41 protein-coding genes and 1 pseudogene are annotated in these 41,161 nt (G+C 52.4%); 35 read left to right on the forward strand and 7 right to left on the reverse strand.

The annotated features are described in order from the left end of the window. Positions 1-55 precede the first annotated feature (55 nt). The 4 genes from cyaB (at position 56) to pbpG (ending at position 2,684) form a co-directional block, all read left to right on the forward strand. Positions 56-598, forward strand: a complete 543-nt coding sequence (gene cyaB, locus Q3A88_RS14105) for a class IV adenylate cyclase (RefSeq protein WP_014914940.1) — start codon at positions 56-58, stop codon at positions 596-598. Between the two features lie 60 nt (positions 599-658). After that, positions 659-1,015 (forward strand): FMN-binding protein, encoded by a 357-nt coding sequence (locus Q3A88_RS14110; protein WP_110162568.1) that lies wholly within the window; start codon positions 659-661, stop codon positions 1,013-1,015. Between the two features lie 62 nt (positions 1,016-1,077). Beyond that, positions 1,078-1,587, forward strand: coding sequence for a DUF6622 family protein (locus tag Q3A88_RS14115; protein ID WP_317178131.1), 510 nt, complete (start codon positions 1,078-1,080; stop codon positions 1,585-1,587). 149 nt (positions 1,588-1,736) lie between these two features. Beyond that, positions 1,737-2,684, forward strand: coding sequence for a D-alanyl-D-alanine endopeptidase (pbpG, locus tag Q3A88_RS14120; protein ID WP_014914943.1), 948 nt, complete (start codon positions 1,737-1,739; stop codon positions 2,682-2,684). Positions 2,685-2,761: 77 nt separating this feature from the next. Here pbpG and Q3A88_RS14125 read toward each other — a convergent pair whose 3' ends face one another. Then, positions 2,762-3,448, reverse strand: a complete 687-nt coding sequence (locus Q3A88_RS14125) for a glutathione S-transferase family protein (protein WP_317178132.1) — start codon at positions 3,446-3,448, stop codon at positions 2,762-2,764. A 396-nt stretch (positions 3,449-3,844) separates the two neighbouring features. Between Q3A88_RS14125 and bglX the strand changes: the two genes are divergently transcribed. Both bglX and idi read left to right on the forward strand, forming a co-directional pair. Beyond that, positions 3,845-6,151: a beta-glucosidase BglX gene (gene bglX / locus Q3A88_RS14130; protein WP_233990602.1), complete on the forward strand. Its 2,307-nt coding sequence runs from the start codon at positions 3,845-3,847 to the stop codon at positions 6,149-6,151. A 100-nt stretch (positions 6,152-6,251) separates the two neighbouring features. Next, on the forward strand, positions 6,252-6,791 hold the full coding sequence (idi, locus tag Q3A88_RS14135) for an isopentenyl-diphosphate Delta-isomerase (RefSeq protein ID WP_317178133.1): 540 nt from the start codon (positions 6,252-6,254) through the stop codon (positions 6,789-6,791). A gap of 287 nt (positions 6,792-7,078) precedes the next feature. Here the strand turns inward: idi and Q3A88_RS14145 are convergent, their stop codons facing one another. Together Q3A88_RS14145 and Q3A88_RS14150 are read right to left on the reverse strand one after the other, a co-directional pair. Continuing rightward, on the reverse strand, positions 7,079-7,726 hold the full coding sequence (locus Q3A88_RS14145) for a LysE family translocator (protein WP_317178134.1): 648 nt from the start codon (positions 7,724-7,726) through the stop codon (positions 7,079-7,081). Between the two features lie 52 nt (positions 7,727-7,778). Then, positions 7,779-8,624: an AraC family transcriptional regulator gene (locus tag Q3A88_RS14150; RefSeq protein ID WP_317178135.1), complete on the reverse strand. Its 846-nt coding sequence runs from the start codon at positions 8,622-8,624 to the stop codon at positions 7,779-7,781. Positions 8,625-8,806: 182 nt separating this feature from the next. On the opposite strand from Q3A88_RS14150, the gene dinG reads away from it, so the two are divergent. From dinG to Q3A88_RS14290, 28 genes are all read left to right on the forward strand, one after another. Next, the gene (gene dinG, locus Q3A88_RS14155; protein ID WP_039287217.1) at positions 8,807-10,906 is read left to right on the forward strand and encodes an ATP-dependent DNA helicase DinG; all 2,100 of its coding nucleotides are present in this window, start codon (positions 8,807-8,809) and stop codon (positions 10,904-10,906) included. Positions 10,907-11,549: 643 nt separating this feature from the next. After that, positions 11,550-12,980, forward strand: a complete 1,431-nt coding sequence (locus Q3A88_RS14160) for a serralysin family metalloprotease (protein ID WP_110162557.1) — start codon at positions 11,550-11,552, stop codon at positions 12,978-12,980. 105 nt (positions 12,981-13,085) lie between these two features. Beyond that, positions 13,086-13,397, forward strand: a complete 312-nt coding sequence (locus Q3A88_RS14165; protein ID WP_010281012.1) for a protease inhibitor Inh/omp19 family protein — start codon at positions 13,086-13,088, stop codon at positions 13,395-13,397. Positions 13,398-13,414: 17 nt separating this feature from the next. After that, positions 13,415-15,142: a type I secretion system permease/ATPase gene (locus Q3A88_RS14170; protein ID WP_317178136.1), complete on the forward strand. Its 1,728-nt coding sequence runs from the start codon at positions 13,415-13,417 to the stop codon at positions 15,140-15,142. 27 nt (positions 15,143-15,169) lie between these two features. Continuing rightward, complete coding sequence (locus Q3A88_RS14175; RefSeq protein ID WP_317178137.1) at positions 15,170-16,498, forward strand: HlyD family type I secretion periplasmic adaptor subunit; 1,329 nt, start codon at positions 15,170-15,172, stop codon at positions 16,496-16,498. 2 nt (positions 16,499-16,500) lie between these two features. Then, the gene (locus tag Q3A88_RS14180; RefSeq protein WP_317178138.1) at positions 16,501-17,868 is read left to right on the forward strand and encodes a TolC family outer membrane protein; all 1,368 of its coding nucleotides are present in this window, start codon (positions 16,501-16,503) and stop codon (positions 17,866-17,868) included. 239 nt (positions 17,869-18,107) lie between these two features. Further along, a complete protein-coding gene (locus Q3A88_RS14185; protein WP_039287200.1) occupies positions 18,108-18,437 on the forward strand; it encodes a putative holin in 330 nt (109 codons plus the stop codon). Between the two features lies 1 nt (position 18,438). Continuing rightward, complete coding sequence (locus Q3A88_RS14190) at positions 18,439-19,050, forward strand: transglycosylase SLT domain-containing protein (protein WP_039527418.1); 612 nt, start codon at positions 18,439-18,441, stop codon at positions 19,048-19,050. Further along, a complete protein-coding gene (locus Q3A88_RS14195) occupies positions 19,040-19,714 on the forward strand; it encodes a hypothetical protein (RefSeq protein ID WP_317178139.1) in 675 nt (224 codons plus the stop codon). Before Q3A88_RS14190 ends, Q3A88_RS14195 begins: the two co-directional genes overlap by 11 nt. Then, positions 19,704-20,033 carry a hypothetical protein gene (locus Q3A88_RS14200; RefSeq protein ID WP_180791297.1) on the forward strand — a complete coding sequence of 110 codons (330 nt, stop codon included), beginning with the start codon at positions 19,704-19,706 and terminating at the stop codon, positions 20,031-20,033. The genes Q3A88_RS14195 and Q3A88_RS14200 overlap by 11 nt, the downstream gene beginning before the upstream one ends. Beyond that, on the forward strand, positions 20,026-20,337 hold the full coding sequence (locus tag Q3A88_RS14205; RefSeq protein WP_010281036.1) for a hypothetical protein: 312 nt from the start codon (positions 20,026-20,028) through the stop codon (positions 20,335-20,337). The genes Q3A88_RS14200 and Q3A88_RS14205 overlap by 8 nt, the downstream gene beginning before the upstream one ends. Before the next feature lie 231 nt (positions 20,338-20,568). Continuing rightward, on the forward strand, positions 20,569-21,036 hold the full coding sequence (locus Q3A88_RS14210) for a Gp37 family protein (protein ID WP_039500573.1): 468 nt from the start codon (positions 20,569-20,571) through the stop codon (positions 21,034-21,036). Next, entirely contained in the window at positions 21,033-21,230 is a 198-nt protein-coding gene (locus Q3A88_RS14215; RefSeq protein WP_039468777.1) for a hypothetical protein, read from the forward strand. Before Q3A88_RS14210 ends, Q3A88_RS14215 begins: the two co-directional genes overlap by 4 nt. Continuing rightward, on the forward strand, positions 21,220-22,647 hold the full coding sequence (locus tag Q3A88_RS14220; protein ID WP_010281043.1) for a phage tail sheath subtilisin-like domain-containing protein: 1,428 nt from the start codon (positions 21,220-21,222) through the stop codon (positions 22,645-22,647). The genes Q3A88_RS14215 and Q3A88_RS14220 overlap by 11 nt, the downstream gene beginning before the upstream one ends. Continuing rightward, complete coding sequence (locus Q3A88_RS14225) at positions 22,647-23,171, forward strand: phage major tail tube protein (RefSeq protein ID WP_010281046.1); 525 nt, start codon at positions 22,647-22,649, stop codon at positions 23,169-23,171. Before Q3A88_RS14220 ends, Q3A88_RS14225 begins: the two co-directional genes overlap by 1 nt. Positions 23,172-23,313: 142 nt before the next feature. After that, positions 23,314-23,634, forward strand: a complete 321-nt coding sequence (locus tag Q3A88_RS14230) for a phage tail assembly protein (protein ID WP_039287185.1) — start codon at positions 23,314-23,316, stop codon at positions 23,632-23,634. After that, positions 23,579-23,722, forward strand: coding sequence for a GpE family phage tail protein (locus tag Q3A88_RS14235; RefSeq protein WP_086002476.1), 144 nt, complete (start codon positions 23,579-23,581; stop codon positions 23,720-23,722). The genes Q3A88_RS14230 and Q3A88_RS14235 overlap by 56 nt, the downstream gene beginning before the upstream one ends. Positions 23,723-23,944: 222 nt before the next feature. After that, a complete protein-coding gene (locus tag Q3A88_RS14240) occupies positions 23,945-26,314 on the forward strand; it encodes a phage tail tape measure protein (protein WP_317178146.1) in 2,370 nt (789 codons plus the stop codon). Continuing rightward, positions 26,314-27,243, forward strand: coding sequence for a phage tail protein (locus Q3A88_RS14245; protein ID WP_317178140.1), 930 nt, complete (start codon positions 26,314-26,316; stop codon positions 27,241-27,243). Before Q3A88_RS14240 ends, Q3A88_RS14245 begins: the two co-directional genes overlap by 1 nt. Beyond that, complete coding sequence (locus Q3A88_RS14250; protein ID WP_039551266.1) at positions 27,233-27,445, forward strand: tail protein X; 213 nt, start codon at positions 27,233-27,235, stop codon at positions 27,443-27,445. The genes Q3A88_RS14245 and Q3A88_RS14250 overlap by 11 nt, the downstream gene beginning before the upstream one ends. Further along, a complete protein-coding gene (locus tag Q3A88_RS14255) occupies positions 27,433-28,593 on the forward strand; it encodes a phage late control D family protein (protein WP_110162548.1) in 1,161 nt (386 codons plus the stop codon). Before Q3A88_RS14250 ends, Q3A88_RS14255 begins: the two co-directional genes overlap by 13 nt. Further along, the gene (locus Q3A88_RS14260) at positions 28,590-29,171 is read left to right on the forward strand and encodes a phage baseplate assembly protein V (protein WP_110162547.1); all 582 of its coding nucleotides are present in this window, start codon (positions 28,590-28,592) and stop codon (positions 29,169-29,171) included. Before Q3A88_RS14255 ends, Q3A88_RS14260 begins: the two co-directional genes overlap by 4 nt. Before the next feature lie 58 nt (positions 29,172-29,229). Beyond that, entirely contained in the window at positions 29,230-29,577 is a 348-nt protein-coding gene (locus Q3A88_RS14265; protein WP_110162546.1) for a GPW/gp25 family protein, read from the forward strand. After that, a complete protein-coding gene (locus tag Q3A88_RS14270; protein ID WP_052900268.1) occupies positions 29,568-30,671 on the forward strand; it encodes a baseplate J/gp47 family protein in 1,104 nt (367 codons plus the stop codon). Before Q3A88_RS14265 ends, Q3A88_RS14270 begins: the two co-directional genes overlap by 10 nt. Beyond that, positions 30,664-31,245 carry a phage tail protein I gene (locus Q3A88_RS14275; protein ID WP_110162545.1) on the forward strand — a complete coding sequence of 194 codons (582 nt, stop codon included), beginning with the start codon at positions 30,664-30,666 and terminating at the stop codon, positions 31,243-31,245. Before Q3A88_RS14270 ends, Q3A88_RS14275 begins: the two co-directional genes overlap by 8 nt. A 2-nt stretch (positions 31,246-31,247) precedes the next feature. Continuing rightward, positions 31,248-33,590 carry a hypothetical protein gene (locus tag Q3A88_RS14280; RefSeq protein ID WP_317178141.1) on the forward strand — a complete coding sequence of 781 codons (2,343 nt, stop codon included), beginning with the start codon at positions 31,248-31,250 and terminating at the stop codon, positions 33,588-33,590. A gap of 720 nt (positions 33,591-34,310) precedes the next feature. Continuing rightward, positions 34,311-35,279: a DNA-binding protein YbiB gene (gene ybiB, locus Q3A88_RS14285; RefSeq protein ID WP_317178142.1), complete on the forward strand. Its 969-nt coding sequence runs from the start codon at positions 34,311-34,313 to the stop codon at positions 35,277-35,279. 86 nt (positions 35,280-35,365) lie between these two features. Then, positions 35,366-37,234 (forward strand): M3 family metallopeptidase, encoded by a 1,869-nt coding sequence (locus Q3A88_RS14290; protein WP_317178143.1) that lies wholly within the window; start codon positions 35,366-35,368, stop codon positions 37,232-37,234. Between the two features lie 51 nt (positions 37,235-37,285). On the opposite strand, the gene glnQ is transcribed toward Q3A88_RS14290, so the two are convergent. From glnQ to dps, 4 genes are all read right to left on the reverse strand, one after another. Then, positions 37,286-38,008, reverse strand: a complete 723-nt coding sequence (gene glnQ, locus Q3A88_RS14295) for a glutamine ABC transporter ATP-binding protein GlnQ (RefSeq protein WP_014914973.1) — start codon at positions 38,006-38,008, stop codon at positions 37,286-37,288. Then, positions 38,005-38,664 carry a glutamine ABC transporter permease GlnP gene (glnP, locus tag Q3A88_RS14300; RefSeq protein ID WP_010294864.1) on the reverse strand — a complete coding sequence of 220 codons (660 nt, stop codon included), beginning with the start codon at positions 38,662-38,664 and terminating at the stop codon, positions 38,005-38,007. Before glnP ends, glnQ begins: the two co-directional genes overlap by 4 nt. 26 nt (positions 38,665-38,690) lie before the next feature. Then, on the reverse strand, positions 38,691-39,437 hold the full coding sequence (gene glnH / locus Q3A88_RS14305; RefSeq protein WP_010294862.1) for a glutamine ABC transporter substrate-binding protein GlnH: 747 nt from the start codon (positions 39,435-39,437) through the stop codon (positions 38,691-38,693). A 390-nt stretch (positions 39,438-39,827) separates the two neighbouring features. Next, positions 39,828-40,331: a DNA starvation/stationary phase protection protein Dps gene (gene dps, locus Q3A88_RS14310; protein ID WP_014914974.1), complete on the reverse strand. Its 504-nt coding sequence runs from the start codon at positions 40,329-40,331 to the stop codon at positions 39,828-39,830. Positions 40,332-40,693: 362 nt separating this feature from the next. On the opposite strand from dps, the pseudogene Q3A88_RS14315 reads away from it, so the two are divergent. Beyond that, positions 40,694-41,047 (forward strand): annotated as a pseudogene (locus Q3A88_RS14315) (adenylate kinase); the annotation flags it as partial. Positions 41,048-41,161: the final 114 nt, after the last annotated feature.

Below are 41,161 nucleotides of genomic sequence, written 5' to 3' on the forward strand. Positions count from 1 at the left end.
TTCGATATGGCGGGGAGTCAATGTTATTTCAGGGAATCCAGTGAGGGGAAAGAACATGGTTGAACATTTCACAGGGAAATATGAAGTTGAACTTAAATTTCGAATCGACGATATAGCCGTTTTCAGGAATACGCTTTTTAGCCTTCATCCCGAGGCTTTCGTCTTTGAAAATAAAGAGCATGATGTTTATTACGATGATGCAGAGAACCGCCTGCAACAGCAAAATATCAAAATGCTGGTGCGCCGCATGGAGCCATCGGGCATTAAGCTCTGGATTGTGAAAGGGCCGGGCATCGATCGCTGTGAAGCGGTTAACGTTGAAGGCTTTGAAAAAACTGACAGCATGTTACAGACGTTGGGGTATCGACCTCTTTTTGAAATTCATAAAATCCGCAGTATCTACTTTTTAAACGCCTTCCATATTACGCTCGATTATATTGAATCACTGGGTTATTTCGTGGAAATATCGGTGATGACCGATGATGAGACCCAGTTGAAAGCACTCAGAGAACGGTGTATAGAGTGTGCGTTACGGCTTCAATTGCCATTGGATAATATTGAAACGAAATCTTATTATCAATTATTAGGTTTTAATTAATTGTTCTTTTCTGGTTATTGAATTGTTGTTTTTATTGTTCTATTTGCACACGGGGAAATGATGAAAAAATCTATTTCGGCGGCGCTGGCTACGTTAGTGATGGCGTTCTCTCTGTCCGTTCATGGTAGTGATATGGTGCACTATAAAGACGGTGCCTACATCGGTAAAGCGCAGGGGAAGGCGGCAGAAATTGAGGTCACGGTCAGCATTAAAGACGGGAAGATTGCTAATGCTGAAGTGCTGAAGCATGGCGATACCGAAGCGATGATGCTGAGCGCGACGGATCAGATTGTGCCTGAACTCATTGAAAAGCAGGACATTAACAAAGTGGATGCGGTAACGGGGGCAACGTTATCGAGCCAGGGCGTGATTAATGCGGTGAAACAGGCGCTGGAACAGGCCAAAGTCACACCGTAGTCACACCGGTTTTTGGCTATCACCGTTGATGACGTGTCGAGTGATGAAGGAGTCTTACTGCCGTGGAAAACCTGCTGATTATTCTGCGTCACACGCCTTATTGGGTGTGGATCGTTTTGGGTTATCTGATTTATGCCGGCGTAAAAGCCAGCCAGCCGCGGCAGCAATCGCTGGTACGGATGCTAGTTGTGCCGATGATTTTTATGGCGTGGGGCATCAGCGCGATTTTTCATACGCTTCAGCTCCCGCTTGCGGCCGCGGGAGGATTTCTACTGGCGTTGATTATTGGGCTGGGCATCGGCTGGGCGTGGGGGAAAACGTCAGGCGCTTATCGGCCGGAATTACGTGTTTTTCAGCGCACCGGTTCGTGGTGGCCGTTGGCCTTAATGCTTCTGACGTTTTGTTCTCGTTTCTATTTTTCCGTCCAACTGGCTCGGTTTCCGGCGTTGGTGCATGACCCCGTATTCTGCCTGCTGTCGGGCGCGGCGAGTGGGATTACTGCGGGGATATTCAGCGGCGTCAGCCTGCGTTTGCTCAACCACATGCGCAAAATAAGACCGTCTCTGACGTAACACGATAAAAAACAGTAGGTTGCTCAAACCGTCTGTCAACATTTGTCACAAAGCTTTTCTGCTGTGTGAGTGCGCAGGGAAGGGCGGTAAATTATAATGCCGCTGCCCATCCCTTTCATTTAACAGAATACTGTTTAAGTTATTGAAGAATGACTAAAAATTTTAAGCTTTCTCTTTTTGGCCTGTTGGTGCTATCAACCCATGCTGTGATGTTGCCTCAGGCTGTGGCGAAAGCGCCGACGTACTCCGCTGGTACTGCGCATCAGGAAATTGCTTCCGGTAGCGCCATGGTGGTGGATCTGCGTGATAACCACATCCTTTATTCCAGTAATCCTGATGTGGTGGTGCCGATTGCTTCGGTGACGAAACTGATGACGGCGCTGGTGGTGCTGGATGCCAATCAACCGCTGGATGAAATTATCTCTGTCGATATCAGCCAGACGAAAGAAATGAAAGGGGTCTACTCGCGCGTTCGTCTGAACAGTGAGATCAGCCGCCGCGACATGCTGCTACTGGCGCTGATGTCATCAGAAAACCGCGCAGCGGCTAGTCTGGCGCACCACTATCCGGGCGGCTATCAGGCGTTTATCCGCGCGATGAATGCCAAAGCCCGTGCGTTGGGTATGGCACACACGCGCTATGTGGAGCCAACCGGGCTGTCTATCAATAATGTCTCGACGGCCCGCGATCTCACCAAGCTCTTGATTGCCAGCAAGCAATATCCGCTGCTGGGCCAGCTTAGTACCACACAGGAGAAAACCGCGACGTTCTCCCACCCGGCGTACAGCCAGCCGTTCAGAAACACGAACCATCTGGTCTATAAAGCGGACTGGAGTATTCAGCTCACCAAAACCGGCTTCACGAATCAGGCAGGACACTGTCTGGTGATGCGTACGGTTATTAATCAGCGGCCTGTTGCGCTGGTGGTGTTGGATGCCTTCGGTAAATACACGCACTTTGCGGATGCTAACCGCCTGCGTAAGTGGATGGAAACCGGTAAGGTCAGCGAGGTGCCTGCCGCCGCGTTGAGCTATAAGAAACAAAAATCACTGGCTTCCCGCCAACCGCAGAGCATGGCGAGTATCGAAACCGAATAATCAGTACTCCCCTTCCTGATAGTTTGGAAGGGGATATTTTGACGGTGGCCGAGCGAGCCATAGCCTGCGGCGGGCTGTCATGCTTGAGCGCGAAAATCTTCTATCACTTCACCTGCTTTTTTCACCTCATCATCATGCGCAGCTTCACGCCAGGTTTCCGCTAATGCATCTTGTAGCCAACGTTGCATAGCGGGCTGCGCTAGCAGATGGTCGCAATAGGCAGTGGCTTCCGGAGAAACGGGAAGCTGGTAGGTTTTGATACGGAAGACAACCGGTGCAAAGAAGGCGTCGACGGCCGAAAACTGTTTTCCTGCCAGAAACGGTCCGCCAAAGCGCGTCAATCCTTCCTGCCACAGTTCGCAGATGCGAGTAATGTCATTGCTGAGGTCAGGCGATATTTCGGTCATTTTAACGCGCACGCCGCAGCTCATGGAGCAGGTGTTACGCAGTGCGGTAAAGCCGGAATGCATTTCGGCGGCGGCACAGCGTGCCCAGGCGCGGGTTTTGGCATCAGCAGGCCAGACGCCGGGATGTTGTTCAGCCAGATATTCGGTAATCGCCAATGAATCCCAGACGGTGGTCTCGCCATCGATCAGGCAGGGAACTTTTGCCGTCGGCGAAAAGGCCTTAAATGCCGGCTGTGACATACCCGGCGCAAAGGCAACCAGCTTCTCTTCGAAAGGAATCGACAGTGCTTTCAACAGCACCCACGGACGCAGTGACCAGGACGAATAGTTTTTATTGGCGATATACAGCTGATACATGTCTGATGCTCCTTGTGTTAACGAAGCCTTAGGATTAGCACGAAAGGTAGGAGAAATCATCCTCCTTGCCGCGGCTCGTCTATCGTTTTGCGCGTTGCTGTCAGGATGTTGGTGCAAACGGAAGGCAGGGAATGTGAATTATGCGTACCGTTTAGCATTATTCTTGCAGTTTTTATTAAATGAAACCTCAATAAATGCACTATATTACGCGCTGTGCATTTGAGTGCGTCGGTGCGGCAACCACTATCGGGAAGCCTTATTCGCTTAAGGCAGGAGAAGGTGTTTTTCGCCTTGTCAGAGAAGGGATGTGACCGTCGGAATCTTCAACCTGTCTTGTGCTTCAGCGCCTTATTCTGTTCTGCTCTGACGCCTGGATTGACTGGGTCTTTATAACGAATGAAATGGCTTACTTCACTGACTATAGCAATTGGACTTGCTTGTAATCCGGCGTTTGCGCAGGAACTGACGTCTGCGCCGGCCTCACTATCGCCTTCACATCAGCAACGTGATGCGTTTGTCACGGATCTGCTGAAAAAAATGACGCTGGAAGAGAAGATCGGCCAGCTCCGATTAATCAGCGTCGGGACGGATAACCCGAAAGAAGCCATTCGGGAAATGATCCGAAATGGCCAGGTTGGCGCGATTTTTAATACGGTGACCCGCCCGGACATCCGTGCGATGCAAGATCAGGTCATGCAACTCAGCCGCCTGAAGATTCCCCTGTTTTTTGCCTACGACGTGGTACACGGCCAGCGCACCATTTTCCCTATCGCACTGGGATTGGCCTCCAGTTGGGATATGGACGCGATTGCGAAAAGTGCGCGTGTAGCGGCGTATGAAGCGACGGAAGACGGTCTGAACATGACCTGGGCGCCGATGGTGGATATCACCCGCGATCCGCGCTGGGGTCGTGTGTCAGAAGGCTTCGGTGAAGATACCTGGTTGACCAGCAAAATTGCCGGTGTGGTAGTCAAATCCTTTCAGGGCGATGATGTAACGGGACGCCACTCGCTGATGACCAGCGTAAAACACTATGCACTTTACGGTGCGGTGGAAGGCGGACGTGACTATAACACCGTGGACATGAGCCCTCAGCGCATGTTCCAGGACTATATGCCGCCTTACAAAGCGGCGATTGACGCGGGCAGCAGCGGCGTGATGGTCGCGCTGAACTCAATCAACGGTACGCCAGCTACCTCTAACAGCTGGTTGCTGAAAGACGTTCTGCGCGATCAGTGGAATTTCAAAGGCATCACCATTACCGATCACGGCGCGATTAAAGAGCTGATTAAGCACGGCGTGGCCAGCGATCCGCGTGATGCATCGCGTCTGGCGGTTAAATCCGGTATCGGCATGAGCATGAGCGACGAGTATTTCGTGCGCTATCTGCCTGAGCTGGTGAAAAGCGGCGCGGTGAGCGTGCAGGAGATCGACGATGCCTGCCGTCAGGTGCTGAACGTGAAATATGATATGGGGCTGTTTGAAGATCCGTATCGTCACTTGGGGCCAGTCGGTTCCGATCCGGTAGATACCAATGCGGAAAGTCGCTTACACCGTCTGGATGCGCGTGACGTGGCGCGTAAGAGTCTGGTGCTGTTGAAAAACCGTCTGCAAACGCTGCCGTTGAAGAAAGAAGGCACGATTGCCGTTGTGGGGCCATTGGCTGACAGCCAGCGCGATACGATGGGAAGCTGGTCTGCCGCGGGCGTCACGAAACAGACGATTACCGTTTATCAGGGTCTGAAGAATGCCGTCGGCGATAAAGCCACCATTCTCTATGCCAAAGGTGCCAACGTCAGTAATCACAAAGGCATTATCGACTTCCTGAATCAGTATGAAGATGCCGTTCAGGTGGATAAACGTCCGCCGCAGGTGATGATCGATGAAGCCGTAGCAGCAGCGAAGAAGGCGGATGTCGTGGTCGCAGTGGTCGGCGAAGCGGCCGGGATGGCGCATGAAGCGTCCAGCCGTTCGAACATCGACCTGCCGCAAGGTCAGCGTGACCTGATTGCCGCGCTGAAAGCCACGGGTAAACCGCTGGTTCTGGTGCTGATGAACGGACGCCCTCTGGCGCTGGTACGTGAAGATCAGCAGGCCGATGCGTTACTGGAAACCTGGTTCAGCGGTACGGAAGGGGGCAATGCGATCGCCGATGTGCTGTTTGGTGACTACAACCCGTCCGGCAAACTGCCGATGTCCTTCCCACGTTCCGTCGGACAGATCCCGATTTATTACAATCACCTGCCGTCAGGCCGTCCTTACACGCCGGAAAATCCAGGCAAATATACGTCTCACTACTACGATGAAGCCAACGGGCCACTCTATCCGTTCGGTTATGGCCTGAGCTACACCACCTTCAGCGTGTCAGACGTGCGTTTGTCCAGCCAGACCATGAAGCGTAACGGGACGATCAACGCCAGCGTAACGGTGAAAAACACCGGCAACCGCGCAGGGGAAACGGTAGTACAGCTGTATCTCCATGATGTAGTGGCTTCCATCAGCCGCCCGCTGAAGGAGCTGCGTGGCTTTGAGAAAGTGATGCTACAGCCGGGGGAATCCCGCACGGTCACCTTCACGCTCGATCAGGACGCGCTGAAGTTCTACAATGCCCGCATGCAGCAGGTGGTGGAACCCGGCAAATTCGACGTGATGATTGGTCTGGATTCACAGCGTGTGAAGAGCGACAGCTTCACCCTGCTATAATGATGTTCAGCTCGCCGCCGAAGACTCCGGCGGCGAGACGGATTGTGATGACCGTAATACAGAATCATTGCCGGAGAATCAGGTATTGCAGGAGAAGGGTATGCCGTTGACTGAAGTGGTGCTGGTTGATGAAAATGACAGGCCAACGGGCGTAATGGAAAAGCAGGAAGCGCATGTAAAAGGAGCATTACATCGTGCGATTACCGTTTATGTTTTCAACTCTCACCAGCAGTTGTTATTGCAGCAGCGCGCAGAGGAGAAATACCACAGCGGCGGTTTATGGAGTAATACCTGCTGTAGCCATCCTGCGCCCGGTGAAGAGACGTTGCAGGCAGCACATCGCCGTTTGTATGAAGAAATGGGGTTACGCTGTGCGCTGACGCCGATGTTTACGCTGACCTATCGTTTGCCGCTGGATAACGGGCTGATTGAGCATGAGCTGGGGCATGTGTATTTTGGCGTGACGGACGACGTCCCGCAGATGAATCCTGATGAAGTGTCGAGCTACGCCTACCAGTCAATAGACGAGATTGCCCAGCAGATGGCGACGACGCCCGAACAATTTACGGCCTGGTTCCAACTGACCTTCGCACGTATTCCTGAGTACTGGCAGACGTTTCAGTCTGAACACCCAAATTAATTAAAGCGATGCTGATTGCCGCGTTTCCGTGCAGCACCGTTCGTGCAGTCGGCGGGCGCTATGGGCCGAAAGCCTCAGCCCGCGTGCTCGATAATAATGTAGCCCACCAGCATCATGCCGGACATGCCACCTAAGGCGAGAAAGGCAAAGAGACCGATAATGCCGATTTTTTGAAGAGTCATCAGGTTATCCTTTTGTTAATTACCTCGAATTATAATGCCTTCCGCCCATGAAACAAGGCCGAAACGCGCCTTGCTTTTTAAATGCCCCTCATTACCGAAATAGCTTTAGCGAAATAACAACAGCAGACCGAAAAACATCAGAATGACGCCGGCTCCGCGCTCAATCGGGCGAAGCCAGCGGGTTAAACGCTGCTGAATCAGCGGGCGAGCGATCAGCGCGGCGATCAACAAATCCCACACCAGCACGACAGAAAACATCCAGCTACCGCTGACGACTTGCTGCGTAGGTGTCACATGTTGCCCAAGAATACTGGTCATCAGACTGATGTAGAACAGCATGTTTTTGGGGTTCAACAGCGCCGAGCCGAGCCCTAGCAGGATTTGTTTACGCAGCGTCGGGCAGCGATCGGACTGCTGTTCCGCCTGTAGCGATAGCACAGAGCGACTTTTCACTAACTGATAGCCAATCCAGAGCAGATAAGCCGCCCCGGCTAATTCGATGAGAGTAAACAGCGTGGGCGAATGTTGAATGCCTGCCCAGCCGATCGCCGCCAGCAGAATGTAAACGCCGTTGCCCAGCGCAATACCCAGACAAATTCCCACACTGCCGCGCAGTCGGTAGCGAATGGCATAGGCCGTCAGTAGAAAGAAGTCTGGGCCTGGGCTCAGGAGCGCCACAAAATGTGCCAGCGCCAGAGCAGGAAAGTGGGTGGGGAAGAGTGAATCGGCGGAAAAAAGGGGATTGATAAACATGATATTTCTGACCTCGATAAATAATCGAGGCCAGTCTAGACAAGGTGTTCGGCTATTTATTGTCAAATATTGATCGTGCGTACTGACCCGGCGTCGCGGCGGTGTATTGCACAAACGTTTTGTGGAAATGGCTCTGATCGCAGAAGCCGCTTTGATAGCTGGCATCAACCAGCGGCGTGCCCTGTTTCAGCAGCGATTTGGCATATTCAATGCGTGCATTATTCAGGAAGGCCATCGGTGTAATGCCGGTATCGTGACGAAACTGTCGCACGATGGTTTCACGTCGCAGGTTCAGCTCCTCCGCCAGCGTTTCCAGCGAGGGCGATTCTTGCAAATTATTCAGCAAACGCTCGCGTACGTGTCGCGTCGTAGTTTGCGAAGCATGATGGGGTAAGGCGGGCAAACAGGACGGCGCAGGCTGGCAATATTGTCGCCAAATGGGCTCCAGCATTGCTTTGAGCTGGTTATCTGCCGATGCAATGTCCCCCCGATACAGCAGGGCAATCACGTGCTGATAACGTATAAGCAGTGCGGGATCGCGCAGAACAACGCGGTTGCAATGCAAGGTCTCCGCCTGATAACCACAGTGAGCGGCGATCTGATCGAGACACCATTCGGTATCCAGATAAAGCATGTGATAACTGCGTGTTTTTCCGGGAAGCGGGTTACAGCTGTGTGGCTGTTGAGGATCGATGAAGATCAGATCGCCAACCTGCAAGTGATGCATTTCGTTGCGGTAATGGCAAAGCGTTTCGCCGTGTTCTATCGCGCCAATCGAGAACTGTGCATGGCTGTGTGTTTTATAGGCGTGGCTGCTGTTGCGCGTGCTGCGGCTTTCAACATGCGGTAGTCGTGGCGAAAACCAGTACGATTGGTTAATGGCGTGGACTGAAGACATAATGTACCGCTCGCGATAAAGACCGTGTTTGATAAAAATACGTGTTTGATAAAAATAATGGCTTACCCTAATCGCTGGGCGGACGATTGTCGAGGTCGGAATTGTCGCGAACGTGATATCGGCTGACGTCGCCGGACGTCTGTGGGACAATGGCGGCCAGATTACACAGATACAGAGTATGCATGACGCTGTCCCCCGCAATAAAATTGCAGATTGGCCAATGGTATAAGGCCCTGCAAGAGCAAATCCCGGATTTTATTTCCCGCGTTCCCCAGCGACAGATGATTGCCGAAGTGGCGAAAACGCTGGCGGGTGATTACCCGCGCCATTTGGCTATTGAAGCGCCAACTGGCGTCGGGAAAACGCTTTCTTACCTGATTCCGGGTATTGCGGTAGGGCGTGCGGAGGACAAAACGCTGGTGGTCAGCACCGCGAATGTGGCGTTGCAGGATCAGATTTACAGCAAAGATTTGCCGCTGTTGCAGAAGTTTATTCCCGAACTGACATTTACCGCTGCATTTGGCCGCCGTCGTTATATTTGCCCACGTAATCTGGCGATGTTGGCAACCGATCCCGATGCGCAGGGGGACTTACCGCTCTTTCTGGACGATGAACTGATGTCCGCCAGCAAGGAGGAAAAACGTACCTGTGTGCGGCTTGAAAAAGCGCTACAAGGCCATGCCTGGGATGGACTGCGCGATCATTATCAGGATTCGATTGACGATAGCCTGTGGCAGAAACTGAGTACCGACAAAGCGAACTGTCTCGCGCATAACTGCCATTATTACCGCGAGTGCCCGTTCTTCACCGCACGGCGTGAGATCGAACAGGCCGATGTGGTTGTCACCAACCATGCGCTGGTGATGGCGGCGATGGAAAGCGAATCGGTACTTCCTCCCCCGAAGAATCTCCTGCTGGTACTCGACGAAGGACACCACATTCCCGACGTTGCCCGCGATACGCTGGAGATGTCTGGCGATATTCATCCTGCGTATATGATGGCGCAACTGGAACAGCTGGTGCAGCTTATCGGGCAATGTATGGCGCAGTTTGCTCCTAAATCACCGCCGCGACTGGCTAACAGCGAGCGGTTAACCAGCCATTGTGAAGAGATCCGCGAGTGCGTGCTGTCTTTCTCGCAAATGTGTGGGCTGTTCCTTCCGCATGACGGGCAGGAAACCGAATACCGTTTTGCGATGGGCAAAATGCCGGATGAAATGCGTGAACTCTGTGTGCGGTTGTTCAAACTAACGGACACGCTGCGGGCGCTGGCCGAGTATATGCTTAACGATCTCAGCGAGAAAACCGGCAAGCATGACGTGGTGCGGGTCTATCAGGCACTGCTGAAAATGAGTCGCCAACAGGGCTATCTTGAAGCGCTAAGCAAGCTGTGGCGGCTGGCGGCGATGGAGAAATCGTCGAATGCGCCGGTCTCCAAATGGATCACGCGGGAAATGCGCGATAACCAGCCGCATCTTCACCTGCACTGCGCGGGCATTCGTGTCTGCGACCAGCTTGAAAGGCTGCTGTGGGGAAAGGTCTCGCACGTTGTGATGACCTCGGCCACGCTGCGCTCGCTGAACAGTTTCGCGCGGATACAGGAACTGTCTGGCCTGAGCGAGCAGGAAGGGGACACTTTCATCGCGCTGGATTCGCCGTTCAACCATCGCGAGCAGGGGCGTCTGGTGATACCTAAGATGCGTTATGAACCGCTGATGGAGTCTGAAGCGCAGCATATTGCTGAAATGGCACAATTTTTCCGAGCGGAGCTAAAACAGGATAAGCATAAAGGGATACTGATGCTGTTTGCCAGCCAGCGTGCGATGCAGCTCTTTCTGACGCAGGTGACCGATTTACGCCTGATGCTGCTGGTTCAGGGAGATAAGCCGCGCTACAGGCTGGTTGAGCTACATCGTCAACGGGTACAGGAAGGCCAGACCAGCGTGCTGATTGGTTTGCAGTCCTTTGCGGAAGGGTTGGATCTGAAAGGGGAGCTCCTTTCTCAGGTACATATCCATAAAATCGCGTTCCCGCCTATCGACAGTCCGGTCATTCTGACGGAAGGCGAATGGTTAAAAAGCCTCAAACGGCATCCATTTATCGTACAAAGTTTGCCCAGTGCCTCGTTTAACCTCATCCAGCAGGTTGGACGCCTTATTCGTAGCCATGACTGCTTTGGTGAAATCGTTATTTACGATCGGCGTCTGTTGACCAAAGGCTATGGCGCACAGCTGCTGGCCGCGCTGCCCGTCTTCCCGATTGAACAACGGGACATGCCATAACAAATTCCTCTATACCCTAAATAATTCGAGTTTCAGGCAGGTGGCAAGCGAAGGAGTCCCGATGAGCTTACTCAGGTAAGTGATTCGGGCGACTGAACGCGGCCAACGCACAGGTAACTTGAAGTATGACGGGTATATCCGTCCTCCGAATAAGGGGGTAATTAGTCCCTATTTAGCGCTATATTTTTTTATTCTTATTTGTTAGATTTGTCTCGGAACAGCAAGGATGCCGTTAATACGTGTGACAAAGTATGTGATTACGTAGCGCGGTTTTTATCAACCAGGGACAGGTATCATGATGAAAATTAACGCAGTGAATAGAATTTCCTTCCTGTTTAAAAATGAATGCCGCTCGGCATCCGTTTCTCTTGCTATCCACATCAATACCAATAATAACAATTAGTCACCGTGACTTTATTATTTATCATTTGATAATAACGAAAATAATTGGCGTTCTTTCTTAATTATTTCCTTATAGAGATAATTTTTATTTATATGCGTTTTTTGGATATAAATATTTTAGTGAGCTTTATCTACCCAGGAGACGATTAGACCGCGGCTATGCGCGGTACATGCAATACCTCGATTGCATGAAGGGATTTAGGATTCTGATCATCCCGATCAGACTTATGGAGAAGAAAAGATGGCTTTACGAGATGAAGATAAGGATACCGCTGGATCGGCATTGCATGCAGCGGGTACGGGATATAGTGATGTGTACGATCTGTATAATTACCACTCCCGTGGCGATGGACAGCTTAATGGCAAACCCTCGTTCACAAGCGATCTGGCAGCCAAGGAAATTGTCCGTGACGGCCTGACCTGGAATGGCACGAACGTATTTGGTAAATCCGCTAATTTGACCTATTCGTTCTTACAGAACGTGCGGTCTATCCCTTCTGGCGATCAGGGCTTTGTGAAATTCAGCGCAGCGCAGGAACAACAAGCCAAACTGTCTCTGCAATCGTGGTCAGATGTCGCTAATATCACGTTTACTCAGGTTAGCCCTACCCAAAAAGCCACCATCACGTTTGGTAACTACACGCGTGATTCAAGCGGTCAGATGGACTACGGTACTCAGGCTTACGCCTATATGCCGGGTAACCACTCGGCAGCGGGCAGCGCCTGGTTTAACTACAACTCCGATACGGTGCGTAATCCGGCAACGGAATACGGCAAACAGACGCTGACGCATGAAATCGGTCATGCGCTGGGCCTGAATCACCCGGGGTCTTACAATGCGGGTGAAGGCAACCCGACCTACCGCGATGTGACCTATGCGGAAGATACGCGCCAGTTCAGCCTGATGAGCTACTGGAGTGAGCAAAACACCGGGGGGGATTTCCAGGGGCACTATGCTGCGGGTCCGCTGATTGATGACATCACGGCGATCCAATATCTGTACGGCGCAAACATGAGCACGCGTACGGGGGATACGGTATACGGCTTCAACTCCAATACGGGTCGTGATTTCTATACCACCACCAGCAATAGCCAAAAACTGATTTTCTCCGTTTGGGATGCGGGTGGTAACGATACGTTTGATTTCTCTGGTTACAGAAACGATCAGCGTATCAACCTGAATGAAGGCGGGTTCTCTGATGTTGGCGGCCTGAAAGGTAACGTCTCTATCGCCCACGGTGTTACGATCGAAAACGCGATTGGCGGCTCCGGCAACGATATTATTATCGGCAACGACGCGAATAATATTCTGAACGGTGGTGCAGGCGATGACGTTATTTACGGTGGCGGCGGTGCTGATACGCTGACGGGCGGTGCGGGCAAAGATATTTTTGTCTATGCTAGCGCGAGCGATTCTTCCTATAAGAATGGCTATGACACCATCACGGATTTCCAACGCGGCATCGACAAAATCGATCTGTCAGCGTTGAATCAAAAAGGTGATTTGCAGTTCGTCAACAATTTCACCGGACTCGGTAATGAAGCGCTGCTTAACTGGAATGCAGAGAGCAATACCACCGATCTGTGGCTGAACTTTGCGGGTCAGACCACGCCAGACTTTGTTGTACATATTGTTGGTCAGCCTTCTGCGGCAACCGATTTTATCGTGTGATGTAGCAAGGACGGGGTAAGCCCCGTCCTTTTCTGTTATCGACTTGGGGCCACTATGAAAAAGTTAATCATCGCGGCGCTGTTAAGTGCAATAAGCGGAGGATGTATGGCGAGTAGTTTGAAGTTGCCTTCAGCAAGTGAGCTAAGCGGCGTATGGCAATTGCGTGGCGGGGAACAGCAGTGCGAGGTCGTGCTGCACAATACGCCGTTAGTGGATAACACCTGGCGCTTTGAAGGTGACGCGCCGTGTTTAAAAGCGCTGCTGCCGGATGTGCCTGCGGGATGGCGGCCGACGCCGGACGGTATCACGCTGACGAAAGAGCAGGGCCAGTCCGTGGCGTTCTTTAGCAAAGAAAAAGAGGGCTATACGCTGATATTGCCTGATGGCAGTGCACGTACGTTGCATAAACAGCCCTGACAGGAGAGGCAAACGCAGTGAGTCAACTAGCAAATAAGGAACGTTCGTTGTTGAGTATACTGCGTCCTTTCCGGCGCAGCTTTTGGAGCATTGGAATTTTCAGCGCCATCGTTAATCTACTGATGCTGTCGCCTTCGATCTATATGCTCCAGGTTTACGATCGCGTGCTGGCTTCGGGGAATGGCACCACGTTGCTGATGCTCACCCTGCTGATTGCCGGTCTGGGGATATTCATGGCGGCACTCGAATGGGTGAGAAGCCTGGTGGTCGTAAGGCTCGGTACTCGTATCGATTTACAGCTGAATCAGCAGGTCTTCAACGCCGCATTTGAGCGCAATCTGGAAGCTGGCGAGGCCAAAGCGGGTCAGGCGCTGAACGATCTCACGCTGCTGCGGCAGTTTATTACGGGCAACTCACTGTTTGCCTTCTTCGATATTCCCTGGTTTCCCTTCTTTTTACTGATGCTGTTCCTGATCCATCCGGTTCTCGGTTTTCTGGCGCTGGGAGGAACGGTGGTGCTGGTGCTGCTGGCATGGCTGAATCAGTATCTCACCACGTCGCCTTTAGAAGAGGCAAACCATGAAGCGCTACAGGCGACCCATCTTGCGGATACGCAGCTGCGTAATGCCGAAGTCATTGAATCGATGGGGATGCTGCCTAATTTGCGCCGCCGTTGGCTGGGGCAACACTACCGTTTTATTACGCTGCAAAATCTGGCAAGTGAGCGGGCCGCGGTTGTTGGGGCTGCATCAAAACATGCGCGCATTTTTCTGCAATCGCTGATGCTCGGCGTGGGTGCGATGTTAGCGATTAAGGGCGAAATCACACCGGGGATGATGATTGCGGGGTCAATTCTTGTCGGGCGCGTGTTGAGCCCTATCGATCAGTTTATCGGTATCTGGAAGCCGCTGAGCAGCGCACGGCAGGCCTGGTATCGACTCAGCCGAATCATGACGGCTTATCCACCCAAAGCGGAGGCGATGGCGCTGCCCGCACCGGTTGGTCAGCTCAGCGTCGAGAATGTGTTATTGCAGACGCCGCAAGGGGCATCGAGATTGCAGGATATCCATTTCTCGCTTCAGGCAGGCGAAACGCTGGCGATTTTGGGCGCATCGGGTTCAGGTAAATCTACGCTGGCACGTCTGCTGGTTGCGACGCAAACACCGACGCGTGGCAAGGTTCGACTGGATGGTGCCGATCTCAGTCAGGTAGATAAAACGGCGTTTGGCCCGGCAATGGGCTATCTGCCACAGGATGTGCAGCTCTTTAAAGGCACGCTGGCGGAGAATATTTCCCGCTTTGGCGAGCATGATGCGGAAAAGATTGTCGCGGCGGCGAAGCTGGCTGGCGTCCACGAAATGATTCTTAGCCAACCGCAGGGATATGACACGCCGCTTGGCGCTGACGGCAACGGGCTGTCTGGCGGGCAACGGCAGCGTATCGCTCTGGCGCGTGCGGTGTATGGCGATCCCTGCCTGCTGGTACTCGATGAGCCAAATTCCAGCCTCGATAACGAAGGCGAAATGGCGCTGGCGCAGGCGATCTCGCATCTTCAGAAGCGGGGAGCGACGGTGATACTCATTACACATCGTCCTGCATTAACCACGCTGGCGCATAAAATTCTGGTGCTCAATCAGGGTAAGCAACAGCGCTTTGGGCCAGCGCGCGACATTCTGAACGAATTGCAGCCGCGTCGTGCCGCCAATCAAGCACAAATGACACCTGCCGCCGCTGTCCAGCCGTAACAGGGAATGACGAATACAGGGAAAGACATGTCCGCATCGGAAATAAGTGAAGAGAGTATGAATCAGACGGCGCGGCGCGATGAAAAACGTGCCGTGCGTCTGGGGTGGTTGCTGGTGCTCGCTGGGTTCGGCGGCTTTCTCCTGTGGGCACTATTTGCACCGCTGGACAAGGGCGTCATGGTAAATGGCAGCGTCGTGATTTCTGGCAACCGCAAGGTTGTGCAGCACAATCAGGGCGGCATCGTCGATAAAATCCAGGTGAAAGACGGCGACAGGGTTGAGGCCGGTCAGATTCTGCTAACCCTAAATGAGGTCGATGCGCGTTCGGCGAGTGAAGGGCTGGATGGTCAGTACTTACAGCTGGTCGCGCGTGAAGGTCGGCTGCTTGCCGAGCAGCAGCGCCTGAGCGACATGGTGATGACGCCTCGCCTGCAACCGCTAGCGGAAAAACCGGAGATGCGAGTGATTACGGCATTACAGCGTGATTTACTGCACAGCCGTCAGCAGTCGCTCAAGCTGGAAGCGGAAGGCATGCGCTCAAGTATCGCGGGGATGGAGGCGTCGCTCAGCGCCCAGCGTCAGGTGATGTCCAGTAAGCAGAAACAGCGGGAGACGCTGGAACAACAGCTGCAAGGGCTACGCTCACTGGCGGCGGAAAATTATGTCCCGCGCAACAAAATGCTGGAGAACGAACGTCTGCTGGCGCAGCTTAACGGCGATATCGCCCAACTGGCGGGAGATATTAATCGTACCCGCCGTGATATAGAGCAACAAACGCTGCTGATTGCACAGCGCCAGCAGGAATACGACAAGGAAGTGAACAGCGAGCTGGCGGAGGTGCGGGCGCTGCTGAGCGATGTGAGCAGCAAGAAGGAAAAAGCCGATTTTAATCTGGCGAATATCCAGATGCGGGCGCCCGTTTCCGGTACGGTGGTCGGGTTGAAAGTGTTTACGGAAGGTGGTGTGATTGCGCCGGGACAGACGCTACTGGAGATCGTACCGGACGATCAGCCGCTATTGGTGGATGCGCGTCTTCCCGTGGAGTTGGTGGATAAGATCTGGCCGGGGCTGCCCGTCGAGCTGCAGTTCGTCGCGTTTAACCAAAGCACAACGCCGCGCGTAGCGGGAACGGTTGAGTTGTTGTCTGCCGACCGCCTGTTGGATGAGCGAGACGGCTCCCCTTATTACAGCCTGCGCGTTCAGGTGGATGAGGCTGGGAAACGTGCGCTGGAGGGGTTGGAAGTCAAGCCCGGTATGCCAGTTCAAGGGTTTGTTCGTACCGGAGAGCGGTCGTTCGTCAATTATCTCTTTAAGCCTTTAATGGATCGCCTGCATCTGGCATTAACGGAAGAATAATCATGCAAAGGATCGCGATAATCGTGCTGTTTGGGCTGCTTTCTTCGGGGGCCAACGCATTAGGGCTGCTTGATGCGTGGGAATTGGCGCTGCGTAACGACGCTCAGTTTCGTGCTGCGGGATTTGAGCATGCGGCAGGTCAGGAAGAGGAGACGATTGGGCGTGCCAATCTGTTGCCCAATCTCCAGTATGGCTATAATGCGAACCGCAGCCATTCCAAAGTCACCCAAACGGATAGTTTCACGGGTAACACGCTAAAACGCAATTATGACAGCTATACGTCAACGCTATCGCTGCGCCAGCCGCTGCTGGACTATGCGGCCTGGGCGCGTTATCAGCAGGGTGTTGCCCGCACGTTGATGGCCGATCAGCGTTTTCGCGATCGCAGTCAGGATTTGATGGTGCGGTTATATCAAGCCTGGAGCAGTGCGCTGCTGGCGCAGGAAAAGTTGCAATTGCTGGATGCGCAGCAGCGGGCGTATCAGGAACAGCTGACGCTGAATAAACGCCTGCTGCTGGCGGGTGAAGGTACGCTAACGGATGTGCGGGAAACGGAGGCGCGTTTTACGCTGATCGAAGCGCAGCGCATTGAACAGCAGGATAATCTGGATGCCGCGATCACCGATCTGGAAAATATGACGGGGACGGCGCTGGATATCACGACGCTGTCTCCTCTGGCGCTCACTCAACTGCCGTCTACGGAATCAGGCAAGCAGACACTGGCACAGTGGCGCGATCTTGCCGTGCAGCACAATGCCAAACTGGCGACGCAGCGCGAAGTGCTGGCGGTCAGCCGCTATGAAATCGAACGCAGCCGCGCCGGGCATTTACCTACGCTGTCGCTGGTGGCATCGTCGCGCAATAGCCGTTCGGAAAGTGAATACAACTACAACCAGAAATACGACACGCAGAGCGTCGGTTTGCAGCTGAATGTCCCGCTTTACGCTGGCGGCTCTGTCTCCGCATCTATGCGACAGGCGGCGGCGGAATATCAGCAAAGTCAGGCGGAGCTGGACGATCAAACCAAGAAAACGCTGGCGGAATTGAAAAAGTACTACAACCTGTATAACAACGGGTCGGCGAAAATTAAGGCCTGGCAAATGACGGCCTCGTCGGCGCAAGAAGCGGTCAACGCCACGCGGTTGAGTGTTGCAGGCGGAGAACGTATCAATCTGGATATTTTGCTGGCCGAACAGGATTGGTATAACGCCCGACGAGAGCTGGCGGAAGCGAAATACAGTTGGCTCCAGGCATGGCTATTACTGCGCTATACCGCGGGTACGCTAAACGAGAAAGATATTCTGGAACTGGCAGCCTGGTTTCAGCCTGCAACAGCGTCAGTTGCCAACAACAGAGCCATTAGCCAATAACAAGACCAGCAGACACTAAAACAAATGATAAAAATCATATACGGATAATCGGCTATGATTTTTATCAGCAGAGAAGTCTACGCACGTATAACGTGCAGTATGAAAAGTAGAAAGGGATGACGAATTGAAATGGTGCGATTCTGTGTGATATCGCGCCTCAGTAATACTTAAACTCCTTTAAAATCATAAAACCTCCTCATTTTAGATAATGGCCTCCATTCTTATCAGGAGGCTTTATCGTGAAAAAAATCAAAAAACCGCGTCTTACCGGCTGGATTGTGACATCCGCTTTTCTCTTTGCTGTTATCGGGCTGATTTCACCACAACAGCTTCCCGTCACCGTTTATAAGCTCTCGCTTATCTCACTCGCTGCGGTACTAGGTTATTGGCTGGATCGCTCGCTGTTTCCTAAAGCGCGTCCCGGTTTGTTCCTCGAACAGGGTGATGAGCCGGTTCCGCATGGACGTTTCCCGGTTCGGAAAGGTCACCACACCGTATTTGCCGCCGCGATGTTACGACGTGCGCTGATTGTGTCAGCCGTTTGCATCGGCGTAGCGATGGGGTTGTGATATGCGACACCTTCTCATCACGCTGCTTGTTAGCCCGATGCTTTTTAGCGCGACGGTCTGCGCCGACACGATCCCTCGGGCCGCGCAGGCATACCGCAGTGATGTGATTCGCAGCGCACGGTTGGATTGGGGCATGAATGCCCCGATTGCTGACTTTGCGGCGCAGCTGCATCAGGAAAGCGGCTGGAATCCTAGGGCCGTTTCACCCGTCGGTGCACAGGGGCTGGCGCAGTTTATGCCGGCCACCGCCGACTGGTTTAGCGGTATCGTTCCTGAACTTCGTGCTAATCAACCGTTTAATCCCGCCTGGGCGATCCGTGCTCTGACGGGCTACGACCGCTGGCTGTGGACGCGAATCAGCGCCAGCAACGACTGCGAACGCATGGCAATGACCTTATCGTCCTACAATGGCGGGCTTGGCTGGTTACAGCGTGATAAGCAACGCGCGAAGATCGCCGAGAAGGACATACTCCGCTGGTTCGATCATGTGGAAACTGTCAATGCTGGGCGCAGTGCCGCCAACTGGCGTGAAAACCGTCATTATCCCGACCGCATTTTGCATCAGTTGGCGCCACGGTATTTGAGCTGGGGGAGGGCGAGCTGTGTGGAATAGTCTGTTTCTCAATAGCCTGAAATCCTTTTTTTCACCACGAGTGGTTGCCGTCCTGCTTGTCGTGGTGTTGCTACTCGCGGTCTATCTGACCGGCCGTCATCAGGGTTATCAACTGGCGCAGGCACTGGGGGATGCCGAGCTGGCGAAACAGCAGGCGGCATTCAACTTGCTACAGCAGCAGCAGGCCGAAACTCAGAGCCAGCTACTACGTGCGGCGGCGGAGCAATACCAGCAGCAGGTAGAGCGTGGGAATCAACTCGAACAGCGCTATGTCGCAGCGCGTCAAAAACTGGCAGCGGATAACGCCGCTCTGCAACGGAAAATCGACCATGTTACTCAGCAATACATTGACGAAAAAGGCAAAGTTCAGCCTGTGCAGTGCGTGTTTACTCGTGGCTTCGTGCAGCACTACAACGCCGCTTTCGGTCTGTCCGCCAATGGTGCCTCAGACATTACCGCCGCTGCCCGCCGCACTGGCGCAGCGTCCGCTCTCGGCGCAACCACTAACACCGAATTACAGCCTTCAGGCGTCTCCCAGCGCGATATTCTCGCCAACATCAGCGACAACGGAGAGCGCTATCAAGCGCTGAGTGCGCAGGTTAACGCGCTGCTGGATTACATCGACGCGCTACAACAGGCAGGGGAGGTAACACGTGAAGATTGAAGTGGAATTCTGGTCGCTGGTCGGCCTGCTATTGTCGTTTATGAGTTTCCTGTTTGCCGCCGGACGGATTCTGCTCACTCAGATTGAAAAGCGACTGAACGAGCGTTTTGCCGCTCTGGAAAATGCACGCCAAAAGAGCGAGCAAGGCTGGACGCGACTGGAGCGCGAGTTTCTGGAATTTCGTGCTGACTTACCGCTGATCTACGTGCGACGTGAGGATTACATCCGTGGTCAGACGGTCATCGAAGCCAAGCTGGATGCGCTTTATAACAAGCTGGAATTGGTGCAGCAGCGGAATTCGGGAGGCAATCATGGCTGATACGCAGCGTATCCGACAGGAATCGATGCGCTGGCACTTGCTTATCGCATTAAACAAAACGCGGCCTTACACCGCGAATGAAATGTTCCTGCTAGCGCTGATGCAGCGGCTGTATGCCGATGCCTCGGAGCCGGAGCTGCGTCATGCACTGGATTATCTGGCCGATCGCAAGATGGCGGTATTGACCAAAGCGGTGGGCGGCGTCTGGCTGGCGAATCTTACCCGCCTTGGTGTGGATGTCGTGGAATATGCGGTTGACGGTATGGTTGGCATCGCCCGGCCAGAAAAATATTGGGATCGGTAATCCCATCGCATTGGTTTCTCTCTGTCTTTGCGCCAGCACGATTGTGCTGGCGTTTTTTTATCGAAAGAATTTTTATTTTTCAGCGTATTAGCCGTCTTTTTTCAAATAAATCACTTCGCTGTTTTTTCTAAAACAGATTAAAAGCCGCAGCCAACCATTATCCGGATACTAGCGCCATCAACACGGTGTGCCACCAAAACAGTGCGCCATTAACACAGCGGGTGAACGGATATGAATACCAGACCAATTATCGATGCGGTGATAGCCCGCCTCCAGCAGCACTTACCTGCACGGCGGATTGCGTCCTGCCCAGAAAACATTCTGATCAGGCCCGATCTCCTGACACCTGGCGATGTACTGGTGGGGTATCGCGGTTCCGAATTTTCCGCACCGGAAGATGCGGATTCTCCGGTTCAGACGCAGCGACCACAGCTGATGGTTGCCGTGCTGCTGCCGGAGCTGGATGGCGAAGACGGCGTGCTGGCCACGCTCGATATCGTCCGTCAGGCGCTGGGAGGATATCGACTGCCTGACTGTCATCGCGGTATTCGGCTAGTACGCGATCGCTACGTTGGTTACACCGAAGGACGCTGGCATTACGCCATCGATTGCACCACAGAAACCCTTTTTATCGAAGACCGCGAGCAGACGGATGGTCCGCTGCTTACCACGGTTAATTATGAGGAGAAAGACGCATGAAATACCGCTACACCGGCCCCGCCAGCGGCGTCACGCTGGCAGATGGTCAGGAAATTCTGCTTTGGCCCGCTCAGGTAACTGAACTGCCGGCAGATCATGAGTACGTGAAAACGCTGATCGCGCTGGGCTATTTGCTGCCTGTCGCGGATCAGGTTCTGGCTGATAACGCAACGGAGGTGACCCTTGGCCGCTAATTATTTACATGGTGTAGAAACAATTGAAGTTGAAACCGGTGCTCGTCCGGTGAAAACCGTCAAATCTGCGGTGATTGGGCTGATTGGTACGGCGCCGCAGGGTGCGGTAAATGACGTTACGCTGTGTCTGTCCGAAAAAGACGCGGCACAGTTTGGTAGCCAGTTCGGCGGCTATACCATCCCGCAGGCACTGGATGCAATTTACGATCACGGCGCGGGTACGGTTCTGGTCATCAACGTGCTGGATCCGGCGAAACACAAATCGTCTGTGAGCGCAGAAAAAGTCACCTTTGACAAAGCGACCGGTACGGCACAACTGGCGAACCGCGTGGTTGCCAAAGTGGTGCTGACGGCGGCAGAAGGCGGTCAGCCGTTTGTCGAAGGTCAGGACTATACGCTGGATGCACAAACCGGCGTACTGAAAAATCTGGGTAAAAACATCGATGTGACCGCTGTGGTCAGCGCGTCTTACGACTTTGCTGATGTCACGAAAGTGACTGCCGCTGACATCATCGGCAGCATCAACGCCGCGGGCAAACGCACCGGTATGAAGCTGCTGAACGATACCTACAACCTGTACGGCTTCTTTGCCAAGATTCTGATTTCGCCGGTGTTCTGTACGCAAAATAGCGTAACGACCGAGTTGATCGCGCTGGCCGACAAACTGGGCGCGATTGCCTATATCGATGCGCCAATCGGTACCACTTTTGCGCAGGCGCTGAGCGGCCGTGGCCCGGAAGGCACGATCAACTTTAACACCAGTTCTGAACGCGCTCGTCTGTGCTATCCGCACGTAAAAGTGTACGACGCGGAAACCAACAGCGAACGTCTGGAACCGCTGTCGGCGCGTGCCGCGGGTCTGCGTGCCAAAGTCGATCTGGATAAAGGTTTCTGGTGGTCATCATCCAATCAGGAAATCAAAGGGATCACCGGCGTAGAGCGCCAGCTGTCCGCGATGATTGACGATCCGCAGAGTGAAGTGAACCTGCTGAACGAGCAGGGTATCAGCACCATTTTCAACAGCTACGGCTCCGGCCTGCGCCTGTGGGGTAATCGCACCGCGGCCTGGCCAACAGTGACGCACATGAAGAACTTTGAAAACGTGCGTCGTACTGGCGATGTGATTAACGAATCCATCCGCTATTTCAGCCAGCAGTATATCGATATGCCGATCAATCAGGCGCTGATCGATGCGCTGGTGGAATCCGTCAACGCCTACGGTCGCAAGCTGATCGGTGACGGCGCGCTGCTGGGCTTCAAATGCTGGTTCGACGCTGCGCGTAACGAACAAACCGAACTGGCGGCAGGGCACCTGTTGCTTAACTACAAATTCACTCCGCCGCCGCCGCTTGAGCGTCTGACCTTTGAGACGGAGATCACCTCGGAATACCTGGTAACGCTGGAGGGCACTAACTGATGGCCGGGAAAATTGAAGTAAACCGTATTACCAACGCCAACATCTACATCAACGGTACCAACCTGCTGGGGCGTGCACAGGAAATCAAACTGCCGGATATCTCCATGATCATGCAGGAGCACAAGGCGCTGGGCATGGTCGGCAAGATTGAACTGCCTGCGGGCTTCGACAAGCTGGAAGGCGAGATCAAGTGGAACTCCTTCTACCGCGAAGCGATGCTGGCGGCAGCGAACCCTTACCAGTCGCTGGCGCTGCAGTGTCGCTCCAGCGTGGAACGTTATGGCTCTCAAGGCCGTATCGAAGAAGTGCCGTTGGTGACGCACATGACCATCATGTTCAAAAAGAATCCGCTGGGCACGTTCAAGCAGCACGAAAACCCGGATTTTAGCAGCGCATTCAGCTGTACCTACATCAAGCAGGTGATGAACGGTGAAGACCTGCTGGAACTGGATTACCTGTCCAACATCTTCATGGTGGGCGGCGTGGATCAACTGAACAGCTACCGCGCCAATATCGGCGGTTAATCTGGTATTCATTGACTAAGTAAGGAAAGAAAGGGGCTTCGGCCCCTTTCTTATGCCTGCCGCTTTCGTTTTCTAATTCACTTTAAAATCGTTATTCCTCGCCGCACGCGATACTGCTCCCGACATTTACTAAGGAGCCGTTATGCACACTGAAACCTATTCTCTGCAATTCCCTTACACCACTTCTGCCGGCCAACGCGTGGAGTCCATTTCGCTCAAGCGTCTGAAAGTCAAAGACATCAAAGCGGTGAAAAAAATCAGCGATGACCCGAGCAACTGGGACGACGCGCTGCTGTCACGCATGACCGGTCTGGTGCCGGAAGACATCGATGAGATGGATGCGCAGGACTACATGGCGCTGCAAAAACGATTTCAGCAGTTACTTGGGTTGGATAACGCAGCCGGCGCTGCTGTGGAAAGCGCAGGCCCTGCTGGCGAGGTGGTTTCGCTTTCAGCCGAGTGAGATTGATGCGCTGGAACTGGACGACTTTGAACACTGGCTGGATGAAGCCAGCGAACAGATAAAACGTGAGAACGGTGAGGAAGACTGATTACTGACAGGATTAATTAGGCCACCATCCACCCAACCCGGCCAGCGACAGGACGCTGGCCGTTTTCCTCCCTCACCACCTGTCTTCTTCTCCCGCTTATCACTCGTCCTTTTCCTCGTTTTATCCCCTGTTTGTGATGGGGAAACCAAACTGGAGCGGCGCAAGCCGCCGTCTCCGATCCGCCCCGCAAGGGGCTTTTCTGAATGAGAGTGAACCGTGGATATGCTTTTAAACGGTGTCATGCTGGGCAGGGCGTTTGGCGCCACGCTGGATGACACAAAAAAATCGCTGCAGCCACTTAGCGATAAACTCAAACAAGCTGAGGAGTGGCAGCGTCTGTTTAATCAGTCGCTGGAGCGCTTCGGCAATGTCAGTTTGCGCAGCACACAGGTGACATCCCGACTGAGCCAGTCACTAAGTAAATTGGTAACCAATCAGGAACGGCTGGAGGGTATCCAGTCACGTCAAGAAACACTACGTAGCCGTCGGGGTGAACTCGCCGACGACTTTAAGACTAAGCGTGAGCAGTTTGGTTCTGTCATGAAGCCGATTGTGGCGTCGGTTACACACTATGCCTCGTTTGAGGCGCAGTTGCGTGACATCAGCGTTGCTCATGGGATATCGAGTGAGCAAGAAAAGTTGATGGGGCAGAAACTGCGTCAATCTTCTCAACAGGTGAACCAAAAGCCAGATGCATTGCTCGGTAGTGCCGGGCAACTGCTTTCTTACGGCATGTCACCGGATCAGGCAACGGATGTTGCGGCAGTTTTAGGGAAAACGTCAACGGCCTCTGGCGCGGCGCTGTCCGATCTTACTGCACTTTCGGCCACATTAGATGACGTGTTTAACCTGAAAGGTGCTAAGGCGCTGGAGGAATCCTTCTCCCGCATGCTGGCGGGCACGAAACAGGGTTTCTCCATGGCGTCGATGACGCAATACGCGACTGCGCTAGCTCCAGGGTTTACGGCGATGGGGGCGACGGGCAATCAGGCGTTGAGTCAGTTGGTTTCAAGCCTGAGCGCGACAAAAGACGCGGATACAGAAGCGAACACGGCTGCCCGGCTGGAGAGTTTCATGAATTCGGTGGGACGAACTGACATTGCCGACAGCTACTACAACGCGGGCGTAGATTATAACGCGTCACTAAAAAGCTACATGAAAGGTGGGTATTCACAGTACGACGCTGCGGTTCAGATTAGTAACCGATTCATCGACAGCAAAGGCAGTCAATTCCAGCAACTATGGGATAAGGCCAGTAAAGCGGGCAACGTAGACGCACAGCAAAGTTTAATGCAGCGCTACGGATTGCAGGAGGTGTTCCGTACACCAGAAGCTGTCAATCATGCGATGTCGATGAAGCAGAACTGGCAGAGCTATCAAGCGAACCAACAGCGAATGAACAGCCCGACAGCCACGCAAACGTTGGGTCTCGACCTCGCCCGGCAGAATGACACATTGACCGGGCGTTGGAATCAAATGACAACGTCAGTGATGAATATTGCACTCAATGTGGGGGAAGCGCTGGTGCCAGTATTGGTTTCCTTGAGTGACATACTGATTCCTATTCTGGATCAACTGGTGACCTGGACGGCGGCGAACCCTGAACTGGTTCGTGGGATCGTGATGGCCGTTGCCGGTTTCTTCGCGTTCAGAATGGCATTGAGCGGTGCGAAGCTGGGGATTACCACACTGTTATCGCCTTTACTGAGCGTTTGGGAAGGTATTTTGCAGGTTCAGCGTGGCTGGCAGCTGTTCAATGCGGGATTAAGAACGACCGGAGTGTTGCAAGGTATTGGGGGGATTTTGAGCCGGCTGGTTGGTGGAATTGGAGCATTCGGACGTATGCTGCTGATGAATCCGATTGGCTTGGCAGTAACGGCAATTGTGGGGGCTGTTTACCTGATTTACCGATATTGGGAACCGATTAGTGCATTCTTTAAAAACCTCTGGTCGCAAGTCAGCCAGGCTTTTAATGCGGGATGGGAGGCGCTCAGCAATGCGGTATCTGGTGGCGTAGTAGGTATTACCGCTTTACTGCTCGACTGGTCGCCATTTGGCGTGCTGTATTCCATCTTTGCCGATGCTGTCAGCGAATTGGGCATTCAACTTCCCGGTAGTTTAAGTGAACTCGGTGGCGTGATTATTGATGCATTGGTTAAGGGGCTGATCAGTTATTTCCCCGAGCTAAAAAACGTCCTGAAAACGATCGACGAATTTATTCCCGATAGCGTTAAAAACTTTCTGGGTATCGGCTTGAAAACCGTCTCTATCGAAGCTGGCGGCCAACCTGTGGCTGCCAGTGCTGTAGCCACGCCAGTTCTAAAACCCACGTCGGTATCTGCATTGTCGCTAGAACCAACCCCGCAACAGCGTGTTGCACTGACACCAACTGTTGGTGGAGCGAAAGGTAAGTTAGTCACCGCAGCCCCTTCCGAACGTGTTCAGGTTGCTTTTTCTCCCACCATTTATCTCAACGGCCAGAAGGCCGCGCCAACGCCTGAAATGACGAAGACGCTGACGCTTAGCATGAATGAACTGGAAAATATGTTGAACAAGCTGCTCACTCAGCGTGAGCGCAGGGGGTACGCCTGATGTTTGCGGTATTAGGAAATATTGAATTTAAAGTGACCGCATACTGGGACGGCTTTAATACGTCATTCGGTGCAGATTATGCCGAGCATGGCCGCATTGAAGGTAAACCCGGTCTGCAATTCATCGGTGCGAAGCTGGACGAAATTACTATTAGTCTGGTGTTTCACAAGCAGTACTGCACGCCGGATGTGGAGTTGAAGCGGTTGACTGAGGCGATGCGGGCGCATCAGGCGATGGCGTTAGTCTTCGGCAATGGAGATTATCGCGGCTGGTTTGTGATTACGGCACTGACGTCGACCAGCGAACATACCGACGCGAAGGGCAACGTATTGGCCATGAATGCCTCGCTAACGCTGCGAGAATATATTGGCGATCCGAAAAATCCGCTCAAGCCGCCTGCGATAGAGACGCCTGTTCCTAACGTCAGTGCCATCACCACGGCGGTCCAGAAAGTAAGCAATTTTTCAGCTTCACTACGCACGGCTGTCACGTATGCCAAGAAGGCACATTCAGCCGTTAATGCGGCGAGAACCACCGTTCAGATTGTAAAACGGATGAAGGACAATCCTGAAACCGCGCTGTTGCAAATTCCCGGACTGCTAACGCAAGTCGGGAATGTATTGACGCCGTTAAGTCAGGTGGAACCGGCGTTTAAAAAAGTGGCAGAGGCCATATCTGATACGGCGGTTCAGGCAGAGAAGATGATGCCTGAAATTACAGCGGTTAATAAAGCGGCGAATGAAATGCTGAGTCAGGTCAAGCAAGTTGCCACCTTGTTGCAGGGCGTCGACAGCAAAAACGTTATCGAGAAGCTGGAAGCCATCAGTAAACATGTTGAGGCCGCTAGCGACACATTTAAAGGCGCTGAGCCTGCGCTGAGCAAACTGACGGCGGAAATCGTGAAGAGGGTTGAAGCATATGCACCTTGAACATATCACTACACAGGGCGAACGTTGGGATACCTTGTCCTACCTGTATTACGGCGATCCGCTCGGCTATCCGCGGATTATTGCGGCTAACCCGCATGTCCCCATTGTGCCGCTGTTGCCATCGGGTTTGGTGGTGCTGATTCCGATTATTGAACAGGCAGAGGTCAGTAAAACGGAGGATACCCCACCATGGCTGCGTTAACGGAAGAACTAACCCTGTCCTCTCCTGCGGTGTCGGAAGTACTGCAACCGGCGTTCACGTTGTGGTATCAGCAAAAAGACATCACCAATGATATCGCGCCGTATGTTACCAGCGTGACGTATACCGATAGCATTAAGAATGAATCGGATTCGATTGAGGTCAGGCTCGATGATACCGATGGCCGCTGGATAGATAAATGGTATCCCGGTACGGGCGATACGTTATCGCTCAAGCTGGGCTATCTCGGTGAAATGCTGTTTGACTGCGGCACTTTCTCGATTGATGAAATTGAGGTGAGCTCACCGCCGAGCGAAGTGATGATTCGCGGCGTTGCGACATCGGTCAATCGTGCGTTGCGAACCAAATCAAACCGCGGTTTTGAAGATACAACGTTAGCCGCGATTGCGACACGTATCGCGAAAAAGCATCAGTTGATGCTGGTAGGGAAGATTCAGATCATCAAGATCGATCGCGTTACACAATATGCGGAAACCGATGTCGCTTTTCTAAAGCGGCTCGCCAGTGAATATGGCTATGTCGTGAAGGTGGTCAGCGACCAACTGATTTTTTCCCATCTGGCGGCGCTACGCAATCAGGCGTCTGTTCGGCAAATTAAGCCAACGGACGTCGCGCGTTTTTCACTGAGCGATACGATCAGCCACGTCTATAAAAACGCTAAGACGAAATATCAGAAAGGGAGTGAAAAGAAACTGATGGTTTATGAAGCCAACGGTGGCGCGAACAACGAAATGAAGTCTGCCGGTGCTGAGACCAGTGCGGATACGTTGAAAGTTAACGTGCGTGCGGCGGATGCTTCTGGAGCAAGGATGAAAACGGATGCCGCGTTGGATGCGCACAATGAAAAGCAACAAAAGGGGTCGATGACGTTGATGGGCAGCCCGCAGTTGGCGGCGGGGAATAAAGTCGAACTGGTGTCATTCGGCCAACTTTCTGGCCATTGGTTGATCGAATCGGCTCGCCATGCTCTGGAACGTGGCAGTGGTTATACCACGGAGATTGGGTTGATTCGCGGGCCGACTACGGCGGGCAAGCGGAAATCGGATGGCGGAAAAACGCTGGTGACTTACCACCCGGATGGCAGCCAGACAACGCAGAAGGTTAAGAGCAAAAAGGATATAGGCTTATGAGTTTATCTCGTCGAATTGGCACGATAAGCGCGGTGGATGAGGCTCGCGTGATGGTGCGCGTTCGTCTACCAGAGTGCGACAATCTGCGTACGGCCTGGCTGCCGGTATTACAGCGCAATACGCAGAATAATAAGGATTATTGGTTGCCGGATATTGGCGAACAGGTCGAAGTTCTGCTGGACGGCAACGGCGAGGATGGCCTGGTGCTGGGGGCGATTTACTCTGCCGCCGATGTGCCAACGCTGGTAGATAAGGACAAAAGGGCGGTAACGTTCGCTGACGGCGCGCATATTGAATACGATCGCCGAACGCATACGTTAACGATCAACGGCGGCGTGCAGCATATTGCGATTAGTAGTGGCACTGACGTGGTGGTTAACGCGCAGCGTGTCACTATCAATGCGCCAGAGACGACGGTGACGGGCAAGCTTCTGGTGCAAGGGCAACTCACCTACGAGAGCGGGATGTCCGGTTCCGGCGGTGCCAGCCTCAGTGGCGATGTCAGTATCTCCGGTAACGTCAGCGCTAGCGGCAGCGTCATGGATGCCGGCGGTAACTCCAACCACCACTCGCACTAGCGTTTTCCTAAACCGCTTTACAATTCTTTCCTCTCACCGGGGGCGACAATGGCCCCCTATGAAAACTCAATCTGTTTTTTGGCAACCGGCGCTGCAACGTTCTGGCGACATCGTCGAAGGAACGGCAGATATCATGCAGGCGATTCACATCATCCTGCGGACACCCTGCGGCAGCGACCCACATCGGCCTGACTTTGGTAGCAATCTACATCTGTATCTCGATTATCCGATCGATCGTGCGATCCCGCATGTCGTCAGGGAATCGGTAGACGCGATCAAACGATGGGAACCTCGCTGCCAGCTACTGGCGGTTAAACCTTCTGTGAATGGGGCTCACCTGACGCTGCACGTTAGCTGGAAAACCGCTAACGGCGTGACACAGACCACGGAGTTGTTATGGCGCTGACAGAACCCAATTTTATTGAACGCGATGCGGCGAAGATTACCGCCGAAATGATCGCGAAATATGAAGCTGATTCGGGGAAAACACTCTATCCGGCGCAGGCCGAACGCCTGCTGATTAACCTCTTTGCCTACCGGGAAACCTTATTGCGTAGTGCGGTCCAGGAAGCCGCCAAGCAGAACCTGGTTGCGTTTGCTCGTGCACCGATGCTGGATTATCTGGCAGAACTGGTCGGTGTCTACCGTTTGGCGGCGCAGCCGGCACGTGCAGAGCTTCGCTTTACTCCTGAAACGCCGCTAGTCAGCGATCTGCTGATTCCTGCGGGCACTCGCGTTAGTGCGTCGGACAGCGTGATTTTCACCACCGACAGCGACGCGTTGCTGAGAATGAACGGTAGCGGCGTCACCGTGTTGGCGACCTGTACCGAAAGTGGTGATGTGGGTAATGACTGGCTGCCTGCCCAGATCAGTACGCTGCTGGATGAGATTGGCGACAGCGATTTAAGCGTCATCAATATCACCAAAAGCAGCGGCGGTTCCGCCGAGGAAGATGACGATCGCCTGCGTGAACGTGTTCAGCTGGCACCAGAATCGTTCAGTACGGCGGGATCGAAACTGGCGTATCGCTTCCATGCGATGCGGGCACACCAAAACATTGTTGATGTGGCGGTGATGTCGCCCGAACCGGGTGAAGTAGTGCTGTATCCGTTGCTCAGCACGGGGTTGCCGGACAGCAGCATGCTTTCGCTGGTGGAAAGTTTTTGCTCTGACGAACAGGTGCGCCCGCTGACGGATTTTGTTTCCGCCAAATCACCCACGCAGGTGGATTACGCCATCAGCGCCAAATTGACGCTGTTTAACGGCGAACAGGCTGGCGTCGTTCAGGCCGCCGCAGAAAAAGCGGTGCAGGCCTGGGTTGAAACCCGTACTGCCACGTTGGGGCGCGATATTGTCCCAAGCCAGATTATCGCCACGTTATCCATCCCCGGCGTGTATCAGGTTGAGCTCGTTTCGCCGTCATTGATGGTGCTTGATGACAGTGAATGGGCGAACTGTACGGGCATCAATGTCAGCGTCGTCGGGGTGTCGAATGGCTGATTCACAACAACTGCTGCCACCGCCGTTGGCGGCTGATGCCAGCTTTCGTTCGCTGGCGGAGCTGGCCGACCGCTTTGATGACATCGATCTGAATGCTTTGCTGGTTTATCTGATCGATATCGCTGATGAGAGCGCCTTGCCCTGGTTGGCAGAGCAGTTCTCGTTGTTTGGCGATGGCTGGGAACTGGCGGAATCGGATGATTCTAAACGTGCGCTGATCAAGGCCGCTATCGATCTGCATCGAAGCAAAGGTACCCCCTGGAGCATTAAAGAGATCATCCGCCGCTTCGGCTTCGGTGACAGTACGCTGATCGAGAACATTGGCCGCCTGAGCTACGACGGCGAAGCCACCTACAACAACCTTTATGTGCATGGCGATAAAGCAGCGTGGGCAGTTTATCGCGTACTGCTAAAACAACCGATTACCAACGATCAGGTCAGAATGCTGCGTAATGCTATTGGGATGTTTGCCCCAGCGCGGTGCCATCTGGCCAGCATCGAATATTGGGAAGTGCCTATCCGCTACAACCGGACGGCAATATACGACAGTAACTACAATCATGGGAGCGCTTGAACATGGCGAATTTGTCAGAGAACCCACAATGGGTTGACGGCATTTACCAAATCGAAACGTCAGATCCGGTCGTAGGTGGACCGGACGGTGTTTCAAACCGACAGGCTAAAGAATTGGCCAGTCGTACCAGCTATTTGAAAAAAGAGCAGGAAAAAACGGGCAGCGATCTGGCGAAGCACACCGCCGCCGCTGATCCGCATACGCAATATGCACCGAAGGAGAATCCCACCTTCACCGGTACACCGAAAGCGCCAACGCCTGCAACCGACAGTAATAGTCAGCAGATCGCGACGACGGCATTTGTGCGCTCGGTCGGTTCGACGAAATTGGCTAAAGATCAAAACGGGGCAGATATTCAGGATAGAGAACTGTTTAACCGCAATCTGGGTTCATCGCGTGCATACAGTTCTTCTATCCCCATTGGAGGAAGCGCCGGTTTATGGACAACCGCTGAGTTTATTGGCTGGTTAGAAAGTCAGGGTGCCTTTGTTCACGCCTATTGGGTGTGTCGTGGTTCGTGGTCATATGCCCATAATAAAATCATCTCTGACACTGAGTGTGGTCAGATACCACTGGCTGGCTCTGTTGTTGAGGTTATGGGGCAAAACGATGCCACGACAATCAGGATAACAACGCCTTCAACAACGCCAGCTGGGTTTAGTGACTCAGCGAATGCACAATTCACGTATGTCTATAACGGTATTGATTATTCTCCAGGTTGGAGACGTGATTACAATACGAAGAATAAACCGACGGCGGCTGATGTTGGCGCGTTACCGGTGAATGCAGTGGCTCAGGCAGCGGCAAAACTCGCAACGCCCCGTACCATCAACGGCGTCCCGTTTGATGGCTCGGCCAATATTGCACTGACTCCCGCAAATATTGGCGCATTGCCAGCGTCAGGAACGGCGGTGTCTGCTGCAAAATTAGCCGTCGCGAGAAAGATTGCTGGTGTGGCATTTGACGGCACGGCAGATATAAATATTAATTCTCAAGGTATTTTCTCGGCATCGTTATCTATCGGCAATGCTGTTGATTTGAACGCTTATACCACGCCGGGACTATATCATCAGGCTGCAAATGTTCAGGCAGCATCGGGCAAAAATTACCCAGAGGCGCAGGCAGGTTCGCTTGAAGTTCTGAAACATGCTGGCATTACTCAGGTTTACCGTATTTACAACAACTCCCGCTGTTACAAACGAACCCAGTATTCGGGAGTGTGGTCTGCATGGGTGCTGGATTACGATACGGAAAATAAGCCTACTGCAGCAGATATTGGTGCTATGGCAAAAACAGATGCTGATAATAATTATGTGCGACAGGGCTCATCCGGTGTTGTTTATAAGAATGATGATCTTGCATGGAATAGCCCTACTGGTGCGTATTTAAAAGATAACGGTACACATTCATCCCTAATTTGGCATATGGGATTAAATACCGGTTCGGCATCAGCAGCTCAGTTTTATTTTGACTTTGCTAATGGCGGAGTAAAATATCGAAGCTCGCGTGATAATAGTGGTTTTGAAAAACCGTGGGCACGTATTTATAGCGATCAAGATAAACCTACTGCTGCTGAAATTGGGGCATTACCAGTTGCAGGAACTGCGGTGTCGGCCACTAAATTGGCCATTCCGCGTAAAATTAACGGTGTGGAATTTGATGGAACAAGTGATATTAACTTGAACCTTGGCTTTAAGTTGAAAGCATTAGGTCAATACTCCCCAATGAATGGTGTTGGTGTTGAGTTCACCGCAGTGAATGCAAATACATTGCGGTGCTACATTACGCGTCAAGACCAAGGGTATTATGTCGAACTGGGTGTGACAAAGATGGTTCTGGTTGATGCAACCCTTACTGATGTAATCAGTGCGCCATATGTTCGTCGCCGTCTAGCCGGAAGTTTCCCTGTAACAAAGATCACAATGGATAATGGTCTTAATGCGTCTAATGGTATGTGGGAAATTAATTACCCTAATCACGGGGTTGCTGTTGGTTCAAAAAAATCTTTCTATATTATGGGATTGGTTTACCGTGAAGTGGGGATGCATGCGATTGGACAGGTTGCTGATATTGATGGGTTGCAATACCAGATGAACGTGGAGTTAGACACTCCCGTTTCAAATCTCCGAGTGCCCATCATTGCTCATGCCGAGTCTGAATTAAGTTCATATTTTGCAATTCCTATTCAAGTATATGGTCGCAAGAATTTTGTTAATCAGCGGTTTGGTTCCATTGCTCATGCGGATTTTCTTGATAACAGCCATATCTCTGTTTGTGCGTCAGACAACAACACGGATGGCATTATTATTTCTTCGATGGTTACTGTTATGATTTACGACCTCTAATAGTGCTTTAATTGAGTGATGGTTATAGCGATAACTTATAATTTTTACTATCAAGTGCTTATGAATATTTCCCTATCAGTATGCCTGATTTTGTAGTTCATCGCTCATGGGGTGCCGTATTCTATTATGCGGCACCTCATCCTTCTAATAGTAATCTCACTATTTATATCTCCACCCCGGATAGAATTATCAGAAGCTAACCAGAGTATTTCTCTATAGGTGTTATTTTTATTCCCCCTTTATTTAATACCTCTTAGATTTAGAAAAAACTGCTTATCTGTGGTAGTGATATTTGGCACATCCGTTGCGCTAGTTACCATTCCCATACCGAGTATTGCGAAACCCTGTAATAAAATGAAAATGTCATGGGTTATGGAATATTTTTTGGCTATTCGTGTGTATCTACTACCGATCAAAGTACGGAGTGACAGAAAAAGCGCTGACTCGAACAGAATGTGAGCTGATTTTTTAGGATATAGTCAGTGAGAAAAATGTACTGCGGCGGGGTTGAAAAGGACCACCTGGTGGCGAATGTCGTCGGTGTATCAGAGAAAACTATTTATAAATACTTTCCCGCGAGTAGGAGGAACGGTGTTCCTGCCACCGACTCACGTACAGCGCGATAGCAATTTCCTTTGCGTCAGAATCACCAGAACCCCACCAAACATGTTATTTTCATTGATAAGTTCTTTACTGTGTCGCCGAAAATGAGAGGCCAGCATGGATTACACCAAAATTATCAAAGAAGTGGGGCGCGGGAAAAATCATGCGCGGGATGTCGGTCAGGCAACGGCTTATGAATTGTATAGCGCGATGCTGCGCGGTGACGTGCCGGAGCTGGAGCTCGGTGGGCTGCTGATTGCGTTTCGCATCAAAGGTGAATCGGAAGCCGAGATGTTGGGTTTTTATCAGGCGATGAACGAGCATGTGTTGCGCCTGACCCCGCCTGCGGGCTTCCCTATGCCTATTGTGCTTCCCAGCTATAACGGGGCGCGGAAGCAGGCTAACCTGACACCACTGTTGGCACTGCTGTTGGCAAAACTGGGTTTTCCGGTTGTGATTCACGGCGTCAGCGACGATCCGACCCGCGTTACCAGTGCCGAAATTTTGCGTAATCTCGGCGTAACGATAGCGGAGAATGCCGAGCAGGCGCAGCAGGAGCTTGATAACGGCAGCCCGGTCTTTATCCCTGTCTCGACGCTGTGCCCGGCTATCGATCGCCAGTTACAACTGCGCTGGCGGATGGGGGTGCGTAATAGTAGCCACACGCTGGCTAAGGTGGCGACGCCGTTTGGTGAAAGCGACGCGCTGCGCGTTGCCAGCGTTTCCCATCCTGAATATGTTTCCCGCGTGGGGACGTTTTTTAATGACATCAACGGGCGCGCACTTCTGATGCATGGCACGGAAGGGGAGGTTTACGCCAACCCGCAGCGCTGCCCGGAAATTCATTTTATTCATCAGCAAAATACCAAAGTGCTGCAGCTTCGGCAGGAGATCAGCGTCGCACCCGATGCATTGCCGATTGCGAAGGATGCCGCAACCACGGCGCGCTGGACGGTACAGTGCCTGACGGGGGAAATTGCCATCCCGCAGGCGATTCGTCTGCAACTGGCGTGCTGTCTGGTTGCCGCCGGCGAAGCGGCGACAATGGAACAGGCTGTCGCCACGATTAAGAAACGCCTCGGCTGATTGGTTTGCCGGAGCGGATTCGGACGCGGTTTACCGCGCCACTTCACGCAGCCAGGCGGCTGCCATTTGAAGAGAGAAGGAATAGCATGCAACAGGTAGCGGACTATTTTAACGCCTTGAATCGCAACTATCTTGCGGTTCATCAGGCGAAAGAAGAACTGTTTTGGCAACTGTATATGGGAACGGGCAACGATGACGTGTCCGAGCGTTTCTCCGCCGCAGAAAGTGCGTATAAGCGTTTTATTTCGCAGCCGCAGCGTCTGGCTGAGCTAAGAACCCATCTTGCGGCACTGGAAAACAGTCCGCGTAATGAGCAACAGCAGGCGCTGTCGCACGGTTTGCAAGGCTGGTATCGGTTTTTCGACTGCAATGTGATTGAAGATCCGCAGGCTCAGGCGCTGATGGATGAGATTATCACCGCCGAAAGTGCGTTATACGCCAAGCGTAAATCCTATGAAATGACACATCTGGATGCCAAAGGTGAGCGTGTTTCCGCCTCGCTCGGAGAACTGCTGACCAATCAGACGACCAATGATACCGAAGCCTATCGTCAAAGTTCCCAGCAGGCGCTGCGCGATCTTGAACAGTGGCTATTGCAGAATGGCTTCCCTGAGCTGATTTCACTGCGTAACCGTTTCGCTCGTCAGATGGGCTACCGCAACTATTTTGACTACAAAGTCAACAAGACGGAGCGGATGACGCCTGAGCAGCTTTTTGCCATCCTCGATCCTTTTGAAGATCAAACGCGTGAAGCGAATACTCGCAGCCTGAAAAATCTGGCGGATGAAAAGGGCGAAGAGGCTCTGCAGCCGTGGAATATTCGCTATGCCAGCGCGGGCGATGTGACGCGCCAGCTCGATCCCTATTTCCCTTTCTCCGCGTCGCTGGAGCGTTGGATCAACAGCTTTAAGCGTCTGCGTATTGGGTTTAACGGTGCAGAAATGCAGCTCGATTTGCTGGTGCGCAAAGGTAAATACGAGAACGGCTTTATGCATGGCCCGGTGCCGCCGTTTGTGCAGGAAGGAAAATGGGTTCCGGCACGGATTAATTTCACCAGTCTGGCAAAGCCGGATCAAATTGGTAGCGGTGCCAGCGGCATTAATACGCTGTTTCATGAAGGTGGGCACGCCGCGCATTTTGCCAATATTCGACAAAATGCGCCCTGCTTTTCGCAGGAGTTCCCGCCAACCTCAATGGCGTATGCAGAAACGCAGTCTATGTTCTGCGACAGCCTGCTGGGTGATGCCGACTGGTTAAAACGTTATGCAAAGAATGCGCAGGGAGAGACGATTCCTGATGAATTAATCCGTGCGGATATCAGCACGCAGCAGCCAATGCGAGCCTTTAGTGAGCGACACATCCTGCTGGTGCCGTATTTTGAGTGGCAACTCTATTCGTGGGACGACGAAGCGCGTACGCCAGAAGCGATGACGAAACTGGCGCGCGACACCGAGCAGCGCATTTTGGGTATTAGCGGTAGCCCACGCCCGACGCTGGCGATCCCTCATCTGCTGTCTATGGAGTCGGCGTGTTCTTATCAGGGATACCTGCTGGCATTGATGGCGGTGGAGCAGACGCGCAGCTATTTCCTGCAACGTGACGGTTACCTGACGGATAACCCGGCTATCGGCCCTGATTTGGCACAACACTATTGGCATCCGGGCAATAGCGTAAGTCACGACGATACGCTACGTAGCCTGACCGGTGAGGGCTTCAACCCCGCTTATCTGGCGCAGGCCTGTAATCTGACGGTTGATGAAGCCTGGCAACAGGCAGAAGGAATGATGGCGAAGGCGGCAGCTCGTCCTCAGCCTGCTGCAGATTTCGATCTATCTGCGCGTATTCGCGTGGTCGATGGTAGCCGCGTGCTGGCGGATAATGAACAGAGCGACGAGAAGATGTGCCAGGATTTCGCGGCGTTTATTGAACGAGAATATCCGCGTTTGCAGGCATAACGTTCGCTGGCATCATAAGTAAGAGAAAGGGGGCGAAAGCCCCCTTGTTGATCAAGATACGTGTTGCAGGAATTCACGCAGACGGTCGCTGGGTGGATTCGTAATCAGCGTTTCCGGGTCGCCATCTTCTGCGATGCGGCCTTTATCAATAAAGATCAGACGCGAAGCCACTTTATGGGCAAAGCCCACTTCGTGAGTGACGATGACCATCGTCATGCCTTCTTCGGCCAGATCTTTCATGACGGTCAGCACTTCATGACGCAGTTCCGGGTCGAGTGCCGATGTCGGCTCATCAAACAGCATTAGCTTCGGTTTAACCGCTAACGCACGGGCGATAGCGACACGCTGCTGTTGACCGCCGGAAAGCTCGGAAGGGTAATGATGCGCGCGTTCTGACAGACCCACTTTCGCCAGTAATTCCAGCGCCAGCTTCTCGGCATCGGCTTTACTCGCGCCGCGAACCCGAATAGGGCCGAACGCGACGTTTTCCAGCGCGGTAAGATGCGGGAACAGATAAAACTGCTGGAACACCATCCCGGCTTCCTGACGGATTAAACGCTCGTCAACGCGCGGATCGTTCACTTTCAGGCCATCAACAACCAATTCGCCGCTGGTAATTTCTTCCAGCTTGTTGATGCAGCGCAGCAGCGTGGATTTACCCGAACCTGAAGGCCCGATGATGACCACAACTTCACCCTGACCGATGGTGAGATCGATATTGTGTAAGACCTGTGTCTTGCCAAAGTGTTTGGATACGTTTTTAAATTCAATCATATAATCTTAAGTCTTCTTTCCAGACGACGCAGAATAAAGCTGAGGATCAGCGTGATGCACAGGTAAATAATGGCAACCGCAGTCCAGATTTCCAGCGCACGGAAGTTGCCCGCGATGATTTCCTGACCTGAACGCGTGAGTTCAGCTACGCCGATGACAATAAACAGTGACGTATCTTTGATGCTGATAATCCACTGGTTACCCAGTGGCGGCAGCATGCGACGCAGGGCGAGTGGGGCAATCACATGGCGTAACGTCGCGCTGCGAGACAGCCCAAGCGCCAGACCCGCTTCACGAAAACCGTTATGAATCGACAATACCGAGCCACGGGTGATTTCCGCGATGTAAGCACCAGAGTTAATCATGATGGTGACGACGGCGGCGGCAAAAGGGTCGATTCGTACGGACGTGAAAATCATTGGCAAGGCGAAGTAAATAAACATCACCTGCACAACGATCGGGGTGCCGCGAATAATTTCAATAAAAACGAGCGAAATGCGGCTGGAAAACCAGCCGCCGTAGGCGCGGGCAAAACCCGCGACCACGCCAATCACCAGGCCGCCAAGCAGACCCAGAACAGAAATCAACAACGTCATTTTTGCCCCTTCCATCAGGAGGGGAAGAGAAGGCCAAATGGCGCTCCAGTCAAACTGCATGGAATATCTCCAGATTAAATCGGCAATTACTTAGGTTCTACGCCAAACCACTTCTTGTAGATCTCAGCATAAGTGCCGTTTTCACGCAGTGTTTTCAGGGCGCCATTCACTTTTTCACGCAGCTCGTTGCTGCCTTTCGGGAACGCGATGCCGTATTGCTGGGCTTTAATGGAATCACCTACCGCTTTAAACTGGCCGTTGCCTGCGGTTTTGATGAAGTAGAGAATATTTGGTGTATCGTGCAGCACGGCGTCAGCACGGTTGGTGCCCAGTTCCATATAGGCATTGTCGATGTTCGGGAACTGGCGCAGATCTTTGGTTTTGATATTGGCTTTCGCGTAATCAACGGAACCGGTGCCGCTCTTCACTGCCAGCACTTTACCTGCCAAATCCTGCTCGCCTTTGATGTCGTTGTTGTCTGCTTTGACCATTACCAGCAGGCCGCTGTTGTAATAGCCGTCAGAGAAATCGATTGCTTTTTTGCGCTCTTCAGTAATCGTAATGCCTGCGAGTGCCAGATCGATGTTACGTGTTTGCAGTGCAGGAATAATGCCGCCGAAGTCCATTGGCTTCAGGGTGTACTTCAGGTTGAGCTGTTTAGCGATAGCATCCCAGAGGTCGATGTCAAAACCGACGTACTTGTCGCCTTGTTTGAATTCAAAAGGGACGAAAGCGGTGTCTGTAGCGACAATCAGTTCTTTCTCAGCAGCATAGCTAGATACGCTCATCATCAGCGTCAGTGCAGCCAAAGAGGCCTTAAGTAGTGATTTCATTAAACCCTTCCTATTAGCAGTTGTGGGAGCTTTTTGTTTTACAGGCGTTTTAAGCATAGTACATCGTACGAAAGTGAAACCTGAGTCAGTTACCCTGCGCTGTGCTTAACCTGTTGCTTTATTTATTACCTTGCTAGCGGTGAAATTTTCACCTCCGATTCGCTCAGGCAAGGCGCTGCTATGATTAACTGATTTACAGGAGGGAAACAACCGTTGATTAGCGTTATGGCCAATTAATACGGGCAAAAGCTAATTTTTTGAGCGTCTTAACGGATAAAATGCGTGATTTGTGCGGGTTATGCCAGAAAAGAGGGCGGCTTGAGTCGGGAGATTGGCGGAAAAAAGGCTGCCTAAGCAGCCTTGAACGCGTTCGCGGGGTGATAACGTCGACTATTCGATGTTTGATTCAATGAACCACAGGAACTGATCCAGATCGCGTGATGCGGCGGTTAGAATATCCGCAGAGGCCTCATCTTCCGTTTTACCAATGGCTTTGCGTACGTTGTTGGCAACAATCGCATAGCGTTCGGCCAGCGCTTTCAGATGATCCTGAACACTATGGATAGTGGTTGGGTAGCTTTTCAGTGAGGTTTGTTTACCCACGACTTGCACAGTACCCAGAGCAACGCCGCCTATCTGCACCACGCGCTCGGCGATGGTATCCTGATGGTCAATAATCGAGGTGCGGAAGCCATCCAGCATTTCATGAACGGCGATGAAGTTTGCACCGCGCATGTTCCAGTGCGCCTGTTTGGTAATCAATGACAGGTCGATGAAATCAACAACCAGTTGGTTTAACAGCGCGATCGTCGAGGTCTTAACGCTATCGTCCAAATCATTACGAGTGTAAAGCAGTTCGGACGGTACTGATTTCACGAGTTTAGCGGTAGGCATAATAGTATCCTCTCTTTAATTATTGATAGTCTTTCTGTTCAATGTGATTAATTATAGCAGTGATAAAAATTAATATTGAAAAGAATTACCTATCAAATGGATAGCTATAGCATAACGATGATGTGGGTATTTGTAGTCAGGATTTATCTGATATCAATAATGTGCCTGCGGTGATGTCAGGGTAATATTTTAATTACCGCTGAAACATAATGTCATATATTGATAAATGTCATTACTGGCTAGGTGAAAATAGTTATTATTCTCCGCTATTTCTTAAATAGAATGACCGCGTAATTTTCTTCTTAACATGTATCGTTTTCTTCTTAAAATATCGTGTGTACGAGTAAAAGGGGTCGTGGCGAATGAGAGTGAATATTATTGGCACCAGCGGAAGTGGCAAATCTACGCTTGCGCGTCGCTTGTCTGACAAGCTGGCCATTCCGTACGTTGAGATGGATGCGTTGTTTTGGCTTAAGGACTGGCAAGAACGGACGGATGCCGATTTTTTTCAACGGCTTGAAAACGCGCTGGGGCCTGAAAACTGGGTGCTGGATGGCAACTATAATCGAACGCGTGATATCAAATGGCGCAATGTTGATGTCGTGATTTGGGTCGATTACAGCTTTAGCCGTACGCTTTTTCAGGCAGTACGGCGTGCCTTTCTTCGGGCATGGCGTAAAGAGGAGCTCTGGAGCGGCACGGGTAATAAAGGGTCACGTATTCAACTCGGTGATCGTCAGGTAGAATGTTCATCTGTTTTCCTAAATATTTAGAAGAAGAGCCTGATGGCAACGGTTGAGGTAAAATGCCCGTTTTGTGAGCAAACAGAC

The organism is Pectobacterium sp. HCp5_1 (assembly GCF_032905925.1).
GTDB classification, from domain to species: Bacteria; Pseudomonadota; Gammaproteobacteria; order Enterobacterales; family Enterobacteriaceae; genus Pectobacterium; species Pectobacterium brasiliense_A.

Bases quoted from the DNA above. Each gene is read 5' to 3' on its own strand.
- Q3A88_RS14265 (WP_110162546.1), top strand. From the start codon at position 29,230: ATGAAAACTCAATCTGTTTTTTGGCAACCGGCGCTGCAACGTTCTGGC.
- Q3A88_RS14205 (WP_010281036.1), top strand. From the start codon at position 20,026: ATGGCTGATACGCAGCGTATCCGACAGGAATCGATGCGCTGGCACTTG.
- idi (WP_317178133.1), top strand. From the start codon at position 6,252: ATGCCGTTGACTGAAGTGGTGCTGGTTGATGAAAATGACAGGCCAACG.
- dps (WP_014914974.1), bottom strand. From the start codon at position 40,331: ATGCCTACCGCTAAACTCGTGAAATCAGTACCGTCCGAACTGCTTTAC.
- Q3A88_RS14175 (WP_317178137.1), top strand. From the start codon at position 15,170: ATGTCCGCATCGGAAATAAGTGAAGAGAGTATGAATCAGACGGCGCGG.
- Q3A88_RS14230 (WP_039287185.1), top strand. From the start codon at position 23,314: ATGCACACTGAAACCTATTCTCTGCAATTCCCTTACACCACTTCTGCC.
- Q3A88_RS14180 (WP_317178138.1), top strand. From the start codon at position 16,501: ATGCAAAGGATCGCGATAATCGTGCTGTTTGGGCTGCTTTCTTCGGGG.
- Q3A88_RS14250 (WP_039551266.1), top strand. From the start codon at position 27,233: ATGCACCTTGAACATATCACTACACAGGGCGAACGTTGGGATACCTTG.
- Q3A88_RS14215 (WP_039468777.1), top strand. From the start codon at position 21,033: ATGAAATACCGCTACACCGGCCCCGCCAGCGGCGTCACGCTGGCAGAT.
- Q3A88_RS14160 (WP_110162557.1), top strand. From the start codon at position 11,550: ATGGCTTTACGAGATGAAGATAAGGATACCGCTGGATCGGCATTGCAT.
- glnQ (WP_014914973.1), bottom strand. From the start codon at position 38,008: ATGATTGAATTTAAAAACGTATCCAAACACTTTGGCAAGACACAGGTC.
- Q3A88_RS14225 (WP_010281046.1), top strand. From the start codon at position 22,647: ATGGCCGGGAAAATTGAAGTAAACCGTATTACCAACGCCAACATCTAC.
- Q3A88_RS14190 (WP_039527418.1), top strand. From the start codon at position 18,439: ATGCGACACCTTCTCATCACGCTGCTTGTTAGCCCGATGCTTTTTAGC.
- glnH (WP_010294862.1), bottom strand. From the start codon at position 39,437: ATGAAATCACTACTTAAGGCCTCTTTGGCTGCACTGACGCTGATGATG.
- Q3A88_RS14125 (WP_317178132.1), bottom strand. From the start codon at position 3,448: ATGTATCAGCTGTATATCGCCAATAAAAACTATTCGTCCTGGTCACTG.
- Q3A88_RS14270 (WP_052900268.1), top strand. From the start codon at position 29,568: ATGGCGCTGACAGAACCCAATTTTATTGAACGCGATGCGGCGAAGATT.
- Q3A88_RS14240 (WP_317178146.1), top strand. From the start codon at position 23,945: ATGCTTTTAAACGGTGTCATGCTGGGCAGGGCGTTTGGCGCCACGCTG.
- Q3A88_RS14110 (WP_110162568.1), top strand. From the start codon at position 659: ATGAAAAAATCTATTTCGGCGGCGCTGGCTACGTTAGTGATGGCGTTC.
- Q3A88_RS14150 (WP_317178135.1), bottom strand. From the start codon at position 8,624: ATGTCTTCAGTCCACGCCATTAACCAATCGTACTGGTTTTCGCCACGA.
- Q3A88_RS14210 (WP_039500573.1), top strand. From the start codon at position 20,569: ATGAATACCAGACCAATTATCGATGCGGTGATAGCCCGCCTCCAGCAG.
- Q3A88_RS14280 (WP_317178141.1), top strand. From the start codon at position 31,248: ATGGCGAATTTGTCAGAGAACCCACAATGGGTTGACGGCATTTACCAA.
- Q3A88_RS14275 (WP_110162545.1), top strand. From the start codon at position 30,664: ATGGCTGATTCACAACAACTGCTGCCACCGCCGTTGGCGGCTGATGCC.
- Q3A88_RS14245 (WP_317178140.1), top strand. From the start codon at position 26,314: ATGTTTGCGGTATTAGGAAATATTGAATTTAAAGTGACCGCATACTGG.
- glnP (WP_010294864.1), bottom strand. From the start codon at position 38,664: ATGCAGTTTGACTGGAGCGCCATTTGGCCTTCTCTTCCCCTCCTGATG.
- pbpG (WP_014914943.1), top strand. From the start codon at position 1,737: ATGACTAAAAATTTTAAGCTTTCTCTTTTTGGCCTGTTGGTGCTATCA.
- Q3A88_RS14165 (WP_010281012.1), top strand. From the start codon at position 13,086: ATGGCGAGTAGTTTGAAGTTGCCTTCAGCAAGTGAGCTAAGCGGCGTA.
- cyaB (WP_014914940.1), top strand. From the start codon at position 56: ATGGTTGAACATTTCACAGGGAAATATGAAGTTGAACTTAAATTTCGA.
- dinG (WP_039287217.1), top strand. From the start codon at position 8,807: ATGACGCTGTCCCCCGCAATAAAATTGCAGATTGGCCAATGGTATAAG.
- Q3A88_RS14260 (WP_110162547.1), top strand. From the start codon at position 28,590: ATGAGTTTATCTCGTCGAATTGGCACGATAAGCGCGGTGGATGAGGCT.
- bglX (WP_233990602.1), top strand. From the start codon at position 3,845: ATGAAATGGCTTACTTCACTGACTATAGCAATTGGACTTGCTTGTAAT.
- Q3A88_RS14145 (WP_317178134.1), bottom strand. From the start codon at position 7,726: ATGTTTATCAATCCCCTTTTTTCCGCCGATTCACTCTTCCCCACCCAC.
- ybiB (WP_317178142.1), top strand. From the start codon at position 34,311: ATGGATTACACCAAAATTATCAAAGAAGTGGGGCGCGGGAAAAATCAT.
- Q3A88_RS14290 (WP_317178143.1), top strand. From the start codon at position 35,366: ATGCAACAGGTAGCGGACTATTTTAACGCCTTGAATCGCAACTATCTT.
- Q3A88_RS14255 (WP_110162548.1), top strand. From the start codon at position 27,433: ATGGCTGCGTTAACGGAAGAACTAACCCTGTCCTCTCCTGCGGTGTCG.